The sequence below is a fragment of the Pedobacter chinensis genome (genome assembly GCF_003339865.1).
GTDB classification, from domain to species: Bacteria; Bacteroidota; Bacteroidia; order Sphingobacteriales; family Sphingobacteriaceae; genus Pedobacter; species Pedobacter chinensis.
The window spans coordinates 114,201-171,871 of record NZ_QPKV01000001.1 but is presented as its reverse complement, the minus strand read 5'-3'; the positions used below and the strand labels follow the sequence as shown (position 1 = coordinate 171,871).

36 protein-coding genes (2 of these 36 cut by a window edge) are annotated in these 57,671 nt (G+C 37.8%); 10 read left to right on the top strand and 26 right to left on the bottom strand.

Annotated elements, in window-relative coordinates:
- From DU508_RS00740 to DU508_RS00660, 17 genes are all read right to left on the bottom strand, one after another.
- Positions 1-876, bottom strand: the 5' portion of a protein-coding gene (locus tag DU508_RS00740; RefSeq protein WP_233509364.1) for an acetylxylan esterase. 828 nt of this gene lie to the left of the window's left edge; the window shows 876 of its 1,704 coding nt (coding positions 1-876); it begins with the start codon at positions 874-876; the stop codon falls past the left edge of the window.
- A gap of 161 nt (positions 877-1,037) precedes the next feature.
- Complete coding sequence (locus DU508_RS00735) at positions 1,038-2,174, bottom strand: sialidase family protein (protein ID WP_115401023.1); 1,137 nt, start codon at positions 2,172-2,174, stop codon at positions 1,038-1,040.
- A 106-nt stretch (positions 2,175-2,280) separates the two neighbouring features.
- Positions 2,281-2,946, bottom strand: a complete 666-nt coding sequence (locus DU508_RS00730; RefSeq protein WP_115400933.1) for a DUF3826 domain-containing protein — start codon at positions 2,944-2,946, stop codon at positions 2,281-2,283.
- Positions 2,947-3,160: 214 nt separating this feature from the next.
- Positions 3,161-5,899 carry an alpha-L-rhamnosidase gene (locus DU508_RS00725; RefSeq protein WP_199562621.1) on the bottom strand — a complete coding sequence of 913 codons (2,739 nt, stop codon included), beginning with the start codon at positions 5,897-5,899 and terminating at the stop codon, positions 3,161-3,163.
- A 93-nt stretch (positions 5,900-5,992) separates the two neighbouring features.
- Positions 5,993-8,806, bottom strand: a complete 2,814-nt coding sequence (locus tag DU508_RS00720) for a glycoside hydrolase family 2 protein (protein WP_115400932.1) — start codon at positions 8,804-8,806, stop codon at positions 5,993-5,995.
- Positions 8,806-10,299: a sialate O-acetylesterase gene (locus DU508_RS00715; protein WP_233509363.1), complete on the bottom strand. Its 1,494-nt coding sequence runs from the start codon at positions 10,297-10,299 to the stop codon at positions 8,806-8,808. The genes DU508_RS00720 and DU508_RS00715 overlap by 1 nt, the downstream gene beginning before the upstream one ends.
- Entirely contained in the window at positions 10,300-12,129 is a 1,830-nt protein-coding gene (locus tag DU508_RS00710; RefSeq protein WP_115400931.1) for a sialidase/neuraminidase family protein, read from the bottom strand.
- Positions 12,130-12,184: 55 nt separating this feature from the next.
- Positions 12,185-13,021 carry a glycoside hydrolase family 43 protein gene (locus tag DU508_RS00705; RefSeq protein ID WP_233509362.1) on the bottom strand — a complete coding sequence of 279 codons (837 nt, stop codon included), beginning with the start codon at positions 13,019-13,021 and terminating at the stop codon, positions 12,185-12,187.
- A 195-nt stretch (positions 13,022-13,216) separates the two neighbouring features.
- A complete protein-coding gene (locus DU508_RS00700) occupies positions 13,217-14,617 on the bottom strand; it encodes a glycoside hydrolase family 140 protein (protein ID WP_115400930.1) in 1,401 nt (466 codons plus the stop codon).
- Between the two features lie 2 nt (positions 14,618-14,619).
- Entirely contained in the window at positions 14,620-17,772 is a 3,153-nt protein-coding gene (locus DU508_RS00695; RefSeq protein WP_115400929.1) for a DUF6298 domain-containing protein, read from the bottom strand.
- Between the two features lie 356 nt (positions 17,773-18,128).
- Positions 18,129-19,760 carry a polysaccharide lyase gene (locus DU508_RS00690; RefSeq protein WP_115400928.1) on the bottom strand — a complete coding sequence of 544 codons (1,632 nt, stop codon included), beginning with the start codon at positions 19,758-19,760 and terminating at the stop codon, positions 18,129-18,131.
- A 1-nt stretch (position 19,761) separates the two neighbouring features.
- Positions 19,762-21,417: a pectate lyase family protein gene (locus DU508_RS00685; protein ID WP_115400927.1), complete on the bottom strand. Its 1,656-nt coding sequence runs from the start codon at positions 21,415-21,417 to the stop codon at positions 19,762-19,764.
- 373 nt (positions 21,418-21,790) lie between these two features.
- Positions 21,791-22,759: a hypothetical protein gene (locus tag DU508_RS00680; RefSeq protein WP_115400926.1), complete on the bottom strand. Its 969-nt coding sequence runs from the start codon at positions 22,757-22,759 to the stop codon at positions 21,791-21,793.
- Between the two features lie 47 nt (positions 22,760-22,806).
- A complete protein-coding gene (locus tag DU508_RS00675) occupies positions 22,807-24,663 on the bottom strand; it encodes a RagB/SusD family nutrient uptake outer membrane protein (protein WP_115400925.1) in 1,857 nt (618 codons plus the stop codon).
- A gap of 10 nt (positions 24,664-24,673) precedes the next feature.
- Positions 24,674-27,835, bottom strand: a complete 3,162-nt coding sequence (locus DU508_RS00670; RefSeq protein WP_115400924.1) for a SusC/RagA family TonB-linked outer membrane protein — start codon at positions 27,833-27,835, stop codon at positions 24,674-24,676.
- Between the two features lie 485 nt (positions 27,836-28,320).
- Positions 28,321-28,992 carry a DUF3826 domain-containing protein gene (locus DU508_RS00665; protein ID WP_233509361.1) on the bottom strand — a complete coding sequence of 224 codons (672 nt, stop codon included), beginning with the start codon at positions 28,990-28,992 and terminating at the stop codon, positions 28,321-28,323.
- An 11-nt stretch (positions 28,993-29,003) separates the two neighbouring features.
- Positions 29,004-30,641, bottom strand: coding sequence for a fucose isomerase (locus DU508_RS00660; RefSeq protein WP_115400922.1), 1,638 nt, complete (start codon positions 30,639-30,641; stop codon positions 29,004-29,006).
- 229 nt (positions 30,642-30,870) lie between these two features.
- On the opposite strand from DU508_RS00660, the gene DU508_RS00655 reads away from it, so the two are divergent.
- On the top strand, positions 30,871-31,740 hold the full coding sequence (locus tag DU508_RS00655) for an AraC family transcriptional regulator (protein WP_115400921.1): 870 nt from the start codon (positions 30,871-30,873) through the stop codon (positions 31,738-31,740).
- Between the two features lie 136 nt (positions 31,741-31,876).
- Here the strand turns inward: DU508_RS00655 and DU508_RS00650 are convergent, their stop codons facing one another.
- The 7 genes from DU508_RS00650 to DU508_RS00620 all read right to left on the bottom strand — a co-directional run bounded on the left by DU508_RS00650 (position 31,877) and on the right by DU508_RS00620 (position 47,495).
- On the bottom strand, positions 31,877-32,809 hold the full coding sequence (locus DU508_RS00650; RefSeq protein ID WP_115400920.1) for a dihydrodipicolinate synthase family protein: 933 nt from the start codon (positions 32,807-32,809) through the stop codon (positions 31,877-31,879).
- 60 nt (positions 32,810-32,869) lie between these two features.
- Complete coding sequence (locus DU508_RS00645) at positions 32,870-34,438, bottom strand: sodium:solute symporter (RefSeq protein ID WP_115400919.1); 1,569 nt, start codon at positions 34,436-34,438, stop codon at positions 32,870-32,872.
- Between the two features lie 98 nt (positions 34,439-34,536).
- Positions 34,537-38,781 carry a malectin domain-containing carbohydrate-binding protein gene (locus DU508_RS00640; RefSeq protein ID WP_233509360.1) on the bottom strand — a complete coding sequence of 1,415 codons (4,245 nt, stop codon included), beginning with the start codon at positions 38,779-38,781 and terminating at the stop codon, positions 34,537-34,539.
- Positions 38,778-41,585: a glycoside hydrolase family 95 protein gene (locus tag DU508_RS00635; protein WP_115400917.1), complete on the bottom strand. Its 2,808-nt coding sequence runs from the start codon at positions 41,583-41,585 to the stop codon at positions 38,778-38,780. The genes DU508_RS00640 and DU508_RS00635 overlap by 4 nt, the downstream gene beginning before the upstream one ends.
- Before the next feature lies 1 nt (position 41,586).
- Entirely contained in the window at positions 41,587-43,179 is a 1,593-nt protein-coding gene (locus tag DU508_RS00630; protein WP_115400916.1) for a glycoside hydrolase family 28 protein, read from the bottom strand.
- Between the two features lie 18 nt (positions 43,180-43,197).
- Positions 43,198-44,742, bottom strand: a complete 1,545-nt coding sequence (locus tag DU508_RS00625) for an MGH1-like glycoside hydrolase domain-containing protein (RefSeq protein ID WP_233509359.1) — start codon at positions 44,740-44,742, stop codon at positions 43,198-43,200.
- Between the two features lie 8 nt (positions 44,743-44,750).
- Positions 44,751-47,495, bottom strand: a complete 2,745-nt coding sequence (locus DU508_RS00620; protein WP_115400914.1) for an alpha-d-galacturonidase — start codon at positions 47,493-47,495, stop codon at positions 44,751-44,753.
- Positions 47,496-47,825: 330 nt separating this feature from the next.
- Between DU508_RS00620 and DU508_RS00615 the strand changes: the two genes are divergently transcribed.
- The 5 genes from DU508_RS00615 to DU508_RS00595 all read left to right on the top strand — a co-directional run bounded on the left by DU508_RS00615 (position 47,826) and on the right by DU508_RS00595 (position 52,379).
- Positions 47,826-48,590 carry an SDR family NAD(P)-dependent oxidoreductase gene (locus DU508_RS00615; protein ID WP_115400913.1) on the top strand — a complete coding sequence of 255 codons (765 nt, stop codon included), beginning with the start codon at positions 47,826-47,828 and terminating at the stop codon, positions 48,588-48,590.
- Between the two features lie 38 nt (positions 48,591-48,628).
- Positions 48,629-49,483 carry a fumarylacetoacetate hydrolase family protein gene (locus tag DU508_RS00610; protein WP_115400912.1) on the top strand — a complete coding sequence of 285 codons (855 nt, stop codon included), beginning with the start codon at positions 48,629-48,631 and terminating at the stop codon, positions 49,481-49,483.
- Position 49,484: 1 nt separating this feature from the next.
- Positions 49,485-49,814 (top strand): L-rhamnose mutarotase, encoded by a 330-nt coding sequence (locus tag DU508_RS00605; protein WP_115400911.1) that lies wholly within the window; start codon positions 49,485-49,487, stop codon positions 49,812-49,814.
- Positions 49,815-49,826: 12 nt separating this feature from the next.
- The gene (locus DU508_RS00600) at positions 49,827-50,648 is read left to right on the top strand and encodes an amidohydrolase family protein (RefSeq protein ID WP_115400910.1); all 822 of its coding nucleotides are present in this window, start codon (positions 49,827-49,829) and stop codon (positions 50,646-50,648) included.
- A gap of 306 nt (positions 50,649-50,954) precedes the next feature.
- A complete protein-coding gene (locus tag DU508_RS00595) occupies positions 50,955-52,379 on the top strand; it encodes an MATE family efflux transporter (RefSeq protein WP_115400909.1) in 1,425 nt (474 codons plus the stop codon).
- Between the two features lie 182 nt (positions 52,380-52,561).
- On the opposite strand, the gene DU508_RS00590 is transcribed toward DU508_RS00595, so the two are convergent.
- Complete coding sequence (locus DU508_RS00590; protein WP_115400908.1) at positions 52,562-53,419, bottom strand: hypothetical protein; 858 nt, start codon at positions 53,417-53,419, stop codon at positions 52,562-52,564.
- Positions 53,420-54,046, bottom strand: coding sequence for an ATP-binding cassette domain-containing protein (locus tag DU508_RS00585; RefSeq protein ID WP_158542110.1), 627 nt, complete (start codon positions 54,044-54,046; stop codon positions 53,420-53,422).
- A gap of 342 nt (positions 54,047-54,388) precedes the next feature.
- On the opposite strand from DU508_RS00585, the gene lepA reads away from it, so the two are divergent.
- From lepA to DU508_RS00565, 4 genes are all read left to right on the top strand, one after another.
- Positions 54,389-56,176, top strand: coding sequence for a translation elongation factor 4 (lepA, locus tag DU508_RS00580; RefSeq protein ID WP_115400906.1), 1,788 nt, complete (start codon positions 54,389-54,391; stop codon positions 56,174-56,176).
- Positions 56,177-56,266: 90 nt separating this feature from the next.
- Positions 56,267-57,148, top strand: coding sequence for a bifunctional 5,10-methylenetetrahydrofolate dehydrogenase/5,10-methenyltetrahydrofolate cyclohydrolase (locus DU508_RS00575; protein WP_115400905.1), 882 nt, complete (start codon positions 56,267-56,269; stop codon positions 57,146-57,148).
- A 110-nt stretch (positions 57,149-57,258) separates the two neighbouring features.
- Entirely contained in the window at positions 57,259-57,519 is a 261-nt protein-coding gene (locus DU508_RS00570; protein ID WP_115400904.1) for a DUF6364 family protein, read from the top strand.
- 3 nt (positions 57,520-57,522) lie between these two features.
- Positions 57,523-57,671, top strand: the start of a protein-coding gene (locus DU508_RS00565; RefSeq protein ID WP_115400903.1) for a PIN domain-containing protein. Its footprint extends 271 nt past the window's final position; 149 of the gene's 420 nt are visible here — the first part of the coding sequence; the start codon lies at positions 57,523-57,525; its stop codon lies off the right edge, out of view.

The window sequence follows — 57,671 nt, the reverse complement described above, 5'->3', positions numbered from 1 at the left end:
TTTAAAGTTCAGTGGCTTATATAATGAGCCATTGATCCAAACACCCGGCAAAATTTCCAGAGCGATATTTTCCACTGAATAACCATCGAAAATTCTTTTTGCGGTAATGATCGGTTTTGAATTTGGTTTTGCCGGCAAAGGTGCTAGCAGTAAAGCTTTATATAACTCAGGTTTGATTTCTGCCTTGCGTTTTTCCCAACTGGCCTGGTCGTGGTATTGGGTTGCCAGACTATCCAAATAAGCCCAACCTTCCTGAACTTCCCAGCGATAATATTCATATTCTTTTAATTTGTAAACACCTGGCTTTTCCTTGTTTACTTTCATATCTAAAGGCATCAGTACATTGGTAAGTGTTTCATCAACATCTGCACGAAAACGCCAGCTTGCATAGTTTACCCATTTATCTTTTACCTGTGGGTCTGAATATTTTATCTGAACCTTGAAACGCGTTTGAATCTCTTTTAAAACCTCTGCAAGCGGTTTTTTATAAGGATTATCAGTATTTTGGTTTTGGGCAGAGAGATTGTTTACACATGATAAATAAATAACCAATACCGCGAAACACTTAAATACCTTGCTTGTAACAAAGCTGACTATAAACGAGTTGAAGCAATCCGAATTTCCGGAGTGAGATTGCTTCGTTCCTCGCAATGACGGTATGGTAGCTGCCATTGCGAAGCCAATCTTATGAAAGCTCGAACAATCCACTTTTATAAGAGATTGCTTTCCCAAAAAGTCAAGGCAAGCTTTGCATCCCAATGATGGTATGGTGGTCGTCACTGCGAGGCTTGATTTTTCATCAACCGAAGCAATCTTTACTGATAAGGCAGATTGCTTCGGTGTTCCTCCTCGCAATGACGAAAGTATTGTTGTCATGATGAAGCTGGATATGAGCAAGCTGAAACAATCTAATTTCTGATAGGAATTACTTCTCTGAAAAGTTTGAACAAGCCCGGCATAAACGGATTGAATCAATCTGATCTTAGAAAAAAAATTGCTTCGTCGTTTCTCCTCGCAACGACGATTTTCTATCATTCTCATGGCTCTTCGTTTTTGGTTTCAGTAATAACAGGTGCAGTATAACCTTTCAATTTAGGCCAGACGCCATTCCTGATTTTCTTCAATTTCAATTTTGAAGGATCGACAACTACATGTTTGATTTTTTCTCTTCTCCAGGTATAAATAAAATGAAGCATTCCATCAGAAGTTTGAATTACTGCGGGATAAGAATACTGACTAATCGGCGAATCTTCCAAAATTAAGGCTGCGTACCATTCTTTTCCATTTTTGGAAATTGAAACATTTAATGGGGTTCTTGCTCCTTTTGCTAAATCGCCAGGTGGCAAAACATGGTTATAAACCAAAACATGGCGACCGTTTTTCATGGTTACTGCATCCGTTCCTGAGTTGTTATTTGGCAATGAAGTTTTGGTTAATGCAGACCAGGTTTCTCCGTTATCTTCAGACCAGGATTCTACAATTGCTCTGTTCGCCGTTCTGGCCAGAATCTGCAATTTTCCTTTTCCATGTTGTAAAATACTTGGTTGAATCGCTTTGATTCCATTTTCATTCAGCGGACCAATCATTCGCCAGGTTTTACCATCATCTTTGGTTACTTCAAAATGAATTTTCCAGCCATCTCCTTCTTTGCTTGATGGCGCAAAAAGGTTTCCATTGCTTAATAAAACAGGTTTATTTTTTACGGGACCGATATAGCCGTCAGGCAATTTGGTAGCAGCAGACCAGGTTTTCCCACCATCTTTTGAGGTTTTCATCATTCCCCACCATTCAGATGGTTTTGGGCCAATTTTGTAAAACAACAATAAATCGCCGGCAGGAACCTGATACAACACCGGATTCCAGGTTGGTAATCTTTTACCACCTGGCTGAATGCCATTTGCCACAGCAACAGGCGCCAGCCATTTCCCGTGAACAAAACGGCTGATGTAAATTTCTACATCGGGGTCACGTTCTCTGGTTCCACCGAAGTAAGATGCAACTAAGCCTGCTGGTGTTTCGGCAATTGTTGCCGAATGGCACGAAGGAAATGGTGCTTTATCATATAGAAATTCTTGCTTTACAATTCCTTTCTGCCATTTTTCCACCTGAGCATTAGTGCTTATTGCTACTGCGAAAACAAGTGCTAGAGTAAAATGTATTTTTCTTTTTAACATAATATTGAAAGTTTTCGTCATGGCGAGATTCGATTTTTCATCAACCGAAGCAATCTATTTGAAGATAGATTGCCGCGTTGTGTCTCCTCACAATGACGATAATGTTTTACTGTTTTGCCTTATTCGCTTTTTCTTCTTTTATCTTCCTGGTGTAAGCACTGTAAAGTGCTCTCCAGCTGCGTCCATTATTGTTAAGCATTTGTTCAGATTTCGTTTTATAAATCTCAAAAATTGCCGAAATCTGTTTCATGTTTTTATAGTCTACCGCTTGTTCCCTAGCCTGTTTCAAAAAAGCTAAAATCTTTGCTTCTTCATCGGTAGTTAAGTCTGGAACGATTGCCTTGTAACCTTTCATTGTGAAATCTACCTTGCCAATGGTGTATTTATCTAAAACTGTTTCTACCTGCTCTGGCGTTAAATTTTTGTTCAAACCATCCATTAGTGCCAGATGAACACTTCCCGGGATAGCAGAATCGGCAATGATCTGTTTATCCAAATCGCTTAGTTTATTGCCGGTAACCGGATTTATCCCATCTGGAACAGTTGATGATGGATGTGAATTGTGCCAGTCTCTAATGGTGGTTAAGTGAACCGCAATTACGTTTTCTACAGCATTTTTCTTAGTTGCACCGGTTAAATTTAATGCGGCAACCCATTCTTTTGCTTTGGTTAAAATCTCTTCGGGAACCACAACATCCTTTGTCTGGCTGAATGCATTTACGGTGCTAATCAGTAATGCGAATAATGTAAATGACTTTATAAACTTTCTCATAATTGAATTTAATTATTGGTTATTTAACTTTTCCTATCCATATACATGAACGGTTGTTTTTAATGCCATGATTCTGAGGTTTAGTGCTGTACCAGTTATGGTTTTCCATCGTTCAGAATGACAGACACCAAAACAGGGTGTAATTAGTAGGCTAAGCAGATTCTTTAGAAAAATTGTTTAGTCGTTCCTCCTTGCAATGACGAATTATCTTAATTTATTTCTTTGTTACCTCAAAAGAATAATCGCCGGAACCAATTTCATAAATCGCTCTGTTATTTTCCATTTTTATAAATTTTAAATCCTTAATTGATTTCAGTTTTTCTGAAACCTCATTCTTATTATTTGCAGGAACATAAACCATTGCTGTTGTATTTGGCGGAATGGTTATATTCCAGTTAAACTGATTGGCCGTTTTATTATAACTACTTTTAATTAATCCATAAACTGAATGATAACTGGCGTTTACGGCATTCAATCCGTTAATCATTTCAGGCTTCATGATGATTTTTTTGAAAGCTGCATCTTCCGATTTTATTCCAGCCAAATTTTCATAGTACCAGATCAATAAATCGCCAAGCATCATCACATGATTTTGTGAATTCATTTTCGGATCGGCGGTATTGCCGTTCCATAGCTCCCAAATGGTTGTTGCGCCGTTATCAACCATATAACCCCAGCTTGGGTAGCTTTTCTGTGTAGCAACAGTGTATGCCAAATCTGGTCTGCCATAATCATTTAAACAACGCATTAACCATTGAATACCAACTAATCCATTACTTAAATGACCTTTGTTCGTTACTTCTATGGTGTAAGTAATGTTCTTAAAAACCTGCTCTACTTTGTTTTGGGGAACCATTCCAAAATAAAGCGGGATGATATTATCTGTTAAAGCATTGGAGGCATAATAACCTTTATCATTATAGTATTTTTGGTTGAAGGCATCCTTTATTTTGTTGCCTAAAAGTTCATAAGCTGTAACATCATCTTTATTATTTATTGCCTTGCCAAATTGAATCATCAACTGGGTAAAATGGTAATAATAAGCTGTTGAAATCAATTCTGATGGATACTTTTTGTCAGCACTTTTACCCCGGCCAAACTCTATGGTAATTGGAGGCATACACCAGTCTCCGTAGCTGTCTTTGGTCAGAATATAATCTTTCATGTAACGGTCCTGCATATAATTCAGCCATTTTTTCATCGCCGGATAGTTATCGCGAACAGCTTCAACATCGCCAGTTTGTTTGTAAAGCATTTCTGTGATCAAAAGCATGGCGCCTGGCCAGGTCATGTTATCGCTGTAATATCGCCAAAAAGCGGGTGCAACATCTGGAATGGCTCCATCTTCTTTTTGAGAATTTCTGATGTCCTGCAACCACTTCGAATAAAACCGACCATTATCGAAAACAAAACTTTCGCCATAGGCCACGGCTCCTCTATCGCCAAGCCAGGGCATACGCTCATTACGTTGCGGGCAATCCAATGGAATGCCTTTATAATTCCCGGCAATTCCCCACCAGGCATTTTTGAAAATCTGATTCGTCAATGCATCTGAAGTTTCAAATGTTCCAACAGTTTTAATGTTATCGTAAATCATTTTTCCTACAAAATAATTTAGCGATGGCTGATCGGTATATCCCGTAAGTTCTACATATCTGAATCCGCGATAAACAAAAGTTGGCTCCCAGGTTTCCTGAGTATTACCTCTTAAGGTATATAAATCGGTGCATTTTGCATCTCTTAAGTTTGTTGTGAAAAGTTCTCCGTTTTGTTGAAGAGATTCTGCAAAGCGAAGTTTAATCTGCTGGCCAGCTTTTCCTTTAACTTTTATCTGTAACCAGCCAACCATATTTTGCCCCATATCTAAAATATATTTCCCTCCGGCAATTTTGGTTATGGAAACAGGCTTTAAAGTGTTCATCACTTTGATGTTTTCATTCATTTGTGCTTCGATCGTGCCTGTAGGTTCCTGTACAAATTCTGCTTTTAACCATTTACTGTCATCAAAACCTATGTTATTCCAGCCTGGCATTTCTTTGGTTGCATCGTATTCTTCACCATCGTATTCATTGTTGGTTCGGATTGGTCCATCGGCTGTGCCTTTCCAGCTGTCATCTGTATCAATATTTGCCGTTGTTCCATCTGTATAAACAATATTGATGTTCAACAGTACCTTCGGAAAACCGAAAGTTTTAATTTTATAAGGCTTAGAATGTTGTCGCATGGCAAAGAAACGGCCATTTCCAAGAACCGTTCCTACAGCATTTTTTCCGCTTTTGATGTAAGAAGTTACATCGTAGGTATTGTATTTTACATTTTTGGTGTAATCTGTAGCTGTTGGTGTTAATACATCGTTTCCAACTTTTTTACCATTGATGAAAAGTTCGTATAAACCCAAACCAATAATGGATGCCGTTGCAGATTTGATTTCTTTTACACTTTGAAATTCCTTTCTAAAGTACCTTGCAGATAAGCGTGAATCAGTTTTAATGTTATCCCAGGGGAAAGCTCTGTCGAATCCAATCCAACCTTTTGGCCAATCTTTGTAGTGAAGCAAACCCATAGTGAAATAGTGGTTTGCTGACCATTCGCTTTGACCATCGCTTGTCCACACTTTCACTTTCCAATACGCTTTTGATCTGCTTTTTAAAGCTTTTCCATTATATTTAATATGAATGGATTCAGAAGAATTTATCTTTCCTGAATTCCATAAATCTGCTTCGTTGGCATTTAATTTTTCGAGTGAAGAAGAAACTAAAACCTGATAGGCGGTTTGTATCACATTTCGGTTATTGGAAACAATTTCCCAACTCAAGCGAGGTTGCACAACATCAATTCCCAACGGATTGGTTAACATTTCGCACTTTAAATTTTGCAAGTTAACCTGAGCCACCATTTTTTGAAATGGCAGTAGCAAAATGCTAATTAGCGATATGTAAAGTTTAAGGTTCATTCGTTGTTCTATTTTTTCTTTAAAGTTTGCCGTCATTGCGAAGCTGGACCTGAGCGAGCCGAAGCAATCTTTTTTGTTCTAACTTTCATCTTCTTAAGAAGATTGCTTCGTTGTACCTCCTCGCAATGACGAACTATTAAGGGAAAAATCAAAATATAAAGTCATTTCCAAAGCCCTGCCTGGTTCCTTTTCAAAATCGTAAAACACATGTTTCATTCCCATCGGGCCGGTTGTTTCAGGTTTTTGTGTCTTTGTGCCAATTGCCGAAATTCCATTCATAAATGAAATATCTCCATTAGGGAAAGTCGGGCTCATGTTATCGTATTCTGTATCTTTCGATTTCTTAGGCGTAAATAATCTTAAAAAAACGTCTTCCTTATCTGTTACGACCTTAAACGATTGCTGTTTCCCGATAAATTCACACCAATACATATTCGAATAGTAACCTTTAAATTCAGGATACTGCCATGGCGGTTCGCCTGTTGCCGAATTATTGTAATCTTTTTTCCAGATTCCGAATTGGGCACCCTTCATTCTATTCTTCCAAACGCGGTATGGGCCGTTACCTTTATATTCTACCGCTTTAATTTCTGATTCAGGGTAAGAAAAATTCAAACCAACGAAGGTGGTAAAGTAAGCCGATGGAAAATACTTTACTTCCATTTTTAACCAACCTGATGGATAGATTGTCCATTGTAAAGTATTGTAACTCTCTTTTTTATCAAACGTGGATGAAATAACCAGGTTTTGGCCATCCATTTTCTGTGTGAAATTTTTGAAGTTATTCACGCCTTCCTGCAAAACCGGGCCATTTGAGAATGGAATTATGCCATTAGCATTTTTAGCCTGTTGTAATAAACCGGTTGTTTTATCGAAAGTTAAATCAATTCCATTTGCAGAAACCTGATAAGTTTTCACATCTTCTTTTAAACTTACTTTTGATGAACCTGTTTTTACTACAATTTGTTCCGCATCATCTTTTGGCAGTGCAATCGGGAAACTCCAGGTAAATAATTCTCGGCCATCCGGGCCGTTAGCCGTTAAATACAAGGCATCAAAATTTCTCCAGTCTGCAGGAAGATTGATTTGTAATTTTCCTTTTTCGAAAGGCTTGATATCAGGTGCATCTGCTTTTCCAGCCTTAAACTCAACATCGTTTCTGGTTTTGAGCTTTTTCAATTTCCAATCAAAAGTGCATTGATTGAGATTGGTAAAAGCATAACGGTTTTCTAACAAAAACGAACCATCAAAGCCTGAGGTTATTTCTCTTTTTTCTATAAAAACAGGACTCCAAACTTCTTTAATGGTATAAAAACTTCCTTCTTTTTCATGGTAAGGACCTACAATTCCATCAGGACCATGATTTCCATCTGTATCTAATTCGCCGTTTTTATCGGTACGAACCACACCCTGATCGGCAAAATCCCAAAGAAAACCGCCAGCAGAAAGTGGGTTATTCCACATCGCATTCCAATAATCTTCAATGCCGGCACCATGGCCACCATCCCACATTCCATGAAGAAATTCTGTTGGCATCAATATGTTGTGACCATGATCATAATTGCCGATGCCATAATTAAACTCGCGATAATGAGTGGTTTCAAATCCGCCAAAAACTTCCCAGGGATGAATAACAGGCCGCTTTTGTATATCTTCTTCCAGGAATAAATGATCCAGTTCGCGATTATGCCCGCCTTCATTTCCATTCGCCCAAAATATAATTGATGGATGATTTTCATCATTCAGCATCATTTCTTTCAATAGTTTAGTTCCTGTTGCAGTGTTGTAAGTTCCATGCCAGCCAGCCAATTCATCCATCACAAATAATCCAAGCGAATCGCAAACTTCTAAAAAGTGTCCATCTGGTGGGTAATGCGACATCCGAACGGCATTCATATTCATTTCTTTCATCAGTAAAACATCGGCAATGCTGATTTTTTTGCTTGTTGTTCTGCCTGATGAAGGATAAAAAGAATGACGGTTTACCCCTTTGAATTTCAATTTTACACCATTCACATAAACCCCATCGCGTTCTTTTACTTCAACAGTTCTGAATCCGATTTTTTTAGAAATCTGATGAATTTCTTTGCCGCTTTTGATTAGAGTAAATGTTGCGGTATATAAATTTGGAAATTCTGAAGACCATAAAGCAGGATTCGAAAACTGATGATTCAACGCTAATTTTGAAGTTTCTTTTTTAATTGAAGTTCTAAACCGTTCGCCAAATCGTTTTTCATCTTTTCCGAAAAGTTCCACTTCAATTTTATCGGCATCGCCTGTATAGGTAAGCTGAACATTTAAATTACCATTAGCTTTAGCGTCAATCTGAACCCTATCGATGTGGGTTTGAGGTAAAGATTCCAGATAAACTGGTCTGAAAATGCCCCCGAAAATCCAAAAATCAGCTTTGCGTTCTGCCTCATTAACTGATTGATTTGCTGAATGCTTGGATACTTTTACCTCAAGCAAATTGTCTTTACCAAGCTTGATCAGTTTTGTAATGTCGTATCTAAATACATAGAATGAGCCCTGATGCGTTTCGCCAGCAGATATTCCATTGATTTTAACTTCTGTATCCGTCATCGAGCCTTCAAAAACAACATTGATTTTTCGGTTTTTCCAATCAGCCGGAACTTTGAATTTGTATTTATAAAGTCCCTGCTCCTTTCCTTTGTTTATTTCTTTGGCGAAACCATAATCGTACTTTCCAAAGCCTTGTAATTCCCAGTTTGAAGGAACGGGAATAGTTGTCCATTTACCAGAATTTAAGCCTGCGGTACAAAAGAAATCCCAATTTACAGTGTGATCGTTTCCAGTTCCCGAAAGGTATAACTTTTCTGTTTGCTGTGCTTTTACCAGGCAAAACATTAATAACAAGCAAAGAAATAATGATGACCGTTTCAGCATTAATTGGTTTTAAATTGATTGGTTAGTGGATTATCGGTTCTAAAAGGCAAGGCTGGTAAATTGTTGTCGTAAAAATTTCCTAATGGATTTTCTGTCCAGTTGTAGCGAACGGCAATTGGTTCATTAACTTCTTTTGAGAAAACTGCGACTTTTCCATCTTTAAGCACGGCATCAGCATTTACAAATCTGCCATCTTTACCAGCAATGGTAAAACCAGTTATTGGATTTGATGTTTTTGATTTCAGATAATCGAAATCTAACAAAGCCTTTCCATCTTTAAAAGCAACGCTTTTGTAAATCGGCCCAGAAAAATCTATTTTTTGATTATAGTTTTTGGCTAAAGCCCAAAGTGCCAATCTTCTGCCTACTTCCCATTTATAGGTTGGGTGCAAATCTTCATTCGAATCGGTCAAGTCGTTCGTAGAAATCATTCCTGTGTTGGGCAATCTTAACAGTTGAGTTTGTGCTTCCCAAAATTCAGGTTCAGTATTTTCATCTACAGAAACTTTTCCTTTGGTTTTGGCGTAATTAAAAGGAGCAATCTGAACATAATAAAAAGGCAAATCGTGCTCTTTCCATGCTTTTCTCCAACTGTTAATCAACACTTTCATTTTATAAGCATAACTGATTTTTTCGTTCAAAAAGCAATTGGTTTCGCCCTGATACCATAAAAAACCACGTATTTTGAATTTGGTTAAAGGTTCAATCATCGTAGGATAAAACTTCCCAGGGTCGTTACCCACCTTCTGATTTTTAAAATAATCTTCCTGAGTAAAAGCATCTTCTGAAATCCATGGTTCGATGGCACTACCAGGTATGGCCGAGGAAATCATCCCTACAGGAATTCCCAATTTCTCCTGAACTTCTTTAGCAAAGAAATAACCAACGGCAGAAAAAGAACGTAATGCTGAATCTTGCGCAATTGCCCAGCTTTTATGAACCGAATCGGGTTTATTTAGTGTTTTGCGATTAACCAGAAAAATCCTGATTTGAGTATTTTTCGCCTTTTCCACTTCATCTGATGGAAAGCCCAGCTTTTCATTTTGAGGTTTTGGAATTTTGGCCAGCTTACGCATTGCATATTCCATATTGGATTGACCAGAGCACAGCCAGACTTCGCCAACCAGAATATTCGTAAGCGTGATTTTATTCGAACCAGAAATTATCATGGTTTGCGGTTTTGCAGATGTTTTTAATGGAGATAAAACCACCTGCCAGTTTCCATTTTTATCAGTTATTGTTTCCTTTTTCTGACCAGCGAAAGTTACTTCTATTTTCTCATCAGGAGACGCAAAACCCCAAATATTAATAGGCTTATCTCGCTGTAAAACCATATCGCTGGATAAAACTTGTGGCAAAAGGATTTTTGCATGTGCTGATAAGGAAAACATGGAAAGAAGTAACATCAACAGGAAAGACTGCCATGTCGTTCCGCCTTGCAATGACGGGAAGAGCGGAAACTGAAAATTGAAAACTTCAAACTGCTTTCTCATCTAAAATCCCTCCGTTTTTAAATATTTAATCGAGTAAACTGCTTCTTTTGTTGATTCTCCTGCATTGGGCAAATCATAAGTTTGGTCGGCGGGGGTATCTACATCAGGAAAACGGCGAACATCCCCTGTGCGGAAAACAATACGGGAAACCTCGGCTACAGGTTGGAATGCCAAACTCGTTAATACATCTTTTCCATTTACCGTTACGGTATAAAACCTGGTAAAAGCATCTAATTTTATCTTAATATCATAACTTTTATCAGCCTCGTATTTCATAAAGTTTTTATAACGGGCACCCGCCTTGGCACTTAATATTCCAGCAGTATCAAAAGTCAACCTGACTGTTGCCAGTCCTTTCGTATCCTGCAATTCAATTTCCAGCAACCCGAAATTATTTTGCTTTGGTGTAACTGAAAATGAAGTAATGATTTTTTTAGCTGCAGGAAACATTCTTTCCACCTTAGCATAATCAAAGGGATCTTTATCTTTTAAAACGAGATGACCATTTTCAATTTTTACAGGGGCCCAAAGCGGACTGTAAATATTCCACATTTCGAGCTCTTTACCTTTTGGCATCTTTTCAAAATCATCATTTACATGTTGATTTGCTTTATCGTTAACAGGCACAGGAATGGAAGAAACCCAAATATCCTCCTTGTTCATACTGTAAGTCACCCATAATTTTCCATCGGCAGGTTTTCCATTTCCTTCTTCAATTCCCCGTACATATTGCGGGCCATAAGATTTGTAATTCCCGCCATAGCGCATTGGTGTAATCTCGCCATTCACCAATAATAGATTGGTATAATCCAAACCATTTTTACTGGTTGAAATGGCCAAAGGCCACCTGTATTCTGAAGGATTATAAACGGTAGCATAGTTTCCATCAGCGGTTTTTTGCCCCCAGATTTTGGCATTGCTGTTTACGAAACCTGGTGCACGAGCGGCATTTTCCGGCCAGCTTTTTCCATTATCGGCACTAATTGCTGTTAACGCATTTTTCCATAAACCCACCACTCTTCCGTCAGGTAAGTGGTAATAACTGAAAGCCTTGTATTGTTTTTGCAGCGTAATTAAAGGATCTTTTCTGTCGGCTTCCTCATTCCATTGCTGTGTCATTAACTTATTCGCTAACAACTCTTTGCAAGCCTCAACAAAAGCTTTATTTTTACTTCTGGTGTATAATGGATATTTTGTGTTTTTTTCAGAATAACCGGGATTGTAATGAATGAAATAGATTGGTCCGTATTTTCCATCGGCTTGAATTTCTCTTACTGCCCTGCCAATTCCATGACCATCATTCGGATCGTCTTTTGCATCAAAACTGATGGCGTAAAAACCTAAAACCAGAAACACATTTTTCGTAGAAACATAAAAACCCATTCTTTGATGCATTACGGCATCTAAATCTTTTGCCACATCGGTTCTTCCCTCTTTTGTGGTTCCATCGGGAATTCGGTAAACCGGAAAAATTACTTCGGGTTTGCTCCAGTTATAGCCATCTTTTGAAGATTGTAACAGGGTTTGCCCTGGCGGAATGCTTTCCCCGACCTGGTCACTTAAATATTCGACGTAAAATTTGTTGTTCCAATAAGCCAGCATGGGTGCGTGATTATAGGTCCAACCAAAATTTTCAGCTAATTCAGGATGTTCTCTGTTCGCTCTGAAAGTCTGGATGCTGTGTACACCCATTACCGGCGACAGTTGCCCGTGATGATAATCTGCATTTACTAAAGTTTTACCCGTATACCGCACCGTATCTTGCGCTTGCAAGGTTGATATCGCAACCGCAAATGACAAGGTTAAACTCAGTATTTTAAATATTTTCATTTTCTATTTTAATCTCTGCCATTCTGATGAAGGATGACAGCATTGGTTAATGATTCTACTTTTTTAAATTCTCAATCACTTTCCGCTTCACTTTTATAATTGTTCCATGTTTATGTCCCTCGGGGATTGAAACCTCGGATGTCACATCTTTAAAACTCTTAAAATCAGCTGTTTTATAAGCAGAGTAAGTTTTTTGTCCATAAGCATCGAAATAAATCAACCAGTCATTTGCTTTTTTTACCACTGTTGGCCCTTCTGTTAATTTAGGACTAAAACTTTCTGAAACATTTTCATAAGGCCCTAAAGCATCATTGCTAAAGGCTATTTTTAAATTCCGATTTGGACGTGTATTATCTTTCAAAACCAACACGTAATCTTGAGTTGCCCTTTTCACAATTACCGCATCAATCACACTGAAACCAGGATCTAAAAACAATTTAGGTTTCGAGAAAGTAACAAAATCCTTTGTCGTAATGCTATACATGCGATGGTTGTTTTCCTCCTCTTCCATTCCTTTTTCAAAACGAAAAGGTATTGTAGATGCCCAAATGATAACGTATTCCCTTTTTTCATCATCGTAGAAAATTTCAGGTGCCCAAACGTTAACTGTTTTTGGTTCATCTTCCATTACCGGCAAAAACTGCTGTTTGCTCCAATTGATCAAATCCTTTGAACTTGCATAACCGAAACCTTTATCGCCTTTCCAGCTGCAAGTCCACACCAGATGAAAAGTTCCGTCAGGCCCCTGAACAACTGATGGATCACGCATTACTTTTTGTGTACCAACCTCGGGTTTTAAAAAAGTTTTGTTCAGGTCTGTCCAATGGTAAGCATCATCACTGTATAAAAATCTTAAGCCCTCGTTTGCAGGCTCATGGAAAGAGGTAAACAAATAAGCTTGTTTTGAACAAGATGTTAATCCACACAAAACCAGGCCAATTATGGCTATACGAAATGATGATATGAAGTTTGATTTAAACACTATTTATTTGAATTAACTAGTCTTCGGCTACGCTCAGACAGACATGAAATTGTGAGTTCCTGATTTAACAGCCTTAAACCCTCCAACCTTTAACCTTCTACCTTTTTATATTTTATCCAATATTAAAACCCAATCATTTCCATTTGCGGGTTCGCCCGGAGGATTAAATTCTTTTATCCCTTTATTTTCAAATTTTCCAATGAATGTTGTTTTTCCGGTTCTTGGATTGAACCATGAGGCTTTTACATCATCTCCATCAATTTTCCCCATTTGCACGCTGAAATTTCTACCCGTGTAGGTATAAAGCATCGCAAATTCTTCTCCTCTTGTTGCCAGAACATGCTCATATTTTTCTCCGTTTTTTCCTGCAACCAGGGTTTGATCAGGTACACGATCAAAGTATGAGCGGGAAAGCATCAAATCTTTAAGGTACTTCATTTGAACAGCACCAGGTGCATTCAGCGCCGTTATCCATTGATCTTTAGGACCGTAGGCAGGTTTTAAATCAGTTTTTTTATACATCTGCATCACTGAGTTGTGTCCATAAGTATAACCGAAAGCACCTGCAAAAACCGACCAATACCCATATCTCCGTACATCACTATCCATCCAACGGGGCTGAGTGGTATCATGTAACCCTTGTGGAATTCCTTCGTAAGATGGTTCACCATCAATGGTTGGTTTAGTTGGTTTCAATTTATAGTCTGATTCGATATACTTCCAGTTATCTTCTCCATAATGCAATTTTTCTTTTGCAGAAGTATCCTGATCATAGCGGCGATGCCCTGACTGAACCATATCAAAATCATTCCATTTGGCATTGTGAAACCATTGCGACGAAGCAGTTCTTCCTCTCGGATGGAAAGTAATGAGATGATCAGGATCATTGGCTCTTAAGGTTTCTCCTATCTCGTTCCATACCTCTAAACCATCGCTACCCTTAATGTCTCCACCGTTTAACCAAATAATATTGTTCCTGTCACGATATCTTTTAGCTAAAAACGTGGCATAAATTTTAGCCTGAGCTTTGGTTACTTTCTTCTCTTTCACATTTGTTCCCCAAACCGGTACCAAAGCCATGTAGATTCCTTTCTTTTCAGCTAAATCAATAATATAATCTACGTGGTCCCAAAAGTCGTAAGCTTTTTCATCTTTGTAATTATTGCCCTCGGTAACGGCAGGTTTCGATACATCTTTGTTGATCACTGAAGAATCGCCATACACATTAACAGAAGGAACTTCATGTAAAACCATTACCTGGATAACATTAAAGCCCTTTTGTTTACGATCTTCCAGGTAGGTATTCGCTTCCTCGCGGGTTAACTTGCTAAACAATAGCCAACCTGTATCACCCAACCAAAAGAAGGGTTTGCCATCGCCCGTGGTCAGATACCTTCCGTTTGCTGAAATTAAAAGGCTTTTATCGCCAAAATGTGGTTTCTTCCTGCAACCTAATGCCAGAATTGAAACAACAACCAACAGGAATATTTTAGATGTAAGGTTCATGTTTAAATTTTATTGATGATGATTACTTCATCAGCCGATGTTACCTTGTTAATTTTTATCGTAGAACCGCCATTAATTTTTTCTTCTTTAAGCACGTTTCCATTTTTAGTATTCAATATTTTCAGGCTAAATTTTCCATTGATTTTGTTCAGATTTAAATTCACTGGTTCTTTTGTGGCATTGTATAAAACATAAGATTTTCCCGCATTCTCTAAACCGTATTGTTTAGTGTCTTTTCCTGCCGGAAGAAAAGGTTTCATTGTAGAAATGGCATTTGAAGTAGCTTTATCAATATTTTGAACATTTGACAATGAACCACCTGCCATTAAAATCGCCCACCCTAAACCATCAAAACTATCTCCTGAATAAATAACTGCTTTTTCAGGAAATTGATTTTTATATTCAGCTACCGCATGATAAACCTCTTCAAAAGAAGTTTTTTTCGGTTTCAATAAACGGGCATGTTGCCTCGGTGCTAAATTTTGTCCGCCTTGTGGTGCATAAACCGTTCCATCGGCCTGGTAATGCCAATACCTGATATCAATTAAATCAACAACTGCTGCCCGGTTTGGATCGGCTAAAATAGCATCCTGAACATCTTTGGTAACGCTTAAACCAATAATCGGATGCTTGCCTGTTTCCTTTTCCCACTCTTTAATGGTATCAATCCAGAATTGAACGAAGTTTAGCGGCCCGGTAAATTCGGCACCGATTAATTGAATGACACCTGAGTTTCCATTAAAATTTTCCAAACATTTTCTAATGTAGGCCTTATGGATTGCCCTGCGATTTTCGTTGCTGATATCGTAAAATTGTTCAGCCATAAAAATACGTTTATCACCTGCATAAGGCACTGGTTCAGGGAAACCGGTATTGTTGATGTTGTTTGCCGTACGCCAGGGAAAATCTGCGTAATGCGCTCCTGCCTCAATGATATTATGTTGAAAATAATTTTCATGAATCAAAACCAAACTTTTTTGATCGGCAAGATTAGCGAATTGCTTTAACCTGTCCCAATACCAAAGATTGTATTTTGTAATGTCGTACTTACTCAAACCGTCCCAGGCTTTATCTTGTCCGCTGCGTGCAAAAGGCAATTCATAAAAGGGCGCCCAAACATCTCCATCCATCCGGCGAATACGTTCGTGGTCATCTCGTCTTCTATCGTACCAAAGGCCGTAATTGTGGTCAAGTACTTTAACCGAGCCACTTTTCATTGAATCTGTAATCTCATCCAAATCATCTGTTAAGCCATTCCCTGCACGCCCCGGAACAAAACGGGTAACATGAAATTTAGTGTTTTTCAATCCATGAGGACGAGCACTTCCATTCCACCATGGAACATCCTGGCGATTACCCAAAACGATTTCATCACCACGAACCAACCATCCGTTTTTGATAGCCATTGCGCTTGCAAACACCGGTTCAACTACTTTTTCCAAACCGATTTTATCGATGTTTTTTGCAGCCCCGGCATCAACCTGGATTTTATTTCTATCTGCTGCAGAATCAATATATTCTAAAACTGTTAAAGCAGGTTTATAAGCTAATTTGGTCAGTTTTTGTGCAACCTCTACCGAGGGACTGCTGGATGCTTCCGTTTCTACAGGAAGCAGGAAAGTTCTGGCATCAACCTCGTTACCCAATCTGTCTTTCAATTGTGCATAATATAAACTTCGGGGTTGGATCTGTTCGTTCGACATATCCCAATAACCATTTCCTGAAAATTGTGCCCAGGTTCCAAAAGCCCAGTTTTGAGCAGTTGGTGGCTGATAATTATCTACTCGAGCTGCGCTACATTGCCAAAAAACACTATTTGCCGCCGACCAGCCTGCACCTTGCCCATCCTGACCCCGGTTTAAATAGCTTAAAGCCTGTCCGTCTATATTTACAATATCAAATAAATTACCGGACGACCAGCTATCAATTGCGCCACTAAAGTTAAATGGCAAATAAGACTGGCATTGAACAAAAACATTCGGTCCGGGTGCGCAGAAACCTACAGCAAAATCGTGATAGCCATATTCAGAATACAATCTTTGAAATAACGTTTGCTGACCTGTGGTTAAAAAAGTATAACGTCTTCCACCACCGATTTCAGAAATTGGTGCCAGTGATTTGCAATCTTCAACAGTGATTCTTCTTGCTGTTTCCAGTACATTAACTGCAGAACCTGCGAAATGCTTAAAAACCACTTGACGAACCCATGCATCTTCTACGTTTTCCAAACCAATGGCTGTCCACCGGTGATATTCATCTCTAATATTTTCTTTGTGATAATCTGATTCCATTTGCAGATTTTCGACACCAGATTGAGCGATTCTTCCCCCCCATTGGCATTTTGAAACAGTGGCTCCGCCAAATTTTGCATCCAGTGCTGTGGTAATGGGTGCATCAAAAGTAACGGTAGAACCATTTATAGAAATGATTTTTCTATCCCAATAAACATCTCTTGTTCCTGGTTTCCAACCTAAAGCACTTTCTCCACCTCCAAATTCAACAGTTTTGAGCGTTTCTATCCATTCTTTAGTAGATGGACGATGGATGATGATTTTATCGCCAATTTTAAATCCATTGGCATTTGCTACCGTAATTTTATTTGCATTAACCGGAACGTAAGCATCTGTTATCGCAATCGGCGATTCTTCCACACGGTTTTTTTTACCTAAAATTCTGATTACCCCAATTCTATCCAACCCTGTGGCAAAAATCCGGGTTCCATTTTCGCCCATTCCGCTTCCACGAAGGATAACTCCGGATGCTGATATTTTTAAAGTCCCGGCGACTTCATAAGTTCCTCTTTCTAATAAAACAGCGCCACGCAAACCATCTTTTCCAATTGGTAATTTAGCAACATAATTAATAGCCGATTGAATTCTTAAAGTAGCATCGCCATCCTTTACCGGAACAGTAACTTTTATTGCCGCATTTGGAATGGCTTTTTCACCCGCCATGTAGCCCGCATAAGAAAAATCAGGAATTCGATTTCCCTGTTCATCTGATGTGTAAGCCATTTTACCATCCTTACCTTTAAAAATTGGTTTTGGTGGGTCAACAGGTTTTGTTTTTTGAGCGAAAGAAAAACTTGTAACCAGAAAAAGTAAAGCCAAAAAAGGCAGTACTTTAATTTTATATATGTGGTTAGTTTTTGGCATTTTTTACTTTTTGTCATGCTGAGGCACGAAGCATCTGCAACATTTTATAACTCTGCTTAAGCTTTTCCTCTGTTAGTAGTATTAACATTTCATTTTCATAGCCTGCGAATTCTTCATTACATTCAGAATGACAAAACTAGTTGATGAGGTTTTATCTTTCGATAATTTCTTCATACAAAAATCTCCAATCAGGATTTTCAGTTTCAAGTTAGAATGTAAACAAAATAATTATGGTTCATTGCTTTATTAAAGTTTTGCTTTAGTCGCTTGCAGATTATTCATTATTTTTTATTTGTTTTTAAATGCATTCATGCTTGCTACGCAGGTCTTAGTGCCTCAGAATGACAATCGGAAATCTACGGTCTCACTTTTCCAATATCCACTAAGCTATTTAAATAAATTTCAATATTTGAGTAACCCGATTTTGAAATTTTCGAGGCATCTTTAGCATCCTTTGGATTTAAGCCATTTTTAATTTCCCACGCATCAGGAATTCCATCATTATCAGTATCTACATAAGGTTTTCCTTTATATTCAGGATAACCACCAACTTGTGCAATATCTGAAATGATCCCCTTTTTGTAGGAATCATCAGGTAAACGACGTTTTACATAATTCTGCTTAGCGGGCAGTTTATCCTCTTCAACATGTTCTATTTTACCAGTTGTAACCTGTTTAATGATACGCTGATCAACGGCATCGCGAACGGGTAAAGTGGCACCTGCATTAGCCAAAACATAGTCATATGCTTTTTTGGTATCGATGACAGAAACTTTAGCCATTGGCAAAGGTTTATCTACACGCATGGAATCCAACAACTTTTGTTTATCTCTTTTACTTTCGGGTTGAACACCACCATCCCAATTATTTTGAGTTACTTTTTCATTTCCTTCCACAATATTTCCGGTAACGTAAGCTTTCCCAAATTCATTTGCAAATTTTTTATCTCTCCCCGATTCTGGTTTTAAAATGCGATAAGAAATTGGTTCACCCGCAGGTGTGATTGGGCCTGGTTTGTAATAGTTATTGATGAAACTGTAAAATGATGCATTATCACCACCATCAGCACTACGGTTCCACCAGTTGAAAATCACATTATTGACAAAACCAAAATCGCCATACATGCCTACTGATGGATTACGACTGATATTTGAGGCCCAAAGATTGCGCATAAAAGTTGAATTCAAACCGCCAATGGTACTCCCGAATGCGTGATTATAGGTATCTAACGCTTCAGAGAAAATAGAATTTTGAATTGTAATGTTAACGGTTGGAAGTTTTAAAGGCTTGGAACCATCTTTTGGATCGTAAACATGGCGATAAATCGACATGTTTTCATCTAATCCCCAACTTGCAGAAACGTGATCAATCATGATGTTTCCAACAGGATTTCCGCCTAGAGCATCATCTCTGCGGGTTACATCAGTGGCACCACGACGGAAACGCATATACCTGATTACCACATCGTGAGTATTAATCCAAACTGATTCCCCGGCGATGCAAACTCCATCGCCCGGAGCACTCTGACCTGCAATAGTAATATAAGGTGCTCGAATAATTAAAGGTGTTTTAAGCCTGATGATTCCAGAAACGTTGAAAACAATAATTCTCGCTCCACCTTGTTCGCAGGCTTCGCGTAAAGTTCCTTTTCCTGAATCATCAAGGCTGGTTACTACATAAATTTTGCCACCGCGACCACCAAAAGAATAAGCACCACCACCTTCAGCACCCGGAAAAGCAAGCATTTTTGATTGAGGTAAATCATCAGGTTTTGCTGCCCACGGAATATAGGGTTTACCATGTTTTGCATCCTCGTCAATAATATGTTTAACCTTTAAAAACTGTAATTCGGATTTATCTTCAATACTTTTCAACAGTGAATCGGCTTTTTTTTCCATCGCCTCCGGAATTACTGGATATTGCGCAAAAACAGCATTTGAGTAACCACAAACAGCAGTCAGAATGGCCACAACATAAAACTTTCTCATCTTAATTAGGTTTAACAGTTGAAACCGGAACAACACTATTTAAATATACTTCAATGTTGGAATAGCCACTTTTGGTGATTTTTGCTGCATCAGATGCATCATTAGGATTCAGGCCATTTTTCAATTCGTAAGCATCAGGAATGCCATCATCATCAGAATCTTTATACGGTGTTCCTTTATACTCAGGGTAACCGCCAACTTGTGAAATTTCAGTGATGATACCTTGTTTATAAGAATCTTTGGCCAGGCGACGGTGTTCAAATTGAAATGCAGAAGGTTTAGCATCAGGATGAACTTCGATTATTCCTGTGCTTACCTGCTTAATCACACGAGTATCAACCGGATCTCTCTTAGGTAGCGTTGCACCGGCATTTGCCAATACGTAATCTTTAGCTTGTGAAGTTGGGATAATTGAAATTTTAGGCATTGGAAAAGGTTTCTTTGCCCTCATTGCTGCAAAATAAGGCGTGGCTTGCTCAAAAGTCATCAAGTTGCCCTTTTTATCTTCCAGCTGTATGCCACCATCCCAGTTGTTTTTGGTTACTTTTTCATTGCCATCGATAACATTTCCTTCTACATAAGCACGGCCGAAAACCACATAAGGTAATTTACTACGGCCAGATTCTGGTTTTAAAATCCGATAACTGATTGGATCTTTTAAATTGGTAACCGGCCCGGGTTTATAATAGTTGTTGATGATATTATATTGAGCAGTATAATCGCCACCATCTGTAGAGCGGTTGTTCCAGTTAAATACCACATTGTTGGCAAAATTAAAAATTCCGTTCCATCCAATTGATGGATTACGGGCACCGTTATCTGCCCAAAGATTACGAACGAAAGCGCAATTTTCGCCACCTAACGTTGAACCAAACGCATGATTCCAATAATCTAAAGCTTCAGAAAAAATTGAATTTTGAATGGTAATATTAACTGTTCCAAGTTTTTCCTCTGTTTTACCTGTGCTGTCATTATACATGTGGCGATACATCGACATGTTTTCATCCAATCCCCAGCTTGCAGAAACGTGATCGATCATAATATTACCCACTGGATTACCACCAATGGCATCATCGCGACGGCCAACAAAGGTTTCTCCTCTTCTGAAACGCATAAAGCGCACCACAACATCATGTGTATTTAACCAAACTGATTCACCGGCAACGCAAACGCCATCTCCAGGTGCAGTTTGACCCGCAATGGTAATATAAGGAGCACGGATGATTAAAGGCGTTTTAAGCCTGATAATCCCTGAGACATTAAAAACCACTATTCTAGCACCACCCTGTTCGCAGGCTTCGCGCAGGGAACCCGGACCGCTGTCATTTAAATTTTTAACAACGATAACTCTTCCGCCACGGCCTCCAAAGGCATAAGCACCACCACCTTCAGCGCCAGGAAAGGCTATAATCTCTGCCTGAGGCAAATCAGTAGGCCTGCCAGCCCAAGGAATATAAGGTTTACCCATTTTAGCTTCCTGCTCGATAATAGGTTTTGCTTTTTCCCATGCAATATCGGATTGACGATAAGTTTCCTTCATCATCGAATCAGATGTTTTTTTTACCGATTCAGGAATTTTCGGATATTGAGCAAATGAATAATTTGCTGTAAAAATCAATACTGTTGCAGTCAACAGATTTAAAAAGTTCTTTTTCATTTATGTTTCGCTCATTGGAATTGCTAAGAAATTAAATCAAAATTTGATCAACTTAAAATGTTAAAAAATTCATGATTAATTCCCTATTCTCTCCTGGTAAATTTTTGGTTAGAAAGTATATTATATTTCAAATTTAAAAGCATATTATGGCTATTTCGTGTAGAATTTTCTCCAGGTTTTATACAATCTTACCAATTGAAAAAACTCCTGCAACAAATTTTTATCATTTTCATAGCCACGTTACAAGATAGAAATAAATTTCATATATAAATGTAACATTCTTAAATGAAAAAGAGAGCAATCGCTGCTCTCTTTTTTCAAACCAAATATATATAAAATAGTGGCGGTGCCAGCCGCCAGAAAAAGCTAATGATTAGCGTTGTATTTTTACACTAACATTAATGTAAGGTTTTTTTTGATAATCAGAAGTAACTATATTAATATACATCATACCATATTTACCTTCGGGAGTAAGGAAAAACACTGCACTACCATCATTGAGGCCGTTGGCCAAAGTAGTACCTGCAGTTGCATCCAGATTAATTGTTCTTGCCTTGGCTAGTGTTTCAATTGTAGAACCTGAGACGGCACCGGTAAGAAATGCTGTATTTTGCCCAGTTATTGGTGCACTAAATTTCGTTGTCCTTTTAGGTGTCCAGGCACTGATATCATAAACAGTAAGTGGATTAGTGGCCACACTAGGAGAATATAAATTATAAGTATACGATATAGCAGTTGGTGTAGAATTTGTAGCTAGTTTTCTGTAAATGCCAAAATCAATTTTTGCAGAATTTGATGCTGCACTTGTATAGCTGAAACCCGATGCATCATTCAATGAAAAGAAACTTGGCAATGATTTTCCAACTGAATCAGGTAAATAAATATTCCTGTTGGCATAAATCATATAACTTGGATTCACATCAATGGTTACACTTTTCTTTCCATCACCAATGAAAATACCCTTTTGGTTTAAGGCATATATGCGATATGTTGTTTTTCCATCGCGGTTCATGATCAATTTAAGGATATTCGAAAAGCTCCTGCGTTTAGTAGGATCATTAATAGTAAATATTGTACGCTCAGGAGTTTGTGTACCTGAAGATTTCTCTACAGTATAAGAATACATATCCTCTGAAGCCGAATTGATAGTAAAGTCAATCCATACTTCATCCTTATCATTCACTACCTTATAATCGGTAACACAACGCGGATCGCTATTATTGTAGGTTACGGTTACATCCGTAAACATGGTAAATATATTTTCAGATTCCTTTTTGCAAGAAGCGAATAGCAGTGCACTTAATGCGATAAGGAATAACTTTTGAATATTTTTAGTTTTCATTTTTTAATCTTTTTAAATCAAATATGCTCAGTTAACTATTTCTAAACTTAATCAAGCGGATCAAATGTTCCACCCGGCCATCCGATAGTGGTAGCGATATTGGCTCCAAAATTCACGAAATCATTGTGAAAAGTGTAGAAATAATGAAATTCAGGAACGTTATAAGGCAGATAAGTTGCATTGGCAACAGTTACATTCCTGAAGTATCTGGTGTATGTTGTTTTATCATTAACATTTAACGATTCTCTGAACATGACACCGTTTGTAACTGCTTCCAGAATCGCTTTATCTGCGGTTGAGCTTAATTGTATTTCAAGTTTAGACATACTTCCTGTTAACAAATGCATCGTACGGGATCTTCTTAAATCAGCATTACGTTTATTTTCAAATGCAAACTCAATTTGTCTTTCGTTCAGAATTAAGGTTCTAAGATCCGCAGTACTTCCTGCTAAACCCAATCCATAATCAGCATCGCCCTGTATCACACCTGCTCTAACTCTAATTTGTCTGACCAAATCTTTTGCCCCTGCAATATTTCCTGTTTCGTTCAAACAGTCAGCATAATTTAACATGACCTCTGCAAACCTTAAATCAATCCAATCCATACCACTTCCACCCAGGTTGTTGGAGTACCTTACGGCGCCCGATGTTAATCCTGGAGTTGTAAAACGCTTTACATATACGGCATTACCATTTGATTCGTTGACAGCAGTATTATAAGTCCATTGTTTTCTGGTGGCATTACCGCTTAAGGGATAAACACTACCATTGTAAGCAAAAGTTGCCTCAAATCTAGGGTCTCTGTTTTGCCAAAACATTGTCTCATCATAAGGGTATGCTGAAGATGTTCCTCTTGGTTTTCCATCTCTCATTGGATAGGAATCAAGCATTTTTACGGTTGGCGTGTAAAATGAGTTGTAAGATCCACCCTCAGAATTGGGCCTATTGCGATATTCGCCGTCATGGCCTCTGGCGTTTATTGTACTTGAATAAGTTCTTACAAAAATCGCCTCTGTATTAGCAGTTCCTTCTGTGCGGAAAATATCAATATAATTTGGCATCAATCTTTTTCCGGCAGCAACACACAAATCATAAGCTTCTTTATTTGCCTGAAGTGCATCAGTCCATCTTCCTGCCTGATAAGGATGTTTAGCATCGTTGGTAGGATTAAATTGTGGACTGGCCCAGTAAAATAAAACTTTGGCCTTTATACAAGCCGCAATCAGCTTTGTAACCTTACCTCTTCCATCACCATCTCCGGGATTAAAACCCTCAAGCATTGCTATAGAAGTATTTAAATCTGATATGATAGCATCAAAGCATTCTCTGGCACTTTTTCTACCGCCCATGTAAACAGAATTCTCGAGTTGCTGCTCTAATATTAATGGTACACCGCCATACACTTTAACCAATTCAAAATAAGTTACTGCCCTTAACGCGTAATATTGGCCTAACAATATGCGCTGCCTGTCAGGAGCCATTGAACCTTTTGGAATATTGGTAATGGCATCATTACATCTGGCAATGTCCCAATATTTGTTGTCACCTGGATTACCACGATATTGATTACCTACGAATCTCACATCATTAACACCAAGTACCCCAACTAATCCGAGTGCTGCTTTGGCGTGGTCATTCCCATCAGGAAAATAACTTTCGTCACTGGCAACATGAACACCAAAACGATCTGGTTGTATTTGTATAGGAAACCAGGGTACCACTACATCATATACTCTATTCAAGTGCAGTTGCACAGAACCCTCATTATCCCAAATCGCTGCATCAATCCCCTCTGTATCGGGCAAAAGGAAAAATTTGTCTTTATTTACACATGATGGCAAAACTGCTGCCAGTATTAAAATCAGCAAAGACTTTTTTATATTGTTTTTTAATTGCTTAATCATCGCTCAAAAATTATAAGTTAACACTTAATCCCAAAGATATTGTTCTCAACATTGGATAGTCGTAGGCACTTGAGGTGTACGGATCCTTGTATGGAAGTGGGTTTACGATTGTCCACAGGTTATTTCCTGTCAATAAAATACGTGCTCCACCTATCCCGAGCTTGTTTGCAAATGCAGTAGGCGCTTTATAGCTCAATGTCATGGTGTTGATCCGGATCATTGTTCCATCAACAGCCCAGAAATCTGAGTTTCTGGTTAAAGCCGGATCATCAAAACGTGGCAACTTACCTTCCATTGGATTCTCCGGAGTCCAACGATCTTGCCAGATGGTTAAAATATTTCTCGTTGCAGAAGGGGCTATTCTCGCCCTGCCATCATAAAATACTTTACCACCAAATCTTGCATTGATATTCGTATTTAATGCGAAGTTCTTGTAGGTTAAATTTAATGAGATACCTGATGACAAGAAAGCATTGGTGTTTTTAAACATTGGCAACATATCGCTATCACTAATTACGCCATCACCATTGGTATCTTCAAAGTATAGCCATCCTGGTTGAGGAATGCGATCATACAAACGGTAGTTAGGATATTTAGCCATCCATGCATCAACCTCTCCCTGTGTTCTGAACATACCAATTGTTTTTAAACCAATATTACTTGAAGAGTATACCCGGGGATCGGTTCCAAACTGAACTTGCCAGTCTGGTGCGACATTATTAATCAATTGACCAGGTGCATAAAGCGTTCTATCAACCACCGAATTGCCATAACCAAAGTTCATGCTCGCACTAAGGTTTAAGTCGGTAGCTAATTTTGCTTTGTAACCAATGCTAAACTCTGACCCCCAATTGTAGGTTTCTCTATAGTTAATAACAGGTGCTGCCGTACCGAAATATAGCGGAAACAGGTTATTTCCGCCTAAATCAAAGGCATCGTAATTGCGATTTTGAAATACTTCAACGCTAAAATCAAGCTTATTATTAAACATTGAAGTTTCTAAACCAAGATTAATTGTTCTTTTCTTTTCCCAAGTGATATCTGGGTTAGCCAGGCGAGAACGGTTTAAGCTGTTTTGATTGGAGTTTCCGTAAAGATAACCATTGGTTACATCGATTAGAAACCTATCCTGCCATAAACGTTGATCTACCCTGTCATCACCAGTTATACCTACGTTTAATTTTAATTTAAAGAAATTGATAAAGCGTAAAAAGTCGGTGTTTTTAAAGAAGTTTTCCTGGCTTACTACCCATCCAATTCCTGCATTTGGAGAAACTCCCCAACGATTTCCTGTGGCGAAGTTAGATGATGCATCCACCCGGGTAATAATCTCTAATAAATATTTCTTATCAAAATCATAATCGAAACGACCGAAGAAAGAACGTTTTGAAACAGCTGTTCTGCTAAAATTCTGACGCGTTAAGGTAGTGGCATCAAAAGCCCAATACTGATCTATTGCAGGAATTAATTGGTTGCTATAACGCACTGCAGATTGTTGTGAATTACCTTCACTTTGTTCGCCACCAACCAATAAATTTACAGAATGCTTTGCAAATGTTCTTCCGTATTGTAGAGTCAAAAAGCCCTGGTAACTATTATTTTCAGATACACCAGGTGTGATTGTGGCACTGGTTGCACTGGTAGGTTCAAAATAAGAAGAAGTTGCTGAAGTATTTACTAACTGATCAGTAAACAATTGTTGGTTATTTCCTTGTCTAACATAATTATAGAGCCTGTAAGGTGGTACATATTGTGTAGATTTTGAAGAGCCGCTGGCCTGTGAAATTTGTAACTTGGCTGTAAAACCCTTCAAAAAGGTGGGTTGATAAGTTAAAGCAGCATTGATACGATATCCTTTAGTACTGGCATTGTTATAATAACCAGATTCTGCAACCGCTTTCGGATTGATTGAACTACTATTGGCATTATAATTAACATAGTTACCATTGATACTGATCGGCACCCATCTTGGAATGCTTATAATTCTCTCGAAAAACGCAGCATCATTATCTTGTGCATTATGGTGTTGCTCTCTTGTTCCATAATCTACGTTAAAGTTTACATCGGCCTTTAGTCCATTAGCCAGGGTAGCTACAACCCCGCTTCTGAAACCATATTTATCAAATTTCATACCTGCATAGTTGGCATTTTCACTTTGATAATTACCGCCGGCGAAAAAAGTAATTCTATCACTCCCACCTGAAATACCAACGTTATGCCTTTGCATCGTTGATGCCTGCCATACTTCATCATACCAGCTTTTATAATTTAATGTTTTGATGTACTCCAGGTCTTCTGGCAAGAAAAAGTTCGACAATGCGGCACTTTGTATTCGATAAGTATCATTCAATAGAACCGCATGATCATAAGCGGACAACATTTCCGGTACCTTTGCCGCATCAGAAATTCCTAAATAACCATTATAGCTAATGCTTGGTTTGCCAACTTTGCCTCTTTTTGTAGTCACTAAAACCACACCCTTAGCTCCTGATGCACCATATATGGAAGCCGATGCATCTTTCAAGAATGTTAAATTCTCCACCATCGATGCATCAATATTATCAAATGCATCTCTGGTTACGGTAATACCATCTACAACATAAAGCGGTTCATCTGTTGCACCACTCAATCGGGCCTGATCAGAAACGGTAGAATTCCTAATGTTTAATGTAATTGGAGCTCCTGGACGACCAGACGTTTGATTTACACCAACACCAGCAATTCTGTTTCTTAATGCACCAGCTAAATTCGGAGCCGGAACATCTTGAATCTCTGCACCTGTAATGGTTGCCACAGAACCGAGTACTTCCGATCTTTTCTTAACTCCATATCCAACCACAACTACATCTTCTAATGCTTTATTGTCTTCAACAAAGCTTACCGTTAAATTTGTTTTTCCAGCTAACGGAACAACTTGCCTGACATAGCCAATAAAGGAGAAAACCAGGGCATCTGTTGCCGGATCGGCGATTAATGCAAATTCACCTTTATCATTGGTGCTTACATTGTTTGTTTTACCCCTAATCCCAACAGTTACACCGGGAACAGGCTGGCCATCCTTCTTATCGACAACCTTACCAGTAATTTGTCGCTGCTGGGCAAACAACGAAGTGCTGATAATTGTCAAGAGTACCAAAACCCAAGATAATTTGCGTAAAAATTTTAAGTTCATATTTATTATTTGGTTAGTTTTTAATACTGATTATGTTCAATGAATCTTAATCAAGCTTTAGCTTGCAATTTTCATTTGGTTTATATCATGTGATATCAAGCAGGTATTAATTCGCTTATAATGGTTCAGTTTAATAATAAGTTTGGTTAGAATGAGTAGCTTGGGATGATTTGTTGATTCTTAAAATGCTAGTCAGGCATAAGAATCAGGTAACTGCATTTATAAATATGATTAAAATAAATTTTCATCAAGATGGCTCATATCTTTGTTTTTTCAATTAATATTTGTTGGTTAGAAATTCTATTTTACGTCAATGTGATTGGCAAAATATGTTTATTAAATAACAGCCTAAGCTTAAACTATTTAATGTTTTTATTTACGATACAATATAGAAATAAAATTCATATATAAATGAAATATTCTTAAATAAAAAATGTTAAAAAAAATGACCACCCATATTTTATCCTATTTTTGGTCAAAAAACCTTAATTAGCCTGTGCTTTCGCCTTTCTTCTTTTCTCCCACTCAATGCCTTCCTGTTTTAAATCATATCCTGCTGCTGATAAATAGTTATTAATTCTGCCTTTATATTTCCCAAACCAGGCATGTTTTTTATCTGATGACTCAGCATCCATTGCGTGCTCACGGGCCTCCGTCAACCAAACCAAGATTTGCTTTTTCTGCTCTTCTGTTAAAGTTAAAATCTGTTCCTGATATGCCTTGTAAGTAATCGGCAACACATTATATGTCATCCCATTTTTTACCAGATCAATTTGTTCGTTGGTTAAATGTGCAGCAAGTTTGTTGATGTATTTTTCGTGAAGCTTGTTTAACGCTTTTGTGACCTCACGGTCTTCCTTGGCTAAAGCTGAATCTCTTTCTACCTTATTGCTTTCATTCTTTGCTTTAATTTCTTTGATTTTTAAATCACGGGTGGTGTAAATATCATTAAGATTGCTATACTGATCTCTGATCATGTCTCTCACTTTTTCTGATTTTTTATGATCTGAAATACCAAGATTGACCACTATTTTATCTGCACGTTCAGTAATGGCTTTCACATACCTGGTCTTTTCTTCAGCAGTCATTTCCTGAGCGAAGGTTGCAGCAACTCCTGAGAACGCTAACAGCAAAGCTAAAATTGATAATTTCATCATTTGAATATATTTTATATTGAATTTCTTTTTCCAATTAAGTCAACGTCTCCACAAAAATGCACCTTTATACCTAATTCATCCAGTGCAGCGGCTTTAATTCTACAAGCCTCGTGCGCACCAGTCTCGTGTTTGGCATAAACCACCTGGATATGATTAGCCTTATGCCTGGCCATCATCTGATCGCGGTTTACACCTTTTAACAGAGCATGCATAATTGGCCATTCGGGCGTGGTTTCATTCCAGCGTCTATCTGTTTCTTCCACTGGTAAGGCTACCACCTCTCCCACTCCTAAATCGCACTGCAATTTACCATCCATTACATATACCCTGCTCCACACAATAAATCCAGGTTTACTTATTCCTTTTAATGTTCCGCCACCTAAACGGAAGTACATGGCTGGTTGCCTGTCACTACTCGCGCCAGCGTAACCATTAATAAAATGGGCCGGTGGTGCGGCTCCCGAAATTAAGAACAACCAAATAAATCCATTAATATTTCCATCCTGATAATGTTCGCCCCAACGGATATCATGCAAAGTGTTTTCGCCCGTCATACCAAGCTCTTTCCAAAGAAGGTAAGTTAGCAAACCATCCAAACCTGCACATTCATCAACTTCGTTAAAGTGAGGCAATGCCTTTTTTGCATAAAGTTCTTTACCCGATTTTGAAAACACCGGTGGACGATCTTCATTATTCAACAGTCCTTCAACCAAATCGCTGGCAACTGTTAAATCTTTTAAACCTTGCTGGTATTGAATCCCGATGGTATCACAACTAAAATCGTCAGCAATTCTCAATGCTGCAATATACATTTTGCATTGCTCCAGGGTTTGGTTTCGGGTAAGTTCCGTTGCTTCATGTGTTCCCCAGTTAAAAGTCATTCCTTTATTAAGCAACCATTGCAAAACGGATTCAGCTTCTTCCTGCGTAACATCAAGCATGGCGGCATAAAGCGCCGATTGACTTAAACGTTCTTTGAAAAAACCTGTTTTGTGCAGCAATTCATCTGGAATGATGGCATTATACATGCCCATACATCCTTCATCAAATACGCCCATAATCACTTTGCGCTCTTTCAATGCACGGGCAAAAGTTCTACCCGTTTTATCATCCCTTAACGGGATTTTATTTAGCGCAAAACTTTTGACATGACTTTGATCATAACTTACCTTACCTGTTGATAACCACTCTTGCAAACCATCGATAAAGAATTGATCAGTAAAGTTTTCGCTCCATAATGTGCTGTAAGGAATTTGTGCTTTGGTAAGGCAACCGTTAAGATTTAACATACCAACCAAACCAGGCCATTGACCGCTCCAATTCGCTACAGTTAATATCGGGCCTTTATGCGTGGTTAAACCAGCAAGAACATGATGAGAGTATTGCCATACGCTTTCAGCCACAATTAAAGGTTGATTGGGATCGATATTTCTAAAGATATCCATACCCATTCTTTGTGAATCAATAAAGCCGTGTTTTTTGTCTGAATGATAAGCATGAGCACGTTCAACTTTCCAGCCCAGATTTTCAATGGCTGTCGTCAATTGTTCTTCCATTTCGATTTGCGCCGGCCAGCAATTTTGATTTGCTGAAAGTCGTAAATCGCCACTTGAAACCAGTAGAATTTCTCCTTGTTTACCTTGTCTCATAATTCATTAATGAACAAAAAATTTATATAAAAATAATTTGCTTTCTTATATTTGGTTTAGCACTAACGGGCTATAATACAAAACTCAACAAACAAAAACACTATTTAATAGTACTTTTTATCAAATTAATATAGGATATTATCATAAAACTATCTAACTTTAGGGCTATTACCTGCATGATTTAGTAATCATAAAACAACAACACTAACCAAATATTTGAATAATAAATATGAAACCTCATTTTCATAAAGTACCGGTTACATTACAAAGTTCTTTTAGCATTCGCCATGATATCAAACCGGATTTCGGCAACATTTGGCACTATCACCCAGAGCTGGAATTGCACTATGTGATAAAAGGTGAGGGCCTGCGTTTTATAGGCGACAATATCAGCAATTTTGAACCGGATGAAATGATACTTTTAGGCGAAAATCTTCCTCATACCTGGCGTTGTAAAGATGAATATTTCCAAAACAATCCTGATTTGAATACGGAAGCCATGGTTATTCATTTTCTGCCTGATTGCCTTGGAAAATATATGCTTACCTTACCTGAAGCTTACCTTATTCCGAAATTATTTGAAAAGGCAAAAAATGGAATGGTTATTCATGGAAAAGCAAAAGATAAGCTGGTTGATTTGATGCGGGCAGCAGTTGATGCCACAAACCTTGACCGTATCATAATTCTGCTTTCTATATTGAAAACTTTAGCAGAAACTGATGAATATTCAACCATCGTAACGAGTAAAAATACTTTTTACCAGTCAAATGAATCAGAAACTTTACGCATCAATAAAATCTGCAACTACACGCTAAGCAATTATAAAAAGGATATTACGCTGGAAGAAGTAGCCTCATTAAGCAACTTGAGCGTAACTTCATTTTGCAGGTATTTTAAACTCATGACGAAGAAGACTTTTTATGATTTTCTCATCGAGATCAGGGTAAGCCATGCTTGTAGATTCTTAATTGAAAATAAATTACCGACAGAAATGATTTGTTTTGATTGTGGCTTCAATAATGTATCTAATTTCTACAGGCACTTTAAAAAGGTAACCGGAATGACTCCTTTAGATTATAAAAGGAAGTATTTGAATTAAATACATGCCTATTCATTAGACATGCACCCTTCTTCCTGCATTATAACCACAATGAGATTGCCCACAAAACGATAAAGGATTGTTTTGTGCAATGACAAATATGTTAGTTGAGGCCACATCATCTCCATTGAATAGCTTAAATAAATACCTGAATATTTAAGTCACTACGCAGGGCAGTGTAATCATCAAATAACTTCTCCACTTCTTTAACCACATTCGGTGTGAATGAACCTACTTTTCTACGGGTAAAAGTAGAAATGTTTAATCCTCGTTTTTGTAAAAAGTATTTAGAAACCACAGGATAAACATTATGCATTACATCCATGTTATCAATTAAGAACTGCTGAACCACTTCAACTTCATCTCTAAGGTTTTCATCATTATAATGATCGCACAGCCAAACAATTAACTCCGGAAAGTAATTTCCCTGAATGCAGGATAAACCTGAAGATCCTGCTTTTAAAGATTTTACGGCATGTACAATATACGCATCATATAAACCAAATGCATTTCCCTCAGTTAAGCGTAGTTTTTCTTTAATCTGCCCCAAATCCAGGCAGGTATCCTTATGATAAATGACTCTGCCGGTCGAAACAAAATCAGCTAGTTGCTGAGGTTTCAAAACTCGTTTATATGGAACAGGGCATTCATAAAAACCGATTGGAATTTCATTGGTTTGGTTTAACAAATCGAAAACACGTTCATTGAAAACGTCATCAGTCTCGTTTTCTTCGGCCAATAAACTGGTAATCGCGATAACAGCCTCTACCCCTAAATCGCTTACTTCTTTTACAAAATCAGCCTGTTTAGCTATCGATCCGCCGAAAGTTCCGGTAGCTACAACCGGTACTGCACCTCCAACCACTTCTATTACATGTTTAATGGCTTGAATCCTTTCGCGGCCTGTTAATTCAAACATTTCGCTGGATAGACAATTTGCAAATAAACCCGATGCTCCTGCTTGCAGGTAAATTTCTGTTAATTGGGTAAGTACTGGATAATCTATATTTCCGTTGCTTAAAAAAGGCGTAAGCATGACCGGGATGAACCCTTTTTGTGAGTTTTCCATTGTATTATGATATGGTAAAATGTGTTTTTAAATAATGGCTTTGATCAAATTCAGCCGATCTTAATTTGCTGCTTCTATTCCTCTGTTTTTAATTTTGGTAATAAAAATTCCCACCAGAAAAATGGTTAAAGTACCTACAACAATAATCATATTCTTATGTAGTGGATTTCTAAAAACTTCATACTCCACCGGAAGAAGCGAGGAAAATGTCATCCATATAATCACTACGATTCCAATAATGGTTGCAATGATTGCTTCGTGGTTTTTAGTTTGCCTACTCACAATGCCAAGCAAGAACAAGCCAAGCATACCTGCGGCAAAAATACCCGATAGCTCCCACCAAACATCCAATATGCTTTTTACGCCAATCATTGCAATACCAGCTATCATTCCAAGTAATCCGAAACCCACTGTTGCCATATGTAACAATGATAAGTTTTGCTTTTCAGTGATATCCTGTTTAATGTATCGCTTGTAAATATCAACCGAAAATACAGTGGCTGAAGCATTCATTCCCGAACTTATGGTACTCATCGCGGCAGATAAAATGGCAGAAACAATAAGTCCAACCAACCCGACCGGAATTTTTGTTACCATAAAATGAGGCATTATTTTATCTCCATAATCAGCTGGTTGTAAGGCCTGTTGTACTTTCAAAATTTCAGCTGCTGAGGCACTTAAAGGCAAACGTTCAACTGCTACCTGATGCCGGATGGATTGAACCAATTCAGGATTGATTTCATAATATGCAAACAAGCAAGATCCTATAATAAAAAACAACAGCGAAGCCGGAATGTACAACCAAACACACAACCATATTGATTTCGATGCCGCTTTACCTGATGATGCTGTATGATACCTTTGGATATAGTTTTGGTCCATCCCGAAATTGTTCAGGTTGATGAAAAATCCGTAAAGCAATACCACCCAAAATGAAGATCCGGCAAAATCCAATCTAAAGCTTCCCAGACTAAACTTATCTGCTGATTTTCCAATTTCTACAATTTTTGAAACGCCTCCCGGCATATTGCTGATGATTAGATAAAGAATTAGCAATGCTCCAAATGTTTTGACTACAGCCTGTACCACTTCCGTCCATATTACCGCTTCAATTCCTCCTAAAACAGTATAAAAAATAATGCAAATGCCCATTACAATCATGATCATCTGCATAGAGTATCCGGTTAAAGCTTGTAAGCTCAATGCAATCCCAAAAAATATAGATCCCATCCTGGCAAGCTGAGTAAGCAAAAAGCAAACTACTGCATATACCCTTGCCCATGCGCCAAAACGTTTTTCTAAATGGGTATAAGCTGATATTTCTCCGGTATTTCTGTAAAATGGAACGAAATATTTTGATGCTACCCAGGCTGCTAAAGGCATTGAAATACTGAACACAAATGCGTTCCAATTTGCACCAAAAGCTTTTCCGGGAACACCTAAAAAAGTATTACTACTTAAAAATGTTGCATAAATGGATAAACCTATTGCCCATCCGGGAATCAGGCCCGAGGCTTTTGTAAACTGCTCGGAATTTTTATTTTTCCTTGAAAAATAAACCCCAACTAATATCATCCCAACAAGATAAATGAAGATTATCGCAAGATCGAAAACTGGAAGACCCTTCATTATTTGTTGGCTCGTTTATTAATTTGGTTAAAACAAATATCCATTTCTAAAGATCAATATTAGTATAAGATTTTGGCTACATATTGTATCATCTTATCTTATTGAACATCCAAAGCATCAATCGCTAAACCTTTTGCTGCAGTTGCTGTTAACCGAACTTTATAACTTCCTGCATTAACCATGCTCCCGGTGTTCGTATTGAGGTAGTTCCATTTACCAGACTTCGTTGGTGCAAAGTCTGCCTGTTCGGTTTTCATTAAAGTTCCATCAGCAGATAAAAATTCAATTTTACCTTTTAATGGGTACTCAAAGGGATTATGATATTTAATGGTTAAAGAGTAAGTATCAGCCACACCAACAGCAATGCTCCACTCTAAAACACCGCCACCATCTTCTTTAAAAACAACACGTTGCTTTTCCATTAAAGATTCTTGCACAATATGATCGCCACTAAGTTTTGCATCCGTGGCCTTATAACTCGTCACTGTTTTTAAATCGTATGCAGGCTCAAGTTCACTTGGTGGAATTGCAGCAACAACTGCAACATTCCCATCCAGAATAACCCGATCATTCATCTTAAAGCGTTTACGATAAACGGTAAGCTTTTCTCCTGCACTATTTTCAATTTGAGTTTTTGTATCCTCAAAACCTTCAGGATTTGGGGTATTCCTGTAAAGTGCAATAAAAACATCGGCTTCTGCATTAACGGTAAAATTCAATTTAGATGATTTTTTACATTTCGCCATTTGAATCCACTCTGCACCATATAAATTTGGTGGAAGAGAGGCAAATTCCTCATTTCCATCAAGAAATTGTTTATCGCCAATATCCATCCAACTGGTAACTTTGTATTCTTCACTTATTGGCACGTTTAAGATAGTATTATTTTGATCATTGAGCTTAATGCCTTGATTTAAGCTTGCAACCGCAATTGCAGAAATAACGGCCTGTGCTACTTTAACTTGTGGGAATGAAACAACCAATTGCCCAGCTTTACAATTTACCTTTACAGTCTTCTTCAAAACATTATTGGCACCTGTTTCTTTCCAGATATCTAAATCTTTAATGACTGTTTTATTATTAATTGCCACATCAAACAAACGCATTTTTTCAGCATTCATTCCTCCACCTATTCCGAGCCAGGGTTCAATAAAATACATTTCCACTAAATATTCTCCATCAACCGGAACTGGAAAATGAAAGCTTAGCTGATCTCTTCCATACCTAAAAGATTGGAAAAGCTTCCAATCCGGAGATCCGCTTATTGGAGAAAAGGTTCTTCTCTGGCTCGCAAAAAACGATGGAACGCCAGGGAAAGATGAAGTCCATGAAGTTGAACCATACTTTTTACCGGAAGATAATTGCTGATCGGCTGACCAAATTTCACCAAATTGATCCTGATAAGATGGACCACCACAATTTAAACGATATAAGTAGTTGTAGTTTTTCTGAGCTGCTAAAACATTTTTATCATCAATTAAATGCTCAAAATTTGGAGATTTTGGAAGGCTATTTAACACCATTTGATCTTTAGCAACGGCTTTTCCATTAACATAACCAACTGCATAAAGCAAATTGTATTGAATATTAGGTTTATCCCATTGGAAATGCGTTCCAATAGCACCACGTTTTTTCTTGCCTAAAGATTGTCCATTAATATCATTGAAAAGTTCCACTTCATCACAATTGGAGTAAACCACAATGCTATCTTTTACACCTGGTGTAAACCAACGGTTTGGCCAGGTATGTGAAACGATATACACCATTGGTTCAGTTTGTTTCGGTGCATAATTGGCTCTGAACATGTAAAAAACATCAGTAGGTTCTTCCCATGGGGTAAACATTCCTTTGTAATTTACAGGACCAACCCGATCTAAATCACGCAACCCCTCGCCGCCCTGCACACGCCCGGGGTTATCATGTGAACTGTATAACCAAAAAAAATGTCCTGCTGTTTTATCCTTTACCGTTTCAGCTAAACGAACTTTCGTTTCCATTAAGTCAGTCATTTTGTTTTCGGTATAGCCCTTACCGTTCGCATCAACCTGATGGAGATCAATTGTTCGCCAGGCACCATATTCTCCAACTAAAACTTGTCTTTTCAGGTCTTCGCCATACGTTAACGGATTTCCTCCATAGGTTCCTGTCCAGTTTTGTGGAACATCCCAGTCGGTTCCTTTTCCCCCATTACAAGTGGTCACTTTTCTTTGTGATGATGCCGTTGGATCGAGTTCACGAATCAGTTCTGTACATTCCCTGGCAAAATCTTCGGGCAAGGTACTTTCATTTTCTAAACCCCATAAAACTACAGCCGGGCTATTTCTCCGCTCTTTAACCCAATCTGTTAAAAGTGCTTTAAAGTTCTTTCGAAATTCTGGAGTATCGTACCAAATGTGTGCTGCCATTTGTGTCCAACACAAAATGCCTTCCTTATCCCAATAGTCAGAGTATAATAAATTGTGCGGTTGATGGGCATCACGAAAGGCATTAAAGCCAGCTGCTTTGATCTGCATTACTCTGGAACGGATTTGTTCGTTCGTAAAAGCATGACTTTGCCCAATCAAATGTTCGTATTCTGCTATTCCATTTATAAAAACGGGTTTTCCATTTAGCAGAAATACTTTTTGATTAGCCTGATCGCCAATTGGCCAGCTGATCCACCTGATGCCGTAAGGCGTTTTTATTTCATCTATCACTTTACCATTTTCTACAATGGAAGTTTTTAATGTATAGAGATAAGGGTTTTCTAAAGACCAAAGTTTTGGATTAATTATCTGATCTGTTTTTTGATATATAACAGTTTCTTTTCCAGCCGGAATGTTTGTGCTTTGTTTTAGTTGTTTGATCTGTTTACCGGCAGCATCTATCAATTGATTTAAAACCGTAATATTTTTAGTTCTGGAACTATAGTTTTTTACTGTGGTGGTTAAGTTTAAAATTGCCGATTTTTCTGAAGTTTTATTATCGTTCCAGATATGAATGCCAAAAGGTTCAATCCGGGTTTCGCTGGTTACAATTAAATGAACAGGGCGAAAAATCCCCATGGGTTGAGACCCTTCAGAAAAACCCCGTTCAGTAGAACAACCACCATCAACCCAGGGTAAATCTTGAATATTTGAAGGATGATCTGCCCGAACCGCCAAAAGATTTTCTTGATTATTTAATTTGATAACCGGAGTTACATCTATCGTAAATGTGGTTCTGCCACCTGCATGATAACCCACCTGTTTTCCATTGAGCCAAATCGTTGCATACGATCCAATGCCTTCGAAATAGAGGAAAAACCGTTTCCCTGCTTTAATTTCATTGCTTTTAAAAGTTTTACGATACCAGGCATAACCATGTTTATTGCCATGAAGTTTACGTTGATAGCCTTCGTACTGATCCCAATTGTGCGGAACATTAACTTTCTTCCAATTAGAAACGCTGTAACCATCAGACTGAAAACCATCAAACGCTTTAATGTTCTTTTCATCAGCAATGGTTTCCCAATTGGCATTTAACGAAACATCTTGCCTGGTTTGTGCGGAAAGCTCTACTGAAATAAAAAAACAAAGCAATACAAATACTAAACGGTAAAAAGTAAAGGCTTGTTGTGTATCCCGGCTTACGAAGTTTTGAGGAAATGCGTGGTGGCAAACTTCGTCAGTCTTTAAAGCATCACTACTTGAGACTGACGAAATTCCCTCATGTTCAGCCCTCCTAAATTTTGTAAGTTGACAATCCCGGCTTACGAAGTTTTGTGGAAATGCGTGGTGGCAAACTTCGTCAGTCTTTAAAGCATCACTACTTGAAACTGACGAAATTCCCTCATGCTCAGCCCTCCTAAATTTCGTAAGTTGGCAATCCCGGCTTACGAAGTTTTGTGGAAATGCGTGGTGGCAAACTTCGTCAGTCTTTAAAGTGTCATTACTTGAAACTGACGAAATTCCCTCATGCTCAGCCTTCCTAAAATTCGTAAGTTGACAATCCCAGCTTACGAATTTTTGAAGAAATGTGTGGTGGCAAACTTCGTCAGTCTTTAAAGTACGACTTAAAACTGACGAAATTCCCTCATGCTCGGCCCTCCTAAATTTCGTAAGTTGGCAATCCCGGCTTACGAAGTTTTGAGGAAATGTGTGGTAGCAAACTTCGTCAGTCTTTAAAGTACGACTTGAAACTGACGAAATTCCCTCATGTTCAGCCCTCCTAAATTTCGTAAGTTGACAATCCCGGCTTACGGAGTTTTGTGGAAATGCGTGGTGGCAAACTTCGTCAGTCTTTAAAGCGTCACCACTTGAAACTGACGAAATTCCCTCATGCTCAGTCTTTCCAAATTTTGTAAGTTGGTTTAATCGCATCATTTCAAATTTCCGTTCAATTTATAACTCTCTCCGGCTTTTGTGTTAAATTCTATTGCTTGGTTTTGATATTTAATCTTACACTTTTTACCAGTAACGGATTTTATATTAAGCGAAGTTAATTTTCCATTATCCCAGGATAAATCTAATTCAAAGCCACCTCTTGCCAGTAGGCCGCTAATGTTTCCGTGTGGGATTTCAGTAGGCAAAGCCGGCAAAATATCAATATACCCCTGATGACTCTGAACAATCATTTCCGCAATTCCAGCGGCTCCACCGAAGTTTCCATCTATTTGAAAAGGTGGATGTGCATCGAAAAGATTTACATAAGAACCAGCTCCTCTATTGGCTGGTTTCATTAACATTTTTACCAATTTCATCGCATGATCGCCATCTTTAAATCTTGCCCAAAAATTAATTTTCCAGGCCAGGCTCCATCCTGTAGCATCATCGCCACGATAAATCAATGATTGTTTGGCAGCATTCATCATTTTTGCATCTCCATCCCAGGTAATATCATTTCCAGGATAAACACCCCACAAATGAGAAACATGACGGTGCTTATTTGTGGTATCATCCTGATCTTTCAGCCATTCCTGCAACTGTCCATATTGGCCAATCTGGTTTGGTGCAATATTTTTCACTTTCTCTTCCAAAGATTTTCTGAAATTTTCGTCAACCTTTAAAATCTCAGCAGCAGCAATGCAATTTTTAAACAATGAGCGGATGATTTGATGATCCATAGTTGGCCCTACAACTAAACCTCCGTTTTCAGGCGAGTTTGATGGCGTACTGATCAGCCATCCCGTTTTTGGGTCTTTAACTAAGAAATCTTCAAAAAACTGGGCACTTCTTTTCATTAATGGATAAGCCTCTGTTTCTAAAAAGCTTCGATCCTGACTAAATTGATAATGTTCCCACAAATGCTCACTTAACCACGCACCACCCGTTACCCAAATACCATGGTTGGAAGCATTAATTGGTGCTGTACCATTCCATAAATCTGTATTGTGATGCAAAACCCAGCCACGGGCATTATAATATTCTTTCGCGGTTTCAGTACCGGTTTTTGATAATCCTTTTATTTTATTGAACAATGGTTCGTTTAAATCCGAAAGATTTAGAATTTCAGCCGGCCAATAATTCATTTCTAAATTGATATTGGTGGTGTATTTACTTCCCCAGGGAGGTGTTAATAAATCATTCCATATGCCTTGAAGATTCGCCGGTTGAGTGCCCGGGCGTGAGCTCGAGATTAACAAATATCTTCCATATTGCATATACAATGCCGCAAAAGCAGGATCATTCGATGTCGAAAATTTTGCCAAACGCTCATCTGTGGACAAGCTTTCATTTTCTGATCTGCCAAAATCCACTTTGAATGTATTATAGTACTTTTGGTACTCCTGAATATGATTTTTCTTAATCTCTGTATACGATTTACCTGTTAACGCAGCCAATGCTTTGGTACTTGCCAAAGCAGGATTACCCGAAACATCCTGAGCATTTACGAAATTAGTTCCTGCTGTTAAATACAGTGTTACTTCATCTGCTTTATTAATACTGATTTTATTATTTAAAACCTTAACAGATCCTTTTTTAACAATGGCTGTTAATCTGCTTTCGCCTCTCAAAACGCCGCCTTTAACTTGTACAGAAAGCGATATGGTATTATTTCCTAAAATCCTGACAGATGAATTTTGGTGCAAACTGGAAAGTTCAGCATTAAAAGTAATCGCACCTGATTGATTGGCAGTTAAATGGATAACGATTACCTGGTTAGGCTGGCTTGCAAAATATTCTCTGGTATAATTAATACCATTTAAAGTATAGGTGGTTTTCGAAATGGCCGTACTTAAATCAAGCGATCTTTTATAATGATTGATAGCAGTGGTTTTTGGAAAGAACTGCAGGTTTAAATCTCCAAATGGTTGATAACTGGCCTGATATTGTGCTGCAAGTGGCGGATTTTGATCCTGAATTTTATATTTCCATGTTTTTACCAGTGAAATCCCCTCTTCAACTGTTGAGCCTGCTGGATAAATACCGATTGGTTTTTTTACATCTTTATATCCTCCAATACCTCCACGATCAGAATAATTGAGCACCTGAACTGCAATCAAATTTTTACCAGGTTTAATTAATTTTGATGAAATTGCATATTTCCTGGAATCAGTTCCATCCGTGTTCCCTACCAATTCGCCATTGATATAAGTAAAATCCTGATCAAATATTTTATTGAGGTCTAACACCAAATCCTTACCTGCCCAATTTGCAGGAACATTGAAAGTAGTTCTGAACCAAACGGCTCCATCAATATTTGCCAAACCTACTGTTTCCCATCCCTCGTAAGCCGGAACTTTAATTGTTTTCCAAAGTTTATCATCATACAATGGTAAAGCTGGATTTCCCTTAATGCCTTTACCATTTCTCATATCATTTACCCATATAGCTCGATTGCCGGTTTCACTTTTCAAACCCATAAATTCCCGTTGTGCTAAATCTTCCGCTTCCTTTTGTTTTCCTTCAAAAAGCAACTTTCTGATTTCAGAAAGATATTTTGATGAACCTTTACGATTATAATCTCTGGGCGTTCCGGTCCAAAGTGTTTCCTCATTGAATTGGATATGATCATTTTCAACACCGGCATAAATCATTGCTCCCAGTCTTCCATTACCAATTGGCAAGGCATCTGTCCATTTTTCTGCCGGTTTATTATACCAGAGTGTATGATTGTTTTCCTGTGCATAGGCAGAAATACCATAAATGGAACAAAAGAAAGCAAGTACTAAAAATTTTAAACTCATATTATTGTCCTTTATTTCCGGATATCACATCAATGGTTTCAAAAACATCTTTATCTTTCTTTATCCCCATTCTTGCATTTTTGAAATTATTGTTTCCTATTGATATATTTTTAGTTCCGGCGCCACTTAACTTCAAATAAGTTCCGGTTCCTGCAACTGGAAATGAATTATAGAGGAACAAATCACTAACATTTTTTAAATCAATTACTGCAGCATCATAATGTGGTTTATAACTTTTAAATCCATTAATTACCAAATGATTAACTCTTGATGCTGTTATAGACGGGCCAACCTTTGTGTTTACCTGAACGTTATGAAATTCTATTTTATTAGAAAAACTGATATTGAATCCTGTTTCAGCATCCATATTAATATCGTTAAATGAAATATTTTCTATTGGCATTTCCTCTAAACCATTCAAATAACCAGCCTGATTTACCTGACCGGTAATGTTACTAAAATGTATATTTCTAAACTTTGGTGTCCGATTAGAAACAGGTTCCACATTCGTTTTGGCATATTGCATATCCAAAACAATAGCTTGTTGCTTAATATTTTTCATGATGATGTTGCTTACCCTGATTTCTTCAACAACACCTCCTCTACCTCTTGCTGTTTTAATTCTGATTCCTCTATCCGTACCATCGAAAACACAATTTGAAATGGTAATTTTCCTTACATCGCCAGACATTTCGCTGCCAATTACCACGCCTCCGTGACCAGATAACATGGTACAATTGGTAATCACATAATTCTCTGCAGGTACTGCCATTCTCCTTCCGGGTTCATCTTTACCTGATTTTATGGTAATGCAATCATCTCCTACGCTGATATGACAATCGGATATATGAACATTTTTACAAGATTCAGGATTTATACCATCTGTATTTGGTGAGTGAGGATTATTGATGGTTATGGCGTGAATTTTCACATTCTCACAAAATTCCGGATTAACCGTCCAGAAGGGAGAATTTTTTATGGTAATGCCCTCTATCGATATATTTTTACAGAACATAAATTGAATAAAAGGCGGGCGAAGGAAACCACGTTTCATCTGTTTTGGATCATCAGGTAGAAGAATATCTTTATTTTCTTTGTCGAACAGGTGTTGCCATTCCGAACGGGGCTGATCCTGCTTGTAACCTTCTACAAAATCCCACCATTTTTTGCCATGTCCATCAATAAGGCCTCTGCCTGTAATGGAAATGTTTTCTGCCCGATAAGCGTAAAATAATGGCGAAAAACTTTTCACATCAACACCTTCATACCGGCTTTCTACCATTGGCAAATAATCGTCAAAGTTATCGCTAAAGTGGAGTTCAGCACCGGCATCGATAAAAATGGTAATGTTACTTTTTAAATGGATAGCTCCTGTTAAATATTTTCCTGCCGGGAAATAAACCGTTCCACCTCCAGCCTTTGATGCCGCATCAATAGCTTTTTTTATGGCCAGGGTTGCTAATTTACTACTGTCGTTTTTAGCGCCATATTTGGTTACGTTGTAAAAAGATTGGGCATCGGCAAAATTAAAGTATCCTAAGAGCATACTTAATACGATGGTAAATTTTAAAGAGCGAATTGAATTTTGAAACATGATCAGTTTATTTTATTCTTAGTTCATTTGAACTTTTACAGGCTTAACAGTTTTGGAACGGTAAATTTCCTTTCCATCTACAAAAATGACAAAGCCCTTTCCTTTATTGTACTTCTTTCCGGTTTTATCCCACATTAAGGTAATTATTTTATCGTGATAAGTCAACTGATCAAGTATGAACCAACTCCATTTATTTTTCGGGATTAAAGGATGGATTTCCAGAATATTATCCTGACGGGGCTTTATTCCAATCAAATCATTGATGATTAAATCATTAAAAGTGGAATGATTATAAAAACTGCTTCTCGGATTATCTCCTTTCAGCCATTCGCCTGTTTTTTCATCCTGATATTCCCCAATATAAGGTTTGCCGTTTTTGGTGTGGGATGCAGCATATCGGTGTAATTCCTGGTAAAAAACTTCAGCATTCATTTTACCATGATTTTTATAATTGGTAAGCAAATTTGAAAGGCCTTTCAATGTTTGTGAACTGGCAAAAGGCCAAAGCGCACCATCCCATTCACAACTATGTCCTGAACCACGGGTTCTAAAAGTCGGATCTCTTCTTTCGGCGGTGGTCAATCCCCATGGTGCTTTAAAACCTGCGGTGTCCAGTAATTGATTCCATGCTTTGGCATATGTTAATTTATCATCTGGCAAATTAAAATCCCATGGTGTGAAACCAATAGCCTCACGTACATTGGCCAATTCTCCTTTTGCTTTTCTGGTTTCAAAGAAATTTGTCGAAGTGTTCCACAAGCTATCCTGAACCAGTTGTTTAATTTTTGCCGCTTTGTCCTGATATTTTGAAACCAATGACGGAACAGCCAACATTTTGGCAATTTTGCTTAAAGCCACAGCGTTTCCATACATATAACTGTTAATTGTTGGTCTTTGATTTTGATCTTTCCTTGAACCACTGATGGATTCTTCCATGCCATCTTTAACGTCATGCTGCCAGAACAAACCATTTTTAAGCAGCCTTTCCGACTCCCATTTTTCATAATCCCGATCTAAATCAGGCAGAATTGCCTTCAGAAACTCCTGATCAGGTTTTACCAAATAGTTTTGATAAACGGCATCATCTATCCAGCTGCTGAACTGATGAAAACGCGGCCTGGTTTCGCCAGCATCTGCTTTATAAAGCCAGAACTTGATATAATCTTTCAAATAGTTATTGTCTTTTAGCCATCTTCCCTCGTAAATGTGATGACCCAATGCGCAGCTGATGGAATTGTATTTTCCCGCATGTTTTACAGGTTCTATAAACTCAGTGAAAATAAACCCATCAGGTGTTTTAACGAGGTGCTTGCGAAAGGTCCACCAACGATAATAATAATTTTGTTCCAAAATTAAATCCGGGCATTCAAACAAAGGTGCCTGATCTGCTAACCAGGCAAAGGCTTCGGCATTTGGAATATAATTTTTTACGGCCTCTGTATCAATCGAATTAAAATATGTCACATATTTTTTCAACTTCTCAGTCCCTAAAATTGATTGTCGCTGAGCAAAACCTGTTAATGTTGTAAACAGCAACAAAACGGTTGTAATTAAATTTCGCATATTTATCATTATTCAAATAACCAATCTATGTCTTTCCCACGGCCGTCCAATCCCGCATTAAAAATCCTCAGCTCTTGCTGATCATCAATAAAGCCCAACAACAAACATTCGCCTTTACCTAAATTTAAGGTATGTGTTCCGGCCGGAAAAGAATAAGCATGAACATTTGCCGGCGGGTATCCGTTTAACACTAATGCATTTGATATTTTGATTTCGGATTGACCGTAATTATTGGCACTGGCATCGGTTTCCAATTGCGGCGGCGCCAGATATTCAGGATCTTTCTGATTGAAGAAGCCTACTAATAATTTTACAGGATTTTGAGTACTGAACCTGATTTCCGTACCTTCTTTAATCTGTGTATCTTTAGCTTGTTTGATCCCTCTTAAACCAACCAATTGTGCTGCAACTTCTTTAATTTGAATAGCTGTATCAATAAAAACAGCAACATTTTTATCAATGATATAACCTTCATTTTCATTCAGCAGCTTTACCTCTGCCGGTTTATAAGGTGTAATTTTCGCAATAACATCACCTTTTATTGATTTTAAGGAATCAATGCTTTTCCTGAAGTGGTTAAGCTCATTGGTAAAAACCGGTAACATTTCCTTCCAATGAATAAAGGTTTTATCAACCCCTCTCATTGGTATTTTACGCTGTTTGGTTTGCATACTATTGGCGTATAAATATGTATTTTCTGTAAGTTGTACCAATTTGGAATAATGTTCTACGCTGTTTTGCAAAAAGGGCAAAGCTTGTTCTAAATCTGCCACATTGCCAGAGTATTTATACCGCAGAATCCAAAGTGCAGATTTTACTTTTTCAGCGTAAAAATTAGCCATTTCATCATAACAATATATATCATTTTTAAGCCTGTTAAATTCATCAGTGTCTTTTGGTGCTTTCACCAAATTGATTGATGCTAAAGCTTTTTTACCATGTTCAACAACTTCTTTTGCCACCTGAACAGGTGTTTCACCAATATGGCCTTGTTTTTTCCATTCCTTCTCCGCATACTCAATAATCATTTCACCTTCTGGTGCTTCAGATTCATACATTAAAGTAAACAAGCCATAACGGAAGGGATTGATCAGTTGTGTCATCAACATTCCAAGCGTTAAAGTTTGCCGGTTGCCATCTGTGATTCCGTATCTACGCAACAATTTAGGCGAAATCTCTCCAGATTCTTCGTAAGCGTTTAAAATTGCTTTACCACTGGCTAAATCAACACCATATTTATCGGCAAGTTCTTTGCCCCAATAATTAATTTCCTGTTTACGGTCTCTTTGCGAATTCCATGAATACCTCGCCCATTCTTTATACCAGATCCAGTCACGATCTACTTCCAGCAATCGGCCTTTTACATCATCAGCAGTATACGGCCAATCCCAGTAACTTGCCTGTGGATATAAATGAAGACCTCTGGCACCATAAATTTTATTCATTGCCTGAACGGATTTTTGAATAAAGTCTGCCGATCCATACCTGAAAGGTTCCAGGTTGGCCAAAATATGTACATTGGATATATTTACACTACCAATATCTGCGAGTTTCCGGTTCAATTCAGCCCAGGTACCCCGTGGCGTATAAGTAGTTAAAGCTTCGCCGTTAAATTTATTTTCCGTGTAAAGATTTTTGTATAGCGGTAAAGCAACTTTCATCACACTTGGCGCATCTGTATCATGTGCTCTTAAAACAATTGGCGGCTCCTCTTTAATTCCCGCAGCCTTTAAACCATCTTTGACTCCCGGAATTATGGTTTTGGTAAACCAGTCAATATCATCCTGACCAACACCTTCCATGGCTTCGCCAAGCGCTACCATTAAACCAACATTTGGATATTTCTCTACAAATGCAGCAATCGATTTTTTGGTATAATCAGCAATCAAAGGTATAATGGGACGATTGCGGTCTTGCGTTTTCAACCCATGTTTATCTGCAAATGGCTTCGGAATAATAATATTATAAAACATCTGGATAACCCAAATTCCACGTTTATCGGCTTCCTTAGTTAAGAACCGAAATATTTCTTCATTCTTTTTTAAAGTGGCGTCATCAACCTCTACAGCATAAGGGTATTCCTTAAGCCTCAACAAGGATGAAAACGGATGACCGTTCCACAAGTAAAGCGAATTATAGCGATTATCAACCATCATATCCAAATATTTAACCCACAGCTCCTTATCATAAAGCCAGGGAAAAGTTTCTGGTGTATATGGATATTCGTAAACATCACGACCTGGCAAGTAATCAGGTTTCTGCAATCCAATACAAGTTCCCCTCAGTATCATTTCAGGATGATCGGTAATAGAAAGTTGAGTAGGGAGCTTTTGATTTTCAGCTATTTTTTCTTTTAGCGCTAAGCAAGCGTACAATGTTCCGGAATAATCTGCCCCAACAACATATAAGGTTCCATCCTGACCATATGAAATGGAAAAACCCTCTTTACCTGCGGTTAATGCTTTATTTTTAATTGATAATGGCAATTGTGAAGCTAAAATCTTATCAGTAGCAGTGGCGATTACAATTCCTTTAATGCCTTTTGGTAATTTTTTATGATAATCAACAACAGTTAAATTAACCTGATATCCTGCTTTGACTAGCCCATCGAATAAGCGTTTTACCCCGAATGAAACACGTTGTCCGCTTTGTGAGGATATATAAATGGTTTTGGTTTTCGGTGCTGACGCTGCTGATCCAGCTACTGTTTGCGTAATAAAAAACAGGAAAGTAAAAATCAGAAAATTTCTCATTCAATTTGGCTATAATAACAAAACCCTCTTTAAGAAGGATTTAAAAGATATTTGGTTAAAATAATATTTAAATATAAAAATATTATTCAAATATAAGTAATATAGCGTTTTGAATTGTGTAAAATTTCTGCAAGGTAGAATTAAATAGAATAATTAAGCACGCTATGACAATATCAGGCAATATTTTGGTAATAAGCTAAAGTTTTTAATCATGAATATCTGTTTTATTTGTATTAAGATAGCCTGGAGAAGAAGATTTTTTTATGATGATTCATTAGTCTACTTATATTTTAACTAAATTATCTCTAATTTAAACCCATAATATAAAATATGTTTTCACTACAAAACAAACGAGCTGTAGTTACTGGCGGGGGAAGCGGGATTGGAAAAGCAATTGCGACCATATTGACCAAACAAGGAGCAGAAGTACACATCATTGAGTTAGGAACAGAACAAGCTGTTACGGCATTATCGGAAATTGAAGCTTCAGGTGGCAAGGGATTTGGTTATGCCTGCGATGTCTCTGATCACAACTCGGTTAAAGATGTTTTCAGCAAAATTGGAAAAATCAATATTTTGATTAATAATGCTGGTATTGCACATATTGGCAAGGCAGATACTACTGAAGAATCAGATTTTGACAGAATCATACGTGTAAATGTGAAAGGTGTTTACAATTGTTTATATGCTGCAATTCCTCAAATACGTTTGGCTGGTGGTGGTGTAATCATCAATATGGCATCTATTGCAGCATTGATTGGCTTACCCGATCGCTTTGCATACAGTACAGCAAAGGGTGCAGTTAAGGCAATGACAATGAGTGTTGCCAAAGATTATATTGGCGAAAATATCAGGTGCAATTCAATTTCTCCGGCCAGAGTGCACACGCCTTTTGTTGATGGCTTTCTACAAAAAAATTATCCAGATAATATTGATGAGATGTTCGAGAAGTTATCTAAAACACAACCAATTGGCAGAATGGCTAAGCCGGAGGAGGTGGGAGCATTGGCGCTGTACCTATGCAGTGATGAGGCTTCTTTTATCACCGGCTGCGACTACCCAATTGATGGTGGTTTTACCACCTTAAACAACTAAAAAAACAAAACATAAATTAAGATAAATACCATTTTAAAATGAAATTAATACGATTTGGCGAACCTGGATTTGAAAAACCTGGTGTTATTATAAATGAAAAATACTTTGATGTTTCTGAATTGGTTAAAGATTATAACGAAGAATTTTTTGGCGGCGATGGATTGGAAAAACTGAAAAACGATATTGAATCTGCTAATTTACCAGAAGTGGATAAGGGCGTTCGCCTTGGTCCGGCTTTGGCACGGCCATCCAAACTGATTTGCGTTGGCTTGAATTATAAAGACCATGCCGCAGAAACAAATGCACCAATTCCGGCTGAACCGATTTTATTTTTTAAAGCCACTTCTGCTATTGTTGGTCCGAATGATGATTTAGTGATCCCAAAAAACAGTAAAAAAACTGACTGGGAGGTAGAACTGGCAATTGTTATTGGTAAAAAAGCAAGTTACGTTGCTGAAGAAAATGCTTTGGATCATATTGCAGGTTACGTTTTGCATAATGATTACAGCGAACGTGAATTTCAATTGGAAAGAAACGGGCAATGGGTAAAAGGAAAAAGCTGCGACACTTTTGCTCCTATCGGACCCTTTATTGCCACGCAAGATGAAATCAGTGATGTTCACAATCTTCGCCTTTGGTTAACGGTTAACGGAAAAACCCTGCAAGATGGAAATACATCGAATTTAATTTTCAATGTTCCATTCATGGTTTCTTACATCAGCCAATTTATGACACTTTTACCTGGCGATGTGATTACCACAGGAACGCCTGCCGGAGTAGGATTGGGTCAAAAACCTGAACCCTGGTATTTAAAAGCAGGCGATGTGGTTGAATTGGGCATTGATGGACTGGGAAGCAGTAAACAAACTGTTAAAGCGTATAGCGAAAATTAAGATGAACAGATATTGCTTTACCCTCGATTTGATTGACAACGAAGAACGCATCGCAGCATACAAACAGTATCATCAGGCGGTTTGGCCCGAAATTCTGGAAAGCATCAAAAACTCGGGAATCACCGATATGGAAATTTATCTTTCCGGAAACCGTTTGTTTATGATCATGGATGTAAATGATGGTTTCTCTTTCGAGGAAAAAGCAAAAGCTGATCTCCGGAACTCAAAGGTACAAGAGTGGGAAACCTTAATGTGGAAGTACCAGCAGGCATTGCCAGGTGCTAAACCTGGGGAAAAATGGAGATTGATGGAGCAGATTTTCAAATTATAATCTTGTTTTTTTATGATTGACACACATGTGCATTTCTGGAATTTCGATCCGGTAAGAGATGGTTGGATCTCGGAAGATATGAATGCCATTCGCAAAGATTTTGCTCCAAAAAATCTGATTCGGGTATACAGCGAGCTTCAAATTTCCGGATGTATTGCCGTTCAGGCCAGTCAATCGGAAGAGGAAAACGAATTTTTGCTCACGCTCGCAGAGCAGAATGATATAATCAAAGGCATAGTTGGATGGATTGACCTTAAAAACCCAAATCTTACAGGGCGGTTAAATTACTGGAACAACTTTAAAAAAATTAAAGGCTGGAGACATGTTTTACAAGCTGAAAGCAGCGAATTTATCCTTGATCCAAATTTTATTTCCGGAATTAAACAGCTGGAAGATTACGGCTACACTTACGATTTGCTTTGCTATCATAATCAGTTAACAGATATTATTAAAATGGTTGATCAGATTCCTGATCAACCATTTGTATTAGATCATTGCGGTAAACCCGATATAAAAAACAAGGATTTAAAAGCCTGGTCTGAAAATATTAAAACGCTTGCTCAAAATCCAAACGTGTTGTGCAAAGTATCAGGATTATTGGCAGAGGCCGATTGGAAAAACTGGAAAGAGACTGAGATTTTTAATTGCTTTGATGTCATTTTCGAGAATTTTGGAACCAAACGTGTGATGTATGGCAGTGATTGGCCTGTTATGCTCATCAGCCGGCCTTACCAGGATTGGTTTTATCTGGTAAACAAATATGTTGCAAGATTTAGTGATGAAGAGAAAAAATTGATATTCTCGGATAATGCAAAGGCTTTTTATAACATCTAACCAAATGCAAGAAATTTCAAATTAATTTCAAAAAAAAGCATACAATTTAAGAAGCTCGCTGATTTAAATAACTGTCCTGCCGTTTGCCCTTGATGATCAACCAGGTATCTAAAAATCAGTCATCAAAATTTGACAATTAGAAAATTTATTTATTTATATTTGCCTCATCAAAAAGAACAGAACCATGATAGTATCTGCAATCCGCTTGAGGTTCTAAGCAACCGAGGATTACCTCCCATTTCATTCAGATATGTACGCTTAGACGCGTATCTTTTGGTTTATTCATTTATATTTTATATTTATTTTATGTCACAGTCAATAAAGACAAAGGGCAAACTATCTTCTTTTTTCGAACTGCTTAAACAATCTTTAAAAGGTCATGAAGTTGATTTAACGTCAATCAGCATTAAACGGGCAATTATTTTATTGGCCATCCCAATGATGTTGGAAATGGCGATGGAATCAGTTTTTGCCTTAGTTGATTTATATTTCGTTGGCCATTTGGAAAACAGCAGTCATGCCATACAAACCGTAGGTTTAACAGAATCAGTTTTAACCATCATTTATTCATTAGCTATTGGTTTAAGCATGGCGGCAACCGCAGTTGTGGCAAGAAGAATTGGCGAAAAAAAACCCGAGGCAGCATCAAAAGCAGGGATGCAAACTATTATAATTGCAGCTGGCGTTAATATTTTAATTAGCATTGGCGGGTTAATTTATGCCAGAGATATCCTTTTAATCATGGGTGCATCGACAGAAACTGCTGACCATGGAACTACATTCGTTCGGATTATGATGGGTGGAAGCATCATCATTGTTTTATTGTTTTTAATCAACGGAATATTTAGAGGTGCAGGTAATGCCGCAATTGCAATGAGAAGTTTATGGATAGCTAATATTGCAAACATCATCCTTTGCCCTGTTTTTATTAATGGTTTTGGTCCTGTACCTGCATTTGGATTAACCGGGGCCGCAATTGCCACAACCATTGGCAGAAGTTTAGGCGTTATATACCAAGTTTATAATTTATTTAGTGGAAAAAATGCACTAAAAATTCGTGTCAGCCATTTTATTCCAGATTTTAATCAGATTAAAGCGATTGTTAAAATTGCAGCACCAGCTATTTTTCAATTTGTAATAGCAAGCTGTAGCTGGATATTTCTGGCAGAACTGGTGGCAACAACAGGTGGCGATGAAGGTTCAGCAGGGTATCAAACAGCTTTGAGGCTAATGATGTTCTTCCTGCTTCCGGCCTGGGGTTTAAGCAATGCAGCAGCAACATTGGTTGGACAAAATTTAGGAGCTGGTCATATCGACAGAGCTGAAAAATCAGTTTTCCAAACCATGAAGTACACCTTAGTTTTCATGGCTGTTGTGAGTCTTCTATTTCTAACTTGCGGGCATTTATTTGCGTCATTTTTTACATCAGACACGAAAGTTATTGAGATTGCAGGCAGAGCATTAAAGATTTTGAGCATTGGCTTTATTATTTATGGAATGGGAATGGTTTTAATCAGTGCATTTAATGGCGCTGGAGATACATGGACCCCTACTAAAATTAATGTTTTTGCCTTTTGGTTATTCCAGATTCCTTTTGCCTATTTCCTGGCAAAGTATTTAAACATGGGCCCAACAGGTGTTTTCGTCGCCATTCCAAGTGCCGAAGCTGGCATTGCAATAACCGCATTTATTTTATTTAAAAAAGGTAAATGGAAGAAAACGATGGTTTAGGTTAAATTCTCCATCCATTGCGAGGCACGAAGTAATCTATTTTACAGGAAAGATTATTTCGTGACTCGCAATGACAATTTATGAGTTCTCTAAAATTTTCAAATCGGTTTTATTAAACATCCTCACATAGTATATTTTGCAAATGCTTAATAAAATTAAGCTGAATGAAAGGTAATAATTTGCTATAAATCAAAGTGAGACGCGGTTATTAAAAATATCCATTCGGGAATCAAGATAAATCCGAAAATAAACAACCAGTTCATGAATCTTTTATAAGTTGATATTGCAAGACTTTTGCTAAAATTCAGATATTCTGTTTCGAATTTCAGCAAAGTAAAAACCAAAACAGCATGACATAAAACCGAAGCTAAAAGAGCAATCAAAAGCACCCGAAGATCATACCCCACATCAGCAAACATCCACAGCATTCCTTTAAATAAAATTAAGGATAAAACCTTGCATATCAACAGCATTAATGGCTGTTCATTAAACAAATGAAACAATGGCCAGGTAAGGAATGTTTTTTTGATTTTTATCCTCGAACTTGTTATTTGTTTTTCTTGTTTTAGCAAACCAAAGGTTAATGAATAAAAAGTGAGCCAAGACAGGCTCCAGGTTAAGGTTGCAAAAACGATTAAAACGCTAATTGCGCTCAAAAAAAGATGGTAACCGAAGCTTAATCCCATTAAAAGAAAAACATAAATTAAAATGGGTAAAAGGATAACCAAATACAGCCTTAACCATAATTTTATTTGAATATTCTTTTCCAATGCAGCTATTTCCTTTAGAAAGTTATACTTTGGACTCAAAAGTTTCTGTTTGATAAAGAAATGAACTTTGACTGAATATAAAAACCAAGACATAAATATGATTACCAGACCAGCAGGTGACGAGATACCGGCCAATAACAAGGCTTTTTGATAGCCAATTAATTGCGACGGTTCTACTACACCAAACAAAACATAAATCCCAACCAGAAAAAACCCAACATGTTGTTGATAGAATTCTTTCGCTAAACTATTGATTAATAACTTTAACATTTAATGTTTAACAATTTGTTTATCAATAATTTGAAATACGTTATCTAATTTCAATTTGTCGTTACTTACCTCTTGATGTGAGGATAAAAGAAATCCTTTTCCTTGCAATGATTTTTCTTTAATTAAAGCATATAATTTATCTGCAGATGCTACATCAATTGTAATCAGTGGCTCATCTAAAACATACAAATCAGGGTTTCCGATGAAAGCACAAATCAAGGAAAGTTTTTTTAGCATTCCACTGGAATAACTGCCAATCTTATTTTGCAGAAAAGCAGTTAGTCCGAAATAGTTGGCAAATTCATTGGCCTGCTTTCTTTCGGCTTTACGCGCTTCAATGTAGAAACCTATTAATTCATTGCCTGCAATAAACAAAGGATATTGAGGTTCGGCCTCTGCAAAACTGATTTTGGAACGGAATTTTATAGGTTCTTCCTTCAGATTGATTCCATTCAATTCTACTTCACCTTTGAACGGAGTTTGCCCTGAAATGATTCGGAACAAAGTTGATTTACCAGTTCCATTCCCTCCTTTTAGCCAATAAATACCATTATTGATTTTCCATTCGCCAAAATTTAACACTTCGTGGCTACCATATTTTTTATTGATGTTGGTTAAGCTAAGCAAGGTAATTTAGTTTAGTCTGTTGTTAGATGATGCGATTGTTGTATTGTTACTTTCAATTGAGAATAAGGCGGATGAGAGGAAACCTGAAAAAGAATTACTGTTTTTAAGTTAAATAAACCTGATTGAAGTGAAAATACTTTTTGTTAATCTACCAAAATAGATTGCCGCACCGTTCCCCTTCCAATAACGTGAATTGAGCGGATGACAATTACAAAAAGATTGTAACGAAAAGCAGGGCTATCATAACCGAAAAACCACTGCCTTGGCTTTTCAAAACAATGTCTTTAGGAGTGATATTTTCTAGATTAAAAATTACCTTAAAAAGCATATCTTTGCGCAAAGATGAAGCATATACGTAATTTTTGCATTATTGCACATATTGACCACGGCAAGAGTACTTTGGCCGATAGGTTATTAGAATATACAGCGACGATTTCGCAGCGTGAGGCGCAGGCGCAATTGCTCGATAACATGGATTTAGAGCGTGAACGGGGCATAACGATTAAAAGTCATGCCATACAAATGAACTATAAAGTTGATGGTCAGGAATATGTTTTTAACCTGATTGATACACCAGGACATGTTGATTTTTCTTATGAAGTTTCGCGTTCTATTGCAGCTTGCGAAGGTGCATTACTCATTGTAGATGCATCACAAGGGATTCAGGCGCAAACTATTTCGAATTTATACCTGGCATTAGAGCACGATTTGGAGATTATTCCAATCTTAAATAAAATGGATTTACCTGGGGCAATGCCTGAGGAAGTGAAAGACCAGATTATTGATTTAATTGGCTGTAAACGTGAGGATATTATCCCTGCATCAGGTAAAACCGGAATGGGAATTCCTGATATTTTACAAGCTATTGTGGACAGGGTTCCTGCTCCTGTTGGAAATCCTGACGGCGAATTACAAGCCTTGATTTTTGATTCAGTGTTTAATTCTTTCAGGGGAATCATTGCCTACTATAAAGTGGTAAACGGCGAAATTAAAAAAGGCGATAAAGTTAAATTTATCAACACGGGCAAGCAATATCTGGCCGACGAAGTGGGCATTTTGAAACTGGATATGTCGCCACGTAATGTGGTTAAAACTGGCGATGTAGGTTATATTATTTCTGGAATTAAAGAAGCCCGCGAAGTAAAAGTTGGCGATACCATTACCACTGTCGACAGGCCATCTTTAGAGGCGATTCAAGGTTTCGAAGAAGTTAAACCAATGGTTTTCGCTGGTATTTATCCTGTTGATACCGATGAATTTGAAGAGCTTCGTGAGGCGATGCACAAGTTGCAGCTGAATGATGCATCTATCGTTTTCGAACCTGAAAGTTCTGCGGCTTTGGGTTTTGGTTTCCGTTGCGGATTTCTGGGCATGCTGCACATGGAGATTATCCAGGAGCGCCTGGAACGCGAATTTGATATGACCGTAATTACCACGGTTCCTAACGTATCGTACATTGCACACACTACTAAGGGCGATGAAATTATAGTAAATAATCCATCAGATTTACCAGACCCAAGTAAATTGGATTCTGTTGAAGAACCTTATATTAAAGCGAATATTATAACCAAGGCGGAATTCGTTGGTCCGGTAATGTCACTTTGTATTCAAAAACGTGGAATTATTGTTAATCAATCATACCTGACATCTGATAGAGTGGAATTGATTTTCGAAATGCCAATGGGCGAGATTGTATTCGATTTTTATGATAAACTAAAAACCATTTCTAAAGGTTATGCTTCTTTTGATTATCATCAGGTGGGCTACCGTAAATCAGATTTGGTTCGGTTGGATATGTTGCTTAACGAAGAACCCGTTGATGCTTTATCATCTTTGATCCACAGAAGCAATGCTTACGATTTCGGGAAGAAAATTTGTGAGAAATTGAAAGAATTAATTCCTCGTCAGCAATTCGAAATTAAAATCCAGGCATCAATCGGTGCGAAAGTTATTGCCCGTGAAACGCTTAGTGCTTTACGTAAAGACGTAACTGCTAAATGTTACGGTGGCGATATTTCCCGTAAACGTAAATTATTGGAGAAACAGAAAAAAGGTAAAAAACGCATGCGCCAGGTTGGAAACGTAGAAATTCCTCAAACGGCATTTATGGCAGTTTTGAAATTAGATTAATTAGTATCAAGATATGAGTATCAGGTAGCAAGACCACTTGCAAATTCTCGATACTCGATACTCGATACTTGATACTCGATACTTATAAATATGCAACTACTCGACGGCAAATTCGCATCAGAAAAGATTAAAACAGAAATCACAGAAGAAGCAGCAGCTTTTTTAGCGCAAAGTGGACGTAAACCCCATTTAGTTGCCATATTGGTTGGTAACGATGGCGGAAGCGAAACTTATGTGGCCAGTAAGATGAAAAACTGTGAAAAGGTTGGCTTTAAATCTTCGCTTCACAGATACGATAATTCGGTAACCGAAGCTGAATTACTTGCAAAAATTGAAGAGATTAATCAGGATGCTGATGTGGATGGATTAATTGTTCAATTGCCTTTACCAAAACATATAGACCCTGAAAAAGTAACAGAGAAAATTGACCACCGAAAAGATGTTGATGGTTTCCATCCTGTTAATCTGGGCCGGATGATGCGTAATTTACCTTGCTTTATTCCTGCTACTCCTTATGGCATTTTATTGATGCTGCAAGAATACAATATTGATACAACCGGAATGCATTGTGTTGTTGTTGGCCGCAGTAATATTGTTGGCAGCCCAATGAGTATTTTAATGGCACGCAATGCCAACCCGGGTAATTGTACAGTAACACTTACGCACTCCCGCACAAAAGATCTGGCTGCGCAGGTATTGCAGGCCGATATTATTATTGCCGCCATAGGTAAAAAGAACTTCATTACTGCTGATATGGTAAAACCTGGTGCCATTATTATTGATGTGGGCATTAATCGCGAAAGTTCTACTGAAACTAAATCTGGTTTTAAACTTTATGGTGATGTAGATTTTGAAAATGTAGCACCAAAAGCATCTTACATCACTCCGGTTCCGGGCGGTGTTGGTTTAATGACGATTGTCGGTTTACTTAAAAACACATTGGCATCTGCCAGAAAAGAGATTTATTCTTAAGGTAGAAGGTTTAAACTAAAAAAGCAACTCAAGTTTGAGTTGCTTTTTTTACGTGTAAAAATTTTATTTTACACGTAAATGTTTTATATTTGTTCAAAATTAAAATAATCATGGATGCGAAATTAACTTTAAGCTTTAACCAGGAGGTGGTTAACAAGGCAAAAAAATACGCTGCTGATCACAACATCAGCTTATCGCGGTTAATTGAGCATTTATTAACCCAGGTTACTGCCAGCAATTATAAATCATTAGAAGATTACCCTATCTCTGATTGGGTAAGCATGGTTGCAGAGGGCGAGGTAGAATATAAAAAAACGCCTAAACAATCTCGTAAAGCATCAAAAGATGAATTCTTTTCTTCTAAAAAATAATTGATGAAGATATTTTTAGATGCGAATGTTCTGGTTTCGGTATTGAATAAAGAATATCCGCTTTTTACTTATTCTTCGAGGATTTTAAGTTTAGCATCACATCCAAAATTCGAGGTGTACACCTCTCCCCTTTGTTTGGCTATCGCTTTTTA

Coding starts and splice junctions, on each gene's coding strand:
- DU508_RS00680 (WP_115400926.1), bottom strand. CDS start 22,759: ATGAAAACTAAAAATATTCAAAAGTTATTCCTTATCGCATTAAGTGCA.
- DU508_RS00635 (WP_115400917.1), bottom strand. CDS start 41,585: ATGAGTTTAAAATTTTTAGTACTTGCTTTCTTTTGTTCCATTTATGGT.
- DU508_RS00690 (WP_115400928.1), bottom strand. CDS start 19,760: ATGAGAAAGTTTTATGTTGTGGCCATTCTGACTGCTGTTTGTGGTTAC.
- DU508_RS00730 (WP_115400933.1), bottom strand. CDS start 2,946: ATGAGAAAGTTTATAAAGTCATTTACATTATTCGCATTACTGATTAGC.
- DU508_RS00630 (WP_115400916.1), bottom strand. CDS start 43,179: ATGTTTCAAAATTCAATTCGCTCTTTAAAATTTACCATCGTATTAAGT.
- DU508_RS00650 (WP_115400920.1), bottom strand. CDS start 32,809: ATGGAAAACTCACAAAAAGGGTTCATCCCGGTCATGCTTACGCCTTTT.
- DU508_RS00600 (WP_115400910.1), top strand. CDS start 49,827: ATGATTGACACACATGTGCATTTCTGGAATTTCGATCCGGTAAGAGAT.
- lepA (WP_115400906.1), top strand. CDS start 54,389: ATGAAGCATATACGTAATTTTTGCATTATTGCACATATTGACCACGGC.
- DU508_RS00575 (WP_115400905.1), top strand. CDS start 56,267: ATGCAACTACTCGACGGCAAATTCGCATCAGAAAAGATTAAAACAGAA.
- DU508_RS00660 (WP_115400922.1), bottom strand. CDS start 30,641: ATGAGACAAGGTAAACAAGGAGAAATTCTACTGGTTTCAAGTGGCGAT.
- DU508_RS00605 (WP_115400911.1), top strand. CDS start 49,485: ATGAACAGATATTGCTTTACCCTCGATTTGATTGACAACGAAGAACGC.
- DU508_RS00590 (WP_115400908.1), bottom strand. CDS start 53,419: ATGTTAAAGTTATTAATCAATAGTTTAGCGAAAGAATTCTATCAACAA.
- DU508_RS00570 (WP_115400904.1), top strand. CDS start 57,259: ATGGATGCGAAATTAACTTTAAGCTTTAACCAGGAGGTGGTTAACAAG.
- DU508_RS00720 (WP_115400932.1), bottom strand. CDS start 8,806: ATGCTGAAACGGTCATCATTATTTCTTTGCTTGTTATTAATGTTTTGC.
- DU508_RS00670 (WP_115400924.1), bottom strand. CDS start 27,835: ATGAACTTAAAATTTTTACGCAAATTATCTTGGGTTTTGGTACTCTTG.
- DU508_RS00640 (WP_233509360.1), bottom strand. CDS start 38,781: ATGATGCGATTAAACCAACTTACAAAATTTGGAAAGACTGAGCATGAG.
- DU508_RS00665 (WP_233509361.1), bottom strand. CDS start 28,992: ATGATGAAATTATCAATTTTAGCTTTGCTGTTAGCGTTCTCAGGAGTT.
- DU508_RS00595 (WP_115400909.1), top strand. CDS start 50,955: ATGTCACAGTCAATAAAGACAAAGGGCAAACTATCTTCTTTTTTCGAA.
- DU508_RS00700 (WP_115400930.1), bottom strand. CDS start 14,617: ATGAACCTTACATCTAAAATATTCCTGTTGGTTGTTGTTTCAATTCTG.
- DU508_RS00675 (WP_115400925.1), bottom strand. CDS start 24,663: ATGATTAAGCAATTAAAAAACAATATAAAAAAGTCTTTGCTGATTTTA.
- DU508_RS00615 (WP_115400913.1), top strand. CDS start 47,826: ATGTTTTCACTACAAAACAAACGAGCTGTAGTTACTGGCGGGGGAAGC.
- DU508_RS00685 (WP_115400927.1), bottom strand. CDS start 21,417: ATGAAAAAGAACTTTTTAAATCTGTTGACTGCAACAGTATTGATTTTT.
- DU508_RS00735 (WP_115401023.1), bottom strand. CDS start 2,174: ATGTTAAAAAGAAAAATACATTTTACTCTAGCACTTGTTTTCGCAGTA.
- DU508_RS00610 (WP_115400912.1), top strand. CDS start 48,629: ATGAAATTAATACGATTTGGCGAACCTGGATTTGAAAAACCTGGTGTT.
- DU508_RS00625 (WP_233509359.1), bottom strand. CDS start 44,742: ATGCGAAATTTAATTACAACCGTTTTGTTGCTGTTTACAACATTAACA.
- DU508_RS00725 (WP_199562621.1), bottom strand. CDS start 5,899: ATGAACCTTAAACTTTACATATCGCTAATTAGCATTTTGCTACTGCCA.
- DU508_RS00620 (WP_115400914.1), bottom strand. CDS start 47,495: ATGAGAAATTTTCTGATTTTTACTTTCCTGTTTTTTATTACGCAAACA.
- DU508_RS00695 (WP_115400929.1), bottom strand. CDS start 17,772: ATGCCAAAAACTAACCACATATATAAAATTAAAGTACTGCCTTTTTTG.
- DU508_RS00710 (WP_115400931.1), bottom strand. CDS start 12,129: ATGAAAATATTTAAAATACTGAGTTTAACCTTGTCATTTGCGGTTGCG.
- DU508_RS00655 (WP_115400921.1), top strand. CDS start 30,871: ATGAAACCTCATTTTCATAAAGTACCGGTTACATTACAAAGTTCTTTT.
- DU508_RS00645 (WP_115400919.1), bottom strand. CDS start 34,438: ATGAAGGGTCTTCCAGTTTTCGATCTTGCGATAATCTTCATTTATCTT.
- DU508_RS00715 (WP_233509363.1), bottom strand. CDS start 10,299: ATGAGAAAGCAGTTTGAAGTTTTCAATTTTCAGTTTCCGCTCTTCCCG.